We start from the raw sequence: 57,671 nt of genomic DNA, 5'->3' as shown, positions 1-57,671 counted from the left end.
ACTGCAATTGGTGTTACAAAGTGGAACAACATTCTCCAGTCATAGTTTTCTATTAACCAACCAGATAATGTTGGTCCAATTGCAGGTGCCCCCATTAAAACTAATCCAAAAATCCCCATTGCTGCTCCTCTTTTTTCAATAGGGAAGCTTACTAACATGACATTCATTAAAAGTGGCATCATAATCGCTGAACCCGCTGCCTGCGTCATCCTGCCTGTTAGTAAAACCGGAAATACATGTGCCATCCCAGCAAGGATGGTTCCTACAGTAAATAAGCCCATGGCAACTAAGAAAAGTTTTCGTACAGAATATTTTTGAATTAAAAAAGCGGTAGTTGGTATTAATATTCCATTTACTAACATGAATCCAGTTGTCAACCATTGCACAGTTGAAGCATCTACTTCTAAGTCAGCCATTATGGATGGAAGTGCAATATTAAGTAAAGTGTTATTTAAAAAAGCAATAAATGCCCCAATCATCAGGATTACAATAATCCCGTATGGGGGACGTTTTGTTTCATTTTTACTGTGTTCCATGTTTAAATACCCCCTATAAACCCTTTGTACATTTTTTTATACCTGTGTTTCACGCTTTATTAATAATATACCGACAGTTCATTTTTTGCAATCAAAAAATACTACAAAATTATGGGTTTGTAATACTATTCTTTATATTGTAGTATATTTTTATACAGGTAGTATATTAAGGATTATAGGTGATAAAATGAATGATCGGAAACAGCATGTTATTAATAAAGCTCATCAATTATTTATTGAAAAAGGATTTCAAGCAACATCGATTCAAGATATTTTAGATTTTAGCGGGATCTCCAAAGGGACTTTTTACAAATACTTCTCATCTAAAAGCGAATTATTAATCGCCATTTATAAAGCAGTTTATAAAAAAGTTCAAAAGGAAAGAAATGATTTATTAATTGGGAAAAGCCCTTCAGATATTGAGGTCTTTATTAAACAATTAGAAATGCAAATGCTTTCAAATAGAAAAAATAAGTTAATTGCTCTCTACGAGGAAGTAATGTCAACGAATGATGCAGATCTGAAACAATATATCCGCATCGCACGATTACGTTCACTAAGATGGATGTTTAGCAGGTTTATTGATATCTTCGGTGAAAAAAATAAACCATACTTATTTGATTGTGCCATTATGTTTCAGGGACTCATGCAGAACAACCTCCAATACAATCGCTTGGCAACTGATTCAAATGAGAAAATTAGCACTGTCGTTAGATATAGTGTGAATCGTTTAGTTAAAATGGTTGACGAAGTAGCTGAATCTGATGAACAATTGCACCAACCTGAGCTCTTGGAAAAATGGCTTCCGGGGCTGCAGAAAAATAATCATGAATTGATTGATCAATTTTATAAAATCGTGGGTCCAATGAGAAATTGCATCACAAAACACTTTCAAGATAAACAGGACCAAGAAAAGTATCATGAACTGCTGGATTTCATCCAAGAAGAAATCCTTCACACCAGAGAACCAAGGAAATTTCTAATCGAAAGCGCCTTACAATCACTGCAAAACAACCCAGGTTTCATTTGGGAAAAAGAACTGCAACAGCTAAAACAAATCATAACTGCCTTCTTTCAACATCTGAAGGAAGATCATGAAGAAGAAAACTAAAAAAATCTCCGTTATGAATATTAGAATTTTTTAGACTAAGCATTTACCCATGCATTTCTAGGTAGTTTTACGTAAATTAGTAAAAACAATGGATTGTTTTACTATTTTGAGGAGGAGCAGTTCGTTACTGCTTTAAAAACTACTGGAGGTGCAACAATGGGAGATTTAACAGCAGACAACAATCAAACACCCGCAAAAGAACGTAAGGAGTCTATATTTGATTCTTTTAAGTTCTGGGGCGCAGGACCACGGAACAGAAAATCCCTAAGTAAAGATATAGAAATTAGTCCTATTAAGATTGAAGAGGAAGAAGAAATAGTTCATCCCCCGAAAAAAAGCTCAAATACATCTGGGCATAACAATGTTAAACTATACGACACGATAAGTGGTAATCATATCATCTCAAGGGGCTGGGATGGAAATAATATGGGGGTATTTAAAATCAGAAGAAAAAATTAGACAAAAAAAGGAATGGAGCATATTAAAAACTCCTTCCTTTTTTTGTTTTATTCTTGTTTAAAAAAAGTATTTGGCATAACTACGGCAATTACCTCGCCTCGGGCACAAACTACATTATTGGCAAATACCTCTGTCTCCACCTTGAATTTCTTAGGGTGTATCTCATGAACGACTCCAATGGCCTTTAGAGGTACTCCGTGGGGTGTCGGTTTAACAAAGTCAACCTTCAATGAAGCGGTTACAAATCTAGGCGGCTCAGTTCCTTCTTCTGCCTCACACTCATTCTTTTTGCGTAAAGCTAAAGAGGCTGACCCTGTACCATGACAATCAATAAGAGAGGCAACGACGCCTCCATAAACAAATCCCGGAAGTGCGATATGCTCGGGTTCTGGTAAATAAATGGTTACTGTTTTTTCTCCTAGCCAGCCTGTCCGGAAATGGTGCCCTTCCTGATTTAATCTGCCACAGCCATAACACCAGGCAAAATCATCCGGATATTCATCTTGAATTGCATTATGTACTTTTTCAACCATGCTATATTCCCCCTTTTCAGAAAATTATAACATATCAATTACGATCTATAAATGTCATTATTTTGGTTCAACATGAACATGTACATCATAAACCTTGTGTTTTGCTATTAATTCATCTTCTACTTTTGTAGCAATATCATGGGCATTTTTAACATCTAATGTGGAATTAACAAGGATGACAACGTCAACAACAACGTTATTCCCGTAATTTCTTGCTTTAATTTCTTTCACACCCTTTACACCCTGACAATGATGGATGGTCTGTTTATATACTTCTATTTCCTTTTCATCAAAACCATCTGTTAAATAAAGAGAGGCTTCTTTAAAAATGTCCCAGGCAGTTTTACAAATGAGGAATCCTACTATTACAGCGGCTAAAGGATCCAGCCACGGCAAACCAAATTGTGCACCGATAATACCAATGAACGTGCCGACGCTTACCCATGCATCAGAAAGATTATCCTTAGCTGCGGCCATGACGGATTGGCTATTTATTTCTGTTGCAAGTTTCTTATTATATCGGTATACAAAGTACATTACGAAAGCACAAAATAGTCCCGTCCATGCAGAGATTACGTCTGGAGATTCCTTTTGTGCGTAAAAAATACTAAAAATAGCGTCGTAGGCAACTTTGAGTCCCACTGCCATCATGATAAAGGATGCGACCATAGAAGCTACGGTTTCTGCTTTCCAGTGTCCATAAGGGTGGTCATCATCTGCAGGCCTTTGCGATAGTTTAAGACCTATAAGAACAGCAAGCGATGCAACAATATCGGTTACGTTATTCAAACCATCTGCTTTCAATGCCTCTGAATTTGCTATAAATCCTACGGTTAGTTTTAATACAGACAAACATATATAGACAATAATACTTATAATAGCTCCGCGTTCTCCCCTTTTTAAATCCAAAAATCCTTGTTCTTCAATCATTTTCCTCACCCACTTTATATCTTCATCTATATTATCGAACAAAAACATCTAGTGGGTCTAGAGAAACCTTTTTCCCCTGTTCGAAATATATATCAGGTATGAAAAAAAGTTGGGATTAGGAAACATTAAAGTAGGCTAAACCTTGAAATTAAGCTAGCAGTTAAGTATTCTAAGAACATATTCGACGAAATGAAGGATGTGTTTAACCTGCGATTAAATAAATTTATATCTGAATCCGGAAAAACCTCAAGGCGCGGTGCAGATAAATGGATAGACGAAGGAAGAGTCACAATTAATGGAAAAGTGGCTAAGGTTGGCAGTCAGGTAGAGCCTGGTGATGTGGTTCGTGTAAACGGGGAAACCATTAGGGTAGCCAAAAATAATGTTTATATCGCCCTTAATAAACCTGTTGGGATTACAAGCACAACTGAACGACATATCAAAGGTAATATCGTTGATTTAGTGAACCATCCGCTTCGAATTTTTAACATTGGAAGATTAGATAAAGATTCAGACGGATTAATCCTCTTAACGAATGATGGAGATATTGTTAATGAAATACTTCGTGCGGAGAATAAGCATGAAAAGGAATATATCGTTACGGTGGATAAGCCGATTACTTCGGAGTTTTTAAAGAAGATGTCAGAAGGAGTTAGCATCCTTGATACGAAAACTCTTCCATGTAAGGTAGAGCAATTATCTAGGTATGTTTTTAAGATTATTTTGACGCAAGGGTTAAATCGTCAAATTCGACGAATGTGCTCAGCACTCGGTTATTCCGTTGTTCGTCTCCAGAGAATTCGGATTATGAATATAAACTTGGACAGCCTCCCTATTGGTCAATGGAGAGATTTAACGAAGAAAGAAAAGAATCAATTATTTAGTGATCTTAATTATGAACCAAGAGAATGGTGAAAAATGGAGTCAAACCTTAAACGGTATGACTCCATTTTTTTAGTTGCTATAATTTTCAAATAATATATGATATTACTTAGAGACACGAAGGAAAACCAGGAGGAGATATTTATGGAAAAGACTGTTGAAAAACGACTTACTCGCTCAGAGGTTCCAGAGGATTTAACGTGGAATCTTGATGATTTATTTGCTTCTGAGCAGGCATGGGAAGCAGAACTTGAAGTGATTGAAAGAGATATTGTAAAGATTGAGGCATTTAAAGGGACATTACATACTAGTTCAAAAGAGTTATTAGCTTGCTTGATTGCTCAGGAAAATCTATTTATGAAAATGGTCAAAGCTGCAACGTATGCAAGCTTGAAGCAATCCGCTGATGGGACTGATCCGGTCAATCAGGCGAATTCATCAAAATTAGCTGCATTACGGACAAAAATGGTTGCCGCATTATCATTTATCAATTCAGAGATTCTTTCACTAGAAGAAGGAAGTATTGAAAAATACCTTCAAGAGAATCTGGAACTTCAACCTTTCCAAAAGGATTTACTCGATCTGCTTGAAACGAAAAAACATCGACTTTCACCCGAAACGGAAGAAGTGTTAGCGGCTTTAGGTGAGGTTCATGGTGCCCCTTATACCATTTATAACATGGCAAAATTAGCAGACATGGACTTTGCCGCGATCGCTGATAGTGAGGGAAATGAATTATCGGTATCCTTTGCCTTATTTGAAAACCGCTACGAGTTTTCTGCAGATACTGAAACACGTAGAAAAGCCTATGACTCTTTCGTTTCTACACTAAAACAATATAGAAACACAATCGCAGCTGCCTATTCAGCTGAAGTAACAAAGCAAGTAACGCTTTCTCGATTAAGAAACTATCAGTCAGTTGAACAAATGCTCTTAGAACCGCATCGGGTAACACTTGATATGTATAACAACCAGATTGAGATTATTTTTAAAGAACTGGCACCTCATATGCGCCGATTTGCACAGTTAAAGAAAAAGGCATTAGATCTTGATGTCATGAAGTTTTGTGATTTGAAAGCACCCTTAGATCCTGATTTTAACCCAGAAACAACCTATGAAGAAGCTAGTCAACTAATCTTGGAATCTTTAAAGGTAATGGGACCAGAATACAGTGAAATAATTGAAAAGGGCTTCAAAGAGAGATGGGTAGACCTTGCGGACAATATTGGGAAATCCACTGGTGCCTTCTGCTCCAGTCCTTATGGTTCTCACCCATACATTTTGGTTACATGGCAGGACAATATGCGCGGCTGTTTCACCCTGGCACATGAATTCGGGCATGCAGGCCATTTCTACTTGGCTAACAAAGAACAAAGAATCATGAATGTTCGTCCATCCATGTATTTCATTGAAGCTCCATCAACCATGAATGAGCTTTTATTAGGACAGCACCTTTTAGCCAATAATGAAGACAAACAAATGCGTCGCTGGGTTGTCCTTCAGCTGCTAGGAACGTATTATCATAATTTTGTTACCCATTTACTAGAGGCAGAATATCAACGCAGGGTTTATGCATTTGCTGAAAGCGGAAAAGCACTTACTGCTAATTCTCTTTCTGAACTGACTAAGAATGTACTTTCTGAGTTCTGGGGGGATACTGTGGAAATCGATGAGGGTGCAAGCCTAACTTGGATGCGTCAGCCTCACTATTACATGGGCTTGTATCCATACACCTATTCTGCAGGATTGACCGCTTCTACTGCAGTGGCACAATTAATTCAGGAAGAAGGCCAGCCCGCTGTTGACCGCTGGCTGGAGGTACTTCGTTCAGGTGGAACAATGAAACCTCTTGAGCTGCTAAAACGTGCTGGAGTAGATATGTCGACACCTGACCCAGTCCGTAAAGCAGTAGCATATGTTGGTTCACTTATTGATGAATTAGAAAAGTCATATGAATAAAAGAAGTGACAGGCAACCCCCCATTTTCTGGGGGGTTCCTGTCACTTTTATACTTATCCTTTACTTTATTTCCCAGTGCCTACTTCTTCATAGTTCCCCTTCCAAAGCGCATAACCGAGCCAAATTAATGCAACTCCCGCAAGTGGTTGGGCAACATTTGACCCGTAAGGAATAAATTCTAAAATGGGTACCAATGCTAATAAAAGCGCGCCTCCTCTAGGCAGGATTGCTTTCCAAGCAGTCACGAGTCCGAATAATAACATACCCCCAAAAAAAGTAACCATCGATAAGGTCAAACCTAAATTTATCATTTCAGGAGGGTCACCTGATACTATTTTTGGTGCTACCTCTTCCAAGGCAGGTACTACGAATGCTCCTACCCAGCCAAACCCTGCCCATAACACCGCTCCAATAAAAGAAATAAGAAAAATTATAAAACCAACAATTCCAATAGCATTCATTTGTCGTAAATAAATCCCTGCAAGTGCTAATAGTAAAAATGCCATTCCAATTAAGTTAAGGTAGGAACCAATTGCCTCTAAAGAAGAAATATTATACCAAATAGCCATAGAAAGGAATAGAACCCCTGTAATAATAGAACTTACTCCAGTAAATCGTAAAAAGGATGTTAAATTCACCTAAATACACCTCTTCCAATTAATTTTCCTCATACTTGGAAATCCGTGTTCACACCCAACCAGATTACTGAATAGTACATGATGACTGACCCTCACATCCTTTATCCGCTTTGGCAGCCCTCCTTCTTAATTTAATTTGCTAAAAAATGGAGTACAATAAAGCATACGTTAGGAAAATGAAAAAAATGATAATAAATTAAATAGTAAAAAACTACCTCTGCTTTAAGTTACCTGCAGCTCACAAGATTGTCCACTCCAGGCGTACAAATGTACACGAGTGGTGCCTGTCACCAAATAATGTCACCAACTAATATTGAAACTTTATTCCTATATATTCGTATATAAAGAGAATCAGTAAAAAGATAATTGATTATAAAGGGGAATTGGTTATGGGGAATATGTTTTTGTTTGTGCTGATTGTTGCTATTGTGTCTGCTCTAGTTCTTATACCGATTTATAGAGATGATAAGTCCGCCGATAGGAAAAGTAATAAAAAGGGTTCTAATGGTGATAGAAAGCTTTTTCCCGGGATAATTATCGCTGTTATTGTTATTGTTATTCTGATCCCTTCTGTTTTTGCTTACTATTATTTTACAAATTATGATAGGAACCTCTCATCTTTATGGGTGCTTGCTATTATAGTAACAGCCTTAGGTGCGGTATTTTCCATTGGAATAGAGAGAAAAGTAAAAGCACTGCTGTTTGCAGCAAGCCTGATCGTTGGAATTTACTTTCTCACTGCCTTTCTGTTTAATGCGGATGAAAAATATGAGATTACTCAAATGGAGCAAGAAGTGGAAATTAAGTCCTTTGACGAGAAAGAAACACCTGCTAGTGTACCACCTGAATTCGCCCGTAATAAAATGAAAAAAGCTTTTGGTCAAGTGCCAAATACGAGCTATTATGAACTGGGAAATCTTCAAATTCAAAAAGTAAATGGAGATTATGTCTATATCGCTCCTGTTGAGTTCTCTGGTTTTTTCAAATGGTGGAAAGGGAAAGAAACACCTGGTTATTTCACTTTAAGTGCTACAGATTCTTCTGCTAATCCTAAATTCGTAAAATCAGATATGATCTATACCCCTTCTTCATATTTTAATAAGTCCATTGAACGCCATATTCGTATGCAGTACCCAAAAGATATTTTCTATGGTGATGTTCAATTAGAAATTGATGATGAAGGAAAACCTTATTATATCCGTTCCTACGGAGAATTTATTTCTGCGCGTAATGGTTTTGATGTTAAAGGTGTTGTGGTAGTGGATTCCAGAAACGGCGATACAAAGTCTTATTCGATAGCAGAAGTTCCAGAATTTATTGATGGTGCTGTTTCACCAGAAATTGTCAGCTTGCAAAACAGTTACTTCGGAAACTATATTCATGGATTTTGGAACAGTTTATTCGGTAAATCCGACGTAAAACTTCCTTCTGATGAAGGTACAGAGGCTAATGTTAGCCCGATATTTGACCAAAATGGTGTAATGCATTATTTCACTGACTTCACAAGTCCAAAAGAAGGCGTCGATTCCATGCTTGGCTACTCGCTGACAAACTCTCGTACGGGTGAAGCAACCTATTATACAGGGAATCCTGAAGAATCCTATATGGATTCGCAAGGTGCCTTACAAATTATTGAAAAGAAATTCATTGAAAAGAAATGGCATGGTGAAATGCCTGTAATCTATAACTTCTATGGAGAGGCAAGCTGGTTGACACCTGTACTTGATTCTAATGGATTTTTGCAGAATTACTTTATCGTTTCAGCCGCTAATCCAGAAATTTCCGTGTACGGGGTTACCCCAAATGAAGCTTTAAAACAGTATAAAACAGCCCTTCAAAGAGGCGGCGGTTCAGTTGATGGAAGCTCGAAAGCCGATGAAAAACAGATCTCAGGTACTGTACTTCGTGTATATAAGGAAAAGACAGGTGATTTCACCGTTGTTTCATTCCTTTTAGACAACAAGAAAAGCTATATCCTTTCCTCTGAAAAAGAGCCATTGGTCATTTACTTAAAAGAAGGAGACAAAGTAAATGTCACCTACTTAGATACAGATGAAGATTTCCTTCCAACAAAGGAAATTGAAATCGAAGGATTAGAATAATCTATAAAAAACACGATGAAAGCTAAGAACTTCGTCGTGTTTTTTATAGATTTTAGAATATAAAACGTTTAGTTTGTTCACCAAACTAACTAATGATAATTGCTTTAGAAATTGGTATAATTGAAATAGTTTGGTAATAATACCCTTTAAGGAGATAAAACATGACAAATGAATTCGATCTTTTAGTCAACAAAGCAATTGAAAACTCACCTGATTGGTTAATGGACGACGTAAAAAATATTTTAAGCAAAAAATCTGGACAAATTAGATTAAGCTATGTAATTTCTGAACTTTATTCGAGATACACTTTTAGTTTAAAGCATATTACATCAGCCATGAATCAAAGTTCAGAATGGTCTACTATCTCCCATGACAGGTTAAACTTTATCGATAACAATATGGACTTAATACAGTACATTATTAAAAGATTCAATTAAACAATAATAATAGAAACCAGTCACCCTCCATTTGGAAGGTGACTGGTTTTGGAAATAATTTATTATAGTGACTCCGCACCTCAATGTATAGTTCTCTTTCATCGAGGTACCATTCACAAAAAACAGGTTAAGATTTACTCGGTCTTACTTCTCTTGTTGTCAGCACTTGTAAGGCATCCCTTACATCTCTCGCAAACTCAATAGGACGATCTATTTTTTCAAAATGAATGTACATGAGCCTTGGATTTTCAAAAAGCCAGTGATTATGAAAGGCAGTCACTATAATATTATGTTCACGAAGAATACTGATAAATGGGTTCAGTTCTTCCTGGAGAATGACTGTTTCACCACTGCATAGTGCCCTGCCGTCTGAAGAGAGCGATTCAAACACAAACATTTGCGGCAAAGCAAGAAAGGACCTGGTTCTCCTGCCAAGTATTCGCGCCAAAATATTAGTACGTGAATTCATCACCATACAAACACCATCTTCGAATGTGCTCATACCTCCAAGAATATCGCTAAATTCTTCGCACATTTCCTCTGCCCTTCTATTTGTTACCTGTCGAGCCCGACCCGAACGACCTATGTTACGTGTAGTTAGGACATCTAGGGCATCACGGACTTTTCTTGCAAAGTCCAATGGTTTTTCAATAGATTCGAAGTGAATATACATTAAGCGTGGTTCATCAAAAAGCCAGTGATTGTGTAAGGCAGTCACAATGATATCATCTTCTCGCAGTCTAGAAATAAATGAATTAACCTCATCTTGGAGGATGACCGTTTCCCCCAGACATAATGCTCTGCCTTCTCCATTTATACCTTCAAATGAAAATGCCTGTGGCACAAACATAAAGGATTCAGCCCGACGGCCCAATACAACCGGATGAATATTTGTTCGTGATTTAGTTGCAGTACATACCCCATTTATGACGGAAGGAGTTGCATCTAAAATTCTAGCGAATTCCTGACATAGTACACTTGGCTCCATGCTATTCATATTGTTCAAAACTTATCATCTCCTGATTGAAATTCTCTCAGGATAAGCTATTCCAAAAGCCATATTTGGACAGGGCTGGGACCTAGTTTAAGAAAAGATTGCACAAAAAAGCACCATCAATAAAATGACAGTGCTAGTTACTTTATATAGTATTCGTTTCGAAGGTCTAACCATTAATTTTTACTACTATTCTTTTTGCGGGATGATTAACACTGGGATCTTGGTTTCATGCAATACACCTGTGGATACACTTCCTAATACTGTACCTCGAATCAAGCCCATTCCCCTTGACCCCATTACAATATACTTTACATTTAGATCCTTTGCTAACTGACTTATTTGATAAACGGGGTCTCCAACTTTCATTAAAGCGACGTAATCAATATCTTGACCCTCTAGATGATGTACTGCACTTTCCATCTCCTTATCAAACAATTCTGTCTGGTATTCTCTAATCATTTCCTCACCGATAAATAATCTTGTATGAATGGTATGAAAGGATGGTTGTACATTTACTAAATAGAGTTTACTTGGAGTTGCCTTTGCCAATTTGACGGCTTCGTCTAATGCTTCAAGGGAATTTTTTGAACCATCAATTGCGACTAAGATTCGCTCTTTCATCATTCTTTCCCCCTATAATCATAGTACTTCTCAACTTAATTGTACCAATAGATCCATCACATAATTTTATAATAATTGAACTATTTGTGAACTTGTTACTACTTACACTTTTCTACAGAAAATCGGCCCTAATTGTGGTTAAATTAAATTAGAGATATTTACCAATATCTAGTGGAAGGTGAAGATGTTATGTGGTTTACAAAAAGTAGTGATGCAGTCGTTGCTGAGTTGGTCACGGATCCTTCAACTGGTCTTTCAACAGAGGAAGCTAACAAGCGCTTGGAAAAAATAGGTCCAAATGCCTTTAATGAGAGTAAAAAGCCCTCAATGATAATGCTATTTTTTGAGCAAATCAAAAGCCCGTTAATCTACATTTTAATCGTAGCAGCTATCATCTCAATAGTGGTGGGTGAATACAGCGATTCCGTTATCATTGTCCTGGTTATTTTGCTTAATGGTGTTATAGGAGTTATCCAAGAAGCAAACGCTGAAAAAGCCTTAGATGAACTGAAGAAAATGACTACTCCCAAAGCCATTGTTAAACGAGATGGTAACTTAAAGGAAATTCCCTCGGAGCAGCTAGTTCCGGGAGATATAGTGTTGATTGATGCAGGAAGGTTTATACCAGCGGATTTACGCTTAATTGAAACCGCCAATTTAAAAATTGAAGAATCCTCCTTAACAGGAGAATCTGTTCCAGTTGATAAAGATGCCAGCTGGCGCTCAGAAGTAGAAATTCCTATTGCTGATCAACACAACATGGCGTTTATGTCAACACTGTCAACGTATGGCCGTGGACTTGGAGTCGTTGTTCATACAGGAATGAAAACAGAAATAGGAAAAATTGCCGGTTTGCTCGGAAACCAGAAACGCGAACTTACTCCCCTGCAAATAAAACTTGCTGAACTGAGTAAAATCCTTGGAATCGGCGCTATCCTCATTTCTGCGGTTCTTTTTCTAATTGGGTTTTTCCAAGGAAGAGATCTCCTTGATATGTTTTTAATTGCGGTTAGTCTTGCAGTTGCGGCCATCCCAGAAGGACTCCCAGCCATTGTTACGATTGTGCTTGCATTAGGTGTACAACGAATGATTAAACGGAGAGCAGTTGTTAGGAAACTCCCTGCTGTTGAAACACTTGGTGCTGTTAGTGTCATTTGTTCCGATAAAACAGGAACACTTACCCAGAATAAAATGACCGTAACCAAAGTCTATGTAAACGGATTGTATGTTCCATTATCCCATTTTTCGGTAAAAGACCCCCACGAAAAGCTTTTTCTAGAGGCGATGGCATTATGTAATGATGCTGTTGTAACCGATGAGGAACAAACAGGTGACCCAACTGAAATTGCACTTGTCGCTGCAGCAAAACAGCTTGGTTTTGAAAAACAACATCTAGATATGGCCTATCAACGTGTTTTCGAGATTCCTTTTGATTCAGAGCGGAAAATGATGACAACCGTTCATAAGCATAACGAACGGTATCTCGTTATGGTAAAAGGGGCTTTAGAAAGCATCCTTCCACTCACTTCCCATATTGTATTCGCTGGAAATAAAAATCCTTTCACCATCAAGGAAAATGAACAAATTAATGCCAAGGTGAACGCAATGTCAGGGGAAGCATTGCGCGTATTAGCAATTGCCTATAAAGAAATTATCTCACTAGATGACCTTATCCCAGAGAAGCTTGAAAGTAATCTTATTCTCCTTGGTCTCACAGGAATGATTGATCCACCTCGAGAAGAAGTGAAAAAATCGATTGAACAATGTAAGAATGCTGGAATTCGTACGGTGATGATAACAGGTGACCACAAACAAACTGCCTTTGCGATTGCAAAAGAACTAGGAATTGCACTTGATGAGAAAGAATCTATGTCTGGTCCTGAACTCAATGCTCTTAGTGAGCATGAATTCAAGAATATAGTGAAAAATATTTCAGTTTTTGCTCGTGTTTCCCCAGAGCATAAAGTAAAAATTGTCAAAGCACTAAAAGCAAACGGTGAGATTGCTTCTATGACTGGTGATGGTGTTAATGATGCACCCTCCTTACAGCAGGCAGATGTTGGAGTTGCTATGGGGTTGAGCGGGACGGACGTTGCAAAAGGTGCGGCCGACATCGTACTGACGGATGATAATTTTTCAACTATTGTAGCTGCCGTTGAAGAAGGAAGAAATATCTATCAAAATATAAAGAAATCAATTCTATTTTTACTATCATGCAATTTAGGCGAAATCGTCACCCTGTTTATTGCAATCTTGCTAGGCTGGCCTGCTCCTTTAACGGCTGTTCATATTTTATGGGTAAACTTAATCACCGACACCCTGCCTGCAATCTCTCTTGGCCTAGACCCTGACGATCCGGATGTAATGAAAGAGAAACCACGATCCATTAAGGAAAGTATTTTCGCTCATGGAAGTGGCACATTTACAGTAACAAATGGATTGTTGATTGGGATTATAACGCTGTTTGCGTTTATCGCAGGGCTGATGATTTATACAAAGGCTGATTCCATTTTCACCATCGACTTCGCCCATGTCCCAAAGGATGCTCTCATGCACGCGCAAACTATGGCTTTTATTACCTTAAGCATTTCACAATTATTTCACTCTCTTAATTTGCGAAACAACCATAAATCGATATTCCAAGTGGGCTTATTTACTAATAAATATTTAGTTGGTTCCATTTTATTAGGAATCTTTATACAAGTTGCATTAGTAAACATTCCAGTTTTTAATGAAATCTTTGAAATTAATGTATTAACTTTAAAGGATTGGTTGTTTATCCTAACACTTTCACTCCTGCCTGTTATTTTTAATGAACTCTACAAAGCAGGAAAACGGATTTTCTTCCCTTCATCAGAGGATTTCCAATCTAATAAAACCACAAACTATTAAGCAAAAAGAAAAGACGTGTGAGGTGAGGTTCACACGTCTTTTCCTATTATATCTTATCGTTTTTGAAGTAAGCTTTGATAGGCTGCAGATGTTCTAACTTCAACGGTGAGGGTACCATTTCCATTGTAAATCGCCTTAACCAGGAACGGGACACCCGCTGTATTCTTAAATTGAAAATCTTTTCCACCATATGAAACCGTTGCATCCCGCCCTGAAGGTACATACCCCACTGTCAAGGAATGATGATGCCACTCTACATATTCGATAGCTAATTGATCAACTGCATTAAACATGGTTGAAGATGTTTGACAAATTCCGCCGCCAATTCCCATGACCAATTCCTTATTCACAATTTCTTGTGCCGGCTGATAGCCATGTGCAGCATCACTTGGTCCCACTGTATGATTAAAGGAGAAAATATCCCCTGTTCCAACAATGACATTATCTATAGCCTGCGCAGACAGTTCGATGTTTTTGTTCCTCCCTGTTACGCTAGGATTAAATTTAGTTGTATACGTTGCAACCACCACTTCAGATAAATGGGCTGCGTCTTCAGGCTTATAGCCGCTTTCAGTAACATAGATTGGCAGAAAAACATCTCCGCCATTGACTGAAACCTCGATTACTTTCGTCACTAGTTCTGCTTCTTCAAGCACCACTCTTGGTTTCCCTTTAATTACTTGACCGTTTGAATCAATTTTATCCAGTATCATCTTCGAGTCATAACCAGGAGTCGTATCTGTTCCCCTTGCTAACTCCTTAGCCCATTGCTCAAGCTCCTGTTTATATTTTTCATTATCACTTCCAAAACCCATATCTACTGGAATGAGGCTTTTTAAAATAGTTTTGGTATTTGGGTCAATGACATTTACCACCTTCGGCTTTTTCGCTTCTTCCTCAGCTATTCTCTTTGCTTCCGCTTCTGCAGCGGCTTTTCTTGCTGCTTCCTCTGCGGCCTTTTGCTCTTCAAGCTTCTTCTCAAGTTCTGTTACTTTGTGCTCAAGGTCTGCTTCTTTGCCATTTGTTTTCTCCGCACAGCCTGCTAATCCTATTAAACTGCCAATTAATATGAATGAAATCACCCAGGTCCGTATAGCCATAAACAACTTCTCCTCTTTTCCCAAAATCTCGTCATCCCCAACGAAACACTTTCGAATATTCAGAAAAAGAATTTCGCTCTCATTCTCTTAATCTATTCCACTTTCTGACACAAAATTCCTGCTAACTCCCTGTGACAAATTCCTTAAATTGGATACACTTATTAGACGGATATCATCCACATTGGTTTCAATAATTTTGAAATAAGTTTCACATAAAGAGAACACCCAGGAATTAGGTACTTTTTCCCGAGTGCTCATTATAGCAAAAACATGATTCTATATGATCATTTACCATCCCAGTTGCTTGCATAAAGGCATAACAAATGGTTGACCCAACAAATTTAAAGCCTCTCTTTTTCAAATCCTTACTTAACCTATCACTAATGTCTGTCGTAGCGGGAACTTCTGATAAATCTTTAAAGTGATTTTTTATCGGTTTACCATCTACAAAAGACCAAATATACTCGCTGAAAGAACCAAACTCTTCACTTACCTTCAAGAATGCCTTTGCGTTTGTAATGACACTATTTATTTTGAGTTTATTTCTAACAATGCCTTCATTCTGTAAAAGTTCATTGATTTTCTTATCATCATAATGAATAATTTTACTTGGTTCAAAATGGTCAAATGCTTTGCGATAATTTTCCCGTTTCTTCAAAATCGTGTACCAGCTTAATCCTGCTTGTGCACCCTCTAAGTTCAAGTATTCAAATAGTAATCGATCATCATACACAGGCCCGCCCCATTCATGATCATGATAATCAATATAAAGAGGATCCTGATTCACCCAACCGCATCTTTTCATTTCATCATTACCTCCAAATTTGCTCTTATTAAACAAACTTATCTTTTTCCACCATATTAATCAACACTTAACCAAAAAACATCCATCGTATGATGACTGCTTTCCTTACCTTATGATTTTAATACACGATAGAGTGGATGGTTTCGATAATACAGGACATTCGTACAAGCAATTTATCTTCTAGTAAATATGATACATAAATTATATTTTTTTGGAGGATATATATGGAAAATAATAAACTGTTTTTTGCAATATTAGAAGGTTCAGAAGAGGTCCCACCTGTTCGAACAGGTGCTTTTGGGTTTGCAAAATTTAAAGTTAGCCGAGATGAAAAAAGGATTGGATATCGCCTAACTGTAAATAATCTTGATAATTTTACCCAGGCTCATATTCATTTAGGGAGAAGAGGTGTAAACGGACCTGTTGTCGTATTTTTATTTGGTCCAGCTGACCCTAGTATAAGTGTAACAAAAGGAGTCGTTGAAGGAATCATTACAGCAGATGATCTTGTTGGTCCCCTAATGGGACAATCACTTTCAGATTTAATAGAACATATGAGAGATGGAAAAACATATGTCAATGCCCATACAGTCCAAAATCCTGATGGTGAAATCCGCGGACAAATCAAACAGTTTAACAACCATTGCTAACATCACATATTGACAAGTTCTACTCTCTGAATACAAAGAACTCGTGACCCTTAAATACAGGGCCACGAGTTTTTAACTTTATATTCAATTTTGTACTTTAGGAATTTGATCTCGTTTATAAAAATATTGCAAAGCAAGCAAGGCAGCAAATAGAACTAACCCAACGATATCTGTTGTTTTTTCCGGATAGATTAAGCATAATCCTGCACCAAGGGAAACAATTCGTTCAATCCAGTTCATTTTTCGCATCCAGAAACCAATGACCCCTGCGCTAATTGCAATCATACCCGTAAAAGCTGTAAATACTACCCATATCAAATTTATCCATGTTGTATCAATCATCAGTAATTCAGGTGACAAAACAAACATATAGGGAATAATAAAAGCTGATATGGCAAGCTTTGTTGATTCCACACCCGTTCGAAAAGGCTCTCCACCGGATATTGCCGCTGCTGCAAAGGCAGCTAGGGCCACTGGAGGAGTAATATCAGCCACAATACCAAAATAAAACACAAACAAGTGAGCAGATAAATCCGGGACTCCTAACAAAATGATCGCTGGAGCTGCAATGGTAGAGGTAATGACATAATTAGCTGTCGTTGGAGAACCCATCCCTAATATCAAGGAAGCAATCATGGTTAAAAACAAGGTCGGCAGCAGTGCCCCTCCTGCAAAATCCAGAAGGCCATTCGCCATTTTCAATCCTAGTCCTGTTTTCGTTACCACACCGACGATGATCCCTGCAGCAGCACAGGCTGCAGCAACACCTAATGCGGATCTGGCCCCATCCACCAAGGCATCAATGATTCCTTTAAACCCAATTCTTGTATTCTTCTTTATCGCACTTACCACAACCGTTATGACAATCGACCAAAGTGCAGCACGAATGACACTCATTCCTGAACTTAACAAAAGAACAATGGCAATAATGGGAAGTAATAAATAGAGTTTCCCCAGAACTTCTTTCCTGTTTGGCATTTCTTCTTTTGTTAACCCGCGAAGACCAATTCGCTTTGCTTCGAAATGTGTCATAATCCAAATACCTGTAAAATAAAGCAGCGCTGGGATGGCCGCTGCCTTTGCTATCTCCCAGTAACTAATACCTCCGATGAATTCAACCATTAAGAAAGCCGCTGCTCCCATAATTGGCGGCATTAACTGTCCTCCAGTAGAGGAAGACGCCTCAACTGCACCTGCAAACTCTTTTTTATAACCTAGTTTTTTCATCATCGGAATTGTAAAGGCACCGGATGTCACCACGTTCGCAACCGAACTGCCGCTTATCGTCCCCTGTAATGCACTTGAAAAAACAGCTACCTTAGCAGGACCACCAACACTCCTTCCGGCAATCGCAATCGAAAGGTCGTTAAAATACTCCCCAACCCCTGTCTTGATTAAAAAGGAGCCAAATAATAAGAACAAAAAGATAAAGGTAGAGGATACGCCAATCGGTGTACCAAGAATACCTTCCGTTGTAAAAAACATCGTCTGTACCAGTCGATCCAATTCTAGCCCTCGATGCGCAATTACACTCGGCATATAAGGCCCAAACACCGCGTATACCATAAAAATAATTGCAATAATCGTAATCGGCAGTCCAACCGTCCTCCGAGTTGCCTCTAATACAAGTAAAATAGCCGAAAGACCAACAAAAAAATCAATCTGTGTGATATTCCCCGTCCTTAAAACCAAATCATTGATCATGGCTGGCCAATAGGCACCAACAATGACAGATAAAATGGCCAAGATGATATCATACCAAGCTACCTTATATTCTTTTCCCCTATTTTTCTTTCGCGCTGGAAATAATAAGAATATAAGTGCAAGTGCAAAGCCCAAATGAATGGAGCGTTGAAGCTGAGCTGTTAACATACCGAATACACCTGTATAGACATGGAATAATGAAAAGGCAAGTAATCCAGCAAATGCAATCCAGCCAGCAGCCCCTTTTAGCTTTCTAGTTCCTGCCTCCGGATCATATTTTTCCAAAAGCTCCTGCTGTTTTTCTTCAGACAAGGCGGAATCATATTGACTCAAGGATATTCACTCCTTTCCATAACTTCAAAAAGTTTAATTTGCGGATTTCAACTTTTACAGATGTGCCAGGTTTTATCGAACGCGATAATGGAAATTCCATGTTTTTATAAATTACCGTATGATTGGCACGAACCTGTCCGATTCGTAAATAAAAAAAAGGAAAGTCTCGTTTCATATTTTTGATGTAATAAGCTCCATCCTTTTCCTCAAAGGTTTCTCCTTCTTCAGCATTTGATGGCATACCAATCGCAAAATCCTCATACTTCAGCTCATATAATTGAATCAGGTAGTTCGGAGTAATTTTAAAGCTTTCGATAACATCGGATAAATGAATAGAATGCGTGTATTTTATTTGAAAAAGGGTTTCTTCTTTTAAAGGAATGTAAGCCAGTTCCGCTTGGCTGTGGTTTGGTTGGAAGACAATGGCTCGCTGGAAAGGTATGCATGCTAAGATAAGGATAATAAAGAAGACTAATACATATGGGATTAATTGAAGTTTCCGCATTTCCCCCCTCCAATTCAGTAGAAAAGGTGGCCGGCTGTTGGATAGCCGGCCAGGTAATTTTAGAAAAAAGAATGATTTACTTTGCTTTGACGCCTTTTTCATCAAAATATTTCTGTGCACCTGTATGAACCTCAATCCCTACACCATTTAAAGCATTTTCTACCTTAATTAATTTCCCTTTTGCATGGGTCACTTTATCAAGATTTTCAAAGATGGCTTTCGTAACGTCATAAACAACGTCCTCTGAAAGATCACTGCTTGCTACTAACATCGCTTGAACCGCTACGGTTGTTACCGCAGACTCCAATCCATATGTTCCTGAAGGAATCTCTTCCTTTACATAGAATGGATACTTTTCTATAAGACTATCGATTTTGTCTTGTTCAATCGGAACAATGACCACTTCCTCTGTTGCCCCAAGACTTTCAACCGCTCCCGTAGGTGTTCCTGCTGTTACGAAAGCTGCATCAATCGTACCATCTTGAATCCCCTGTGTAGATTCATCAAATGATAGATCTTGTTTTTCAATATCGTCAAATGTCATACCGTGTACTTCAAGGATCTGCTCGGCATTCGCTACTGTACCAGAGCCTGGTGCACCAACAGAAACCTTTTTACCTTTTAGATCTTCAACTGAAGCAATCCCGGAATCCTTGGTCGTAACAATTTGAATGGTTTCTGGGTATAACGTAGCAATCGCCTGTACGTTGTCTACTTTATTGTTTTCAAACATTAATTTTCCGTCCACAGCATACGAGGCAATATCTGTTTGGGAAAAGGCAATTTCTGCATCGCCATTCTTCAGGGTGGTCATGTTCTCAGCAGAAGCACCGCTTGTTTCAGCATTTGTGTCAATACCAGTTGCATCTTTAATAATTTCAGCAAAAGAACCTCCTAACGGGTAGTAAGTTCCCCCTGTACCACCTGTTAATATACTAATAAATTCTGGTTTAACTTCTTCTTCATTTGCCGGTTTTTCTGCACCATCATCTTTGTTTCCGCACGCTGCAAGAATCATAGAGAGTGTTAAGAGAATGACCATCGACAGATAAAATCTTTTCTTTTTCATAAGATTTTCCCCCTTTTTATAAATTCCAGTCCATCTCTCAATACTTATTGTTCATGAGGTACAAACTTGTCAATTTTATCAATAATAGTCCTTTAGACCCATATTGATCATAAAAAGAAAAACCCTCTCAATGGAAAGGGTTTACACTTACCTATTAACGTTCCTTCTTAGCATTTTTCGTCAATCTTCCTAATAAAAATGCCCCTGCAGCTACCCCTATCATCGTGTTTGTTTTTTTGTTAAACACTTGCTTTGCAACTAGATTTAAGTTTTGAGGTCTTTCTGCAAGTCGTCTCATGAAATATCCGTACCAGTCATTTCCAAATGGAACATATGTGCAGAAGTTATAGCCTTCACTTGCTAATTGTAGTTGAAGTTCTTTTCTAAATCCATAGAGCATTTGAATCTCAAATTGCTCATTTGGGATGTTGTTCCTCTTAACAAATTCCTTCACATGGTTAATAATGTGATGATCATGTGTTGCAATAGAAGTGAATTTGCCGTTTAATAAATGCCACTCGATTAATTTAATGAAGTTTGCATCGATATCTTTCTTATCTTGGTAAGCGTATTCAGCAGGCTCCTTATATGCCCCTTTCACAATCCGAATACGGTAGTTTTTATATTTTTCAAGATATTCATCAGCACGAAGCAAATAAGCTTGAATAACCGTCCCAACGTTGTCATATTCCTTAGACAACTCATCCAATACATCAAATGTAGGCTGAAGATGGCCGGTATCTTCCATGTCAATGTTAACAAATATACCATAATTGTTTGCTCTATCAACGATTTCTCTCAGATTACTTAAGCAAAAGTTGAATTCGATATCCAAACCTATTTGCGTTGGTTTTAAAGAAATATGCGCATCCACTTTATGTTCATGAATTGCTTCAATAACGTTAAGAATTTGTTCCTTCGCTTCTGTTGCTTCTTCTTCTTTAAAGACGAATTCACCTAAGTTATCAACGGTACAAGAGATACCGTGTGCGTTTAACTCTTTAATACTTTTAATTACCTCATCGATATTAGTACCTGCAACGACACTTTGTGCACCCATTTTTAAGCCATACTTTTTTGCTGCACTATTTAGAACTTGGTTTTGAGATAAGCCTATAAAAATATCCTTCAACATAGCGTTTGCTCCTTGCTGTTGTGATTTCACTATTATTTTAGCATAATTGTTTAAATTTCACCCTTAAATTTTCAAAAAAATTTGTCGAAAATGAATACGCTTTATCCTGACACAAAAAAAGGCCGCTGAGAGATTATTCTCGAGCGGCCTTACTTGTACGCTTTATCTTCTATTTCGATTACGCAGGAATGTTGGGATATCTAACGCATCTTCCGATTGTTGTCTTGGCTTATCATGACTTTGTGCTGGCTCTTCTTGAACACTTTGCTCCCGTCGTGAAAATCCTTGTGACTGTGGTCTAGAATTAGTCTCCCTCGCAGGAACAGCTGCACTTTTTCTAGAAGAAAGTTCTGTTTCGGAAAAACCAGTTGCGATTACCGTTATCATAATCTCATCTTTAAAGTCTTCATTGATGATTGAACCGAAAATCATATTTAATTCTTTGTCTGCAGCAGAGGAAACGATATCTGCAGCTTCTTGAACTTCATAAAGACTTAAATTACTGCCACCCGTAATATTCATTAGTACACCCTGTGCTCCATCAATCGAAGTTTCTAGTAATGGACTAGAAATGGCTTTCTTCGCTGCTTCCACTGCGCGGTCTTTCCCTTTAGCTAAACCAATACCCATTAAAGCTGTCCCTTGATTGGACATAATGGTTTTAACATCAGCAAAATCGAGGTTGATTAATCCCGGAACAGCAATTAGATCGGAAATCCCTTGCACACCCTGTCTGAGCACGTTATCCGCTTCGCGGAATGCTTGAATCATAGGAGTCTTTTTATCAACGATTTGCAGCAAGCGATCGTTAGGTACAATAATCAATGTGTCTACAGCTTCCCGCATTAAATCAATCCCTGCTGCTGCATTGGTTGCACGCTTTCGACCCTCAAATCCAAATGGACGTGTCACAACACCAATGGTTAACGCACCGAGTTCTCGGGAGATTTGGGCAATAGCTGGCGCAGCACCAGTCCCTGTTCCTCCGCCCATCCCAGCGGTAACAAAGACCATATCTGCTCCTTTTAATACCTCTTGAATTTGTTTTCTACTTTCCTCGACTGCATTCCTGCCAACCTCAGGATTAGCACCTGCTCCTAATCCTCTAGTTAAAGTTGCGCCAATTTGCATTTTAATTTCTGCTTTTGATAATTTAAGTGCTTGAGCGTCTGTATTAACGGCAATAAATTCTACACCTTGAACGCCGTCCTCTATCATCCGGTTAACAGCATTATTACCGCCTCCGCCAACACCGATTACTTTTATTCTAGCTACTTGATCTATGTCCATTTCAAAATCCCACATGTAGATTTCCTCCTGCTCCCGCATAATTCTTTTGCCTCATATTCAAAATTCAAAAAATTCAAATGAGTATTTTTAAGTTTGAAGCTTATAGCAGATTTATTACGCTGATATAAATTATAATCCAGCTAAAGCATATTTTTGTGAATTTTGTCGAAACTTTAATCTTAAATTCTATTTTAACAAAAAACTGGGGATTTTTATATAGTCCTGTAGTCATTCCTCTTTTTTTTATCATTAAAATTTTGTTACAAACGTACAAAAGGCTCAGTTCAACGACTGAGCCTAAAAATTATGAGAATATACTTTTGATACTTTCTATTAATTCTTTAAAGAAGTCTGCTACTTGCTGCAGAAAATTCTTGTCGCCTACTGCTTCTTCAATCCGCTGCTGGATATCTTGAGTAAGGTTTTCCAGCTGTGATTTAACATTATCGAAATTTATATTTAAATCTCTCATTTTTTCAAATAAGTCTAGTAAGAGCTGGCGGTCTTCGGCACTTAAGTTAATTTCTAATGTCTTTAATTTTTCATCAATAATTGCAGCAAGTTCTTCTTTTGTTGCTGGATTCTGCTCTGCTATTTCCTTTTTTATTTCAGTTAATAGCTCACTAACCTTATCCTGATCTAACCCTTCCTTTTTAGCCAAGTCAGTTGCTAGATTCAACTCTTCATTCGCAACCTCTGTCCGTTCTTTATTTAATCCTGCACCTTCTCCTGCATCATAGGCTTTATAGATTCCTACCAACGCAGAATGTCCACTTACCTTTACCGGAGAAGCCACATCCACAACGGCATCCTGAATTCCAGCCGTCAGTAAGGCGTTGGCATACATTTCATTGGTAACTTCTGTAATATTTTCTGGGGTAACCTGATTTATAACAAGTCCTTCACCTGAATCCTTTCTCGTGATTTTAGCGGAGGAATACATATTAGAGTGTGGATCCCCTTTAATATAAGTTACAAGATCTTCTCCTGTTACAGTAATCTCTTTGACCTTGCTCGTATCCTTTACCTTTAACAGCTCTCTAACTTCATCCTTTTGAGCCTCAGACAATGCTTCTCCGTAGACGACTATCGGCAGCCCAAACTTTTCGTTGATACTTTCTTCATTATTGCCATTCGTATCGGCGAACACCTTGCTTGTACTACTTACTGACAATAGTAAAGCAAGAATAACAGCAAATGCCGTCATCTTATAAAAACGTTTCATATCATCTTCTCCTTAACAAATTTCTAAGTTGCTTCAACCTAAGAGACGGATAAGCAGGCAAATAGGTTTCAGTAAAATCATCTTCCAATTTTATTACCAGTATCTATTTTAGTTCAAAGTTATGAATTTAGTACACGACTTAAATCTCTTTTAGAAGCTTCTTTACCCCATCAATGATATCAAAAGGCATTACGCCATAATGCGATAGGACTTTTGCTTTCTCCTCACCTGCACGTGCATGTAAATAGCTGGCAGAAATTAGAGCATGTAAAGGCGAAGCTCCTTGAGCAAGTAACGAGGCAATAAGTCCTGTGAGAATATCACCACTCCCGCCCTTTCCTAAAGCATCATGTCCGTACGGATTGATATATATGTCTCCAGTAGGTGTGGCGATGACCGAACGGTGGCCTTTCAATAGTAAATAAATAGAATGCTCCTTCGCAAAATGGCTGGCAACTTCAAGTCGATTTTCTTCCACTTCTTTCACCGTTTTATTTAACAGCTTTGACATTTCACCTGGATGAGGCGTCATTATTACTTTACCTTTATAGTTATCCAGCACGTCCAATTGGTTTCTGAGCAAGTATAATGCATCAGCATCAATCACAACGGGCTGATTGGTTAGATGAGAAAATAATGATATCATCCATGCCTCCCCTTCTTGAAATCTACTCATTCCCGGTCCAACTGCAACACTGTCAAATTGATGAAGCATGGGTGAGATAGTGTGAATTGCCTCATCAGAAAAATGTCCACTCTCAGAAGGCAAAGGCAGTAATAAAGATTCAGGATTTTGTGCAGCAACCATTGGATAAATCGTACCTGGAACAGCTAACGTGACTAATCCTGCCCCTGAATGTAGTGCAGACTTTGCTGAAAAGATTGGTGCACCGACAAATTGCAGAGAACCTCCTAAAATCAGTGCATGACCGAAGGTTCCCTTGTGACCATATTTGGGTCTGACTGGAACGGAGGCATTAGCCAGTTCTTCAGTAATGAGCCTAGGCATTTCAAGCCCCAGTTCTGCAACAATCAAAGATGGTACAGAAATATCGACTGCCTTCCATTCCCCAACATATTGTGGTCCTTCATTTAAAAAGAAGCCTTTCTTAGGGAACACAAAAGTAATAGTCTTGTCTGCTTTAATTGCGACACCCTCTACTTTCCCATTTTCACTGTTAACACCTGATGGGATATCCACCGAAATAATGGTTTTCTTACCTGCATGTGTGTTAATCAGCGTAATAACATCATGAAGAGGTTGTCTAACAGAACCATCTACACCTGTCCCTAAAATGGCATCAATTATGATGTCTGCTTGATTCAATTCATCCCGAAGTGTTTGTAAATTGTCTTCTTGGAGTTGGAATAGAGGTAATCCCCTTTTTATGTAAACATCGAAATGAATTTTAGCGTCCCCTTTTATTCTTTTAGGATCAACTAATAACCATAATTTCGGACTTAAACCATTATCAAAGAGTCTGCGGGCAATAACAAAACCATCTCCGCCGTTGTTACCACCTCCAGCCAAAACAATCACTCTGGTATTTTTATCAGCAGTATATTGGAAAATTTCCTCCACTACCCTGGCACCTGCATTTTCCATTAACACAGCACCAGGTAAGCCGAGTTTTTCAATGGTGTATTGATCCATTTTTTGCATATCTTTTTGTCCAGCCACAAACATAATCACCACTCCAGTTTTATGTAAGAGTTTAATAGTTTTACTATAATGTAGTATGATGAAAATGGAAAATTTTTAAATTAAAGGAGGTCATTATAATGAATGAGAATTTTAAAGCCTTTGTCGTTGATAAGACAGAAACTGATTTCAGTATTGGGGTTAAAAGTCTTTCCCTTAATGATTTACCAGCCGGCGAGGTACTAATCAAGGTTGCCTATTCTAGCATTAATTACAAAGATGGATTAGCCAGTATTCCTGAAGGTAAAATCGTAAGGTCATATCCTTTTGTACCAGGAATTGATTTGGCAGGAGTTGTGGTCTCATCTGAAGATCCTCGTTACTCAGCGGGGGATCAAGTCATTGCAACAAGCTACGAAATTGGTGTCTCCCATTATGGTGGTTTCAGTGAATATGCACGAATTCCAGCTGATTGGATTGTACCGTTACCAGAAAACCTTACATTAAAAGAAGCGATGATCTATGGAACCGCCGGATTAACCGCAGCCCTATCAGTTCAAAGACTTGAAGAAAATGGGCTTACTCCTGAAAAAGGGAAAGTGTTAGTTACCGGTGCTACTGGAGGCGTGGGAAGTATCGCGGTTGCCATTTTAGCGAAACGAGGCTACGAGGTTGTCGCAAGTACAGGAAAATCGAGTGAACAGGGTTATTTACATAAACTCGGCGCAAAAGAGGTTATTTCTAGGGATGAGGTTTACAACGGAAACGTAAAAGCTCTAGATAAACAACTTTGGGCAGCTGCTGTTGACCCAGTTGGCGGAGAATCTCTGGCGGCAATTTTAAGTAAAATTCATTACAATGGGTCAGTTGCTGTCAGTGGATTAACCGGCGGCGGAAATGTTCCTACTACTGTGTTTCCATTCATCCTTCGGGGTATTAATCTCCTTGGGATTGATTCTGTCTATTGTCCAATGGAAGTACGCAAACCACTTTGGGAGCGGATGGCAACTGATTTCAAACCGGAAGTTTTGGATTCCATTTTCAAAGAAATAAGACTAGAAGAGCTTCCACAAACTCTACCAATCATATTACAAGGGCAGGCAAGAGGTCGATTTATTGTAAAAATTTAAAGGAAAAAGCCGCAAAACTTTACTCAAGTTTTTGCGGCTTCTTACTGTAACTTAGAACAGGGGTTTAGGTTTAATGCCTGTTTCCTTGTTTCCTAGATTTTTACATTTGGACGGGCATCATTTGCACCCTCCGATTCCCGCTTGACACGTTTTTCACCTTGGACGGGCATCATTTGCCTCTTCTGGTTCCCGCCGCTTACCTCGTTTTTCACCTTGGATGGGCATCTGATGCCCTAGTCTCGCTGATAGCTGCTGGCTTGTTTGAATCATTAGGGGACCGAGTTGATTCAACTGCTTAGAGGTCATCCTCGTGGTTGGTCCCGATATACTCACAGCGGCGACTACGTTTCCGAGATGGTCAAAAATCGGAGCAGCGATACAGGTTATCCCGTATTCATTTTCTTCCAAATCCAAAGCATAACCCCTTTGTCTTATTTGCTGTAACTCTTGTAGGAATGCTTCGATTGAAGTAATGGTATGGTCTGTATGATAGGGCATTCCTTTTCGGTCCAGGATTGAAAGGACATCATTTTCAGGTAAATGGGCTAGAATGGCCTTCCCAACGGATGTACAATGCATCGGAGCTCTTTTTCCAACCTTTGAATGAGTTCTTAAAGTTTCCGTTCCTTCTAATTTCTCAATGTAGACGACTTCCCCTTGGTCGTAGACAACCAGATGAATGACTTCATTCGTCTTATTTTCTAGTTCCTTTAGAAAGGGTTTCGCTTCAGACCTTATATCGATTGATTCTAACAGCTTCGAGCTAATATCCAGAAACTTATAGCCAAGCTTGTATTTACCTGTTTCACGATCCTGTTCGATATATCCGTATTGAACAAGTGTAGAAAGGGTTCTAAAAACAGAGCTTTTATTGATATCGATTTGATTCGCAATCTCTGTTACACCAAGTCCGCCTTTTTTCATTCCCACTAGTGCGATAATATCCAGTGCCCTGCTTACAGACTTCACCACATTATCTCTCTGCAAAATTGCTCACCTCTTTATGCAGAACTTTGTCAGGGCATTTTATCAATAAAACGCCCTGACCTCAACATGAATTAGGATCTGATTGAAAATTTAGCTTTCGCTTCTAGTCGGCGGCTGTGCAAGATGGGCTCAGTATATCCACTTGGCTGGTCATAGCCCTTAAATACAAGATCACAAGCAGCCTGGAACGCAACAGAATGATCGAAATCAGGTGCCATTGGTCTATAATTAGTGTCCCCAGCATTTTGTTCATCCACTACCTTAGCCATGCGTTCCATTGTTTCTACCACTTGTTCCTTCTTGCAAATTCCATGGTGCAGCCAGTTCGCAACATGCTGGCTGGAAATACGGAGAGTGGCCCGGTCTTCCATAAGTGCAATATTATTAATATCTGGTACCTTTGAGCAGCCTATTCCCTGCTCAACCCACCTTACCACATAACCTAGTATCCCTTGAGCATTATTATCAAGCTCTGCTTGAATTTCTTCTTGACTCCAATTTGTATTTTCAGCAACAGGAATTTGCAAAATATCATCTCGTAAATCAGAAATGCTTCCTATAAGATTATTTTGTACTTCCTTCACGTTTACTTTGTGGTAATGAAGTGCGTGCAGGGTTGCAGCCGTTGGAGATGGAACCCACGCTGTATTTCCTCCAGCCAATAAATGTCCGATTTTTTGCTCTAGCATATTCTTCATTAAATCAGGCATCGCCCACATACCTTTACCGATTTGTGCTCTTCCTTGGAATCCCGTAGACAGACCATTGTTAACATTTGATTTTTCATAGCTTTGCAACCAAAGTGTGGATTTCATTTCATTTTTTCGAATCATCGCACCTGCCTCCATGGAAGTGTGCATTTCATCGCCCGTCCGGTCAAGGAATCCAGTGTTTATGAATACTACACGTTCCTTAACTTCCCGGATACACGCTTTGAGATTTAACGATGTCCGGCGTTCCTCATCCATTACACCTATTTTTAATGTATTTCTGGCTAATCCTAGTAAATCTTCTGTCTGATTAAATAGCTCATTGGCAAAAGCTGCTTCTACTGGACCGTGCATTTTTGGCTTTACAATATAAATGGAACCTGTTTCGGAATTTTTGGAGCTAGTGTTTCCAATGATAGAATGCTTGGCACATAAAGAGGTAACAACAGCATCGATAATTCCCTCTTGCACTTCATTACCGTCCCCATCAAGAATTGCATTATTGGTCATCAAATGCCCGACATTTCGAACGAGCATTAACGCAGTTCCAGGCAAAGTGAATTCACTGCCACTAGGTGACAAATAACTGCGATCAGGATTCAGTTTCCGTGTTAAGGTTTTATTTCCTTTTGTAAAAATGGCGGAAAGTGTACCATTATTTAAGCCCAGCCAATTCCGGTATACGAGTACCTTATCCTGTGCATCCACCGCTGCCACAGAGTCCTCGCAATCCATGATCGAAGTGAGTGCCGATTCTAGGAGAATATCCTTTACACCTGCAGCATCTGTTTTTCCAATTGGATGGCTGTGGTCAATTTGGATTTCAAAATAGTTATCATTATTTTTCAATAGGACCGCAGATGGCTGGGTTGGTTCACCTTGATAGCCAGCAAATTTCTCTTCATTTTTCAAACGGGCTAGATCCCCATTACGTAAGGTTACCATTAAACTTCCTTGGTCTATGGAATAGCTTACAGCCTCTTTATGTGACCCAACCTGCAAAGGAACACTCTGGTCAAGGAATTCTCTAGCAAACGCGATGACTTTCTCCCCGCGTACAGGATTATATCCACCTTGTGCCTTGGCACCATTTTCATCACTTATGACATCCGTACCATATAATGCATCGTATAAACTTCCCCAGCGGGCATTGGCTGCATTAATCGCATAGCGGGCATTATCAACAGGCACGACTAATTGAGGACCAGCTTTACGAGCAATTTCATCATCTGCCCCTTCAGTAGAAATGCTAAAATCCTCAGGTTCTGGCAGCAGATAGCCGATTTCCTCTAAGTAAGCTTTGTAGCTATTAAAATCGAATTCTTTATTTTCCCTATGCCAAGTATTAATTTTCCTTTGAAGTTCATCTCTTCTTGCGAGTAATTCCTTATTTTTCGGAGTCAGATTGGTGATAATCCTCTCAAAATCCGCCCAAAATGCCTTCTGTTCTACTTGACTGCCTGGCAAGGCTTCAGAATTAATAAACTCATAGAGTTCACTCGCTACCTGTAAATCTCCCACTTTCACATAGTTAACCATTTACAATTCCTCCTACTTATTGTTTATTATTACGAAACAGCGTTTCTATGAAAGAACATTCGCTTTCATTTCTTTTTTTACTTCAACACAACGGCCTGGGGTGGGAAACAGTTTCCCGGCATTTAAGAGATTATCTGGATTAAACACTTCACGTATATTGGTTTGTGCAAGGATTTCCTCCTCTTTAAAAACAAAGCGCATTTCTTCACGCTTTTCAATTCCAACCCCATGCTCACCAGTTATCGTACCGCCAACATCTGCACAAGCTTTCAAACATGCACTTCCCGCTTCTAATGCTTTTTCGGTTTCTCCTGGCCTACGTGCATCAAATAGAACAAGTGGATGGAGATTTCCATCGCCTGCATGAAAAATATTGGCAATCCGTAAACCAGATTCTTTACTTATTTGAGCAATTTTTCGCAGGACTTCTGGGAGCTTGCTCCTAGGAATGACCCCATCCTGCACTAAATAATCAGGAGAAATAGCACCCATTGCCCCAAAGCCTGTTTTACGATTGGCCCACCAACGTCCTCTTTCTTCCTCATCCTTTGCGGCTCGAACCTCACGGACATTGCTTTTTTTACAGACCTCTAAGATTTGGTTGATTTGTTCTTCTATCCCTGCGGCAATTCCGTCGACTTCTATTAGTAAAACCGCTTCTATATCCGTTGGATGACCTACAGGGAATGCTGCAGCCTCCACCGCTTCAATCGCTGTTTTGTCCATCATTTCCAGTGCGGCCGGGACAATACCTGCTGAAATAATATCTGAAACAGCCTGGCTTCCATCTTCAACTCTATCGAAATATGCTAATACCGTCTGTTTTCCTTCTGGATTTTTGAGAATTCGCACCGTAATTTTCGTGACAATTCCCAGCGTCCCTTCTGAACCAGTCAATAGACCGAGTAAGTCGTATCCAGGCTCATCCAACACTCCATTCCTGCCAATTTCGATAATCTCTCCATTTGGCAGCACTACTTCGAGACCAAGAATATGGTTAGTTGTTACTCCATATTTAAGACAGTGTGCCCCGCCTGCATTTTCTGCGACATTCCCTCCGATTGTGCAGCAATATTGACTAGAAGGATCAGGGGCATAATAATAGCCTTTATCAGAAATAGAGTTTGTTAGTTTCAGATTGACGAAGCCAGGTTCAACTACCGCTCTCCTATTTTCAAGGTCTACACTGATTAGTTTTTTCATTCGAACCATGCTGATGATCACTTCACCATTTATTGGAATTGCCCCGCCGCTTAACCCTGTTCCCGCACCGCGGGCAAGGAAAGGTAGCTTATTTTCAGAGCAATATTTAACTAATTTGGCTACTTCTTCTGTATTTTTTGGAAAGACAACAGCTTTTGGAATATGCTTATGAATCGTAAACCCATCGCAATCATAGGCGAGCAAATCTACTTTTTTATACAAAATGGAACGAGTAGCTCCCACGATTGCTGCGAGATTAATAATATGCTTGTCAGTGGTTTCAATTTTCATGACTGACATCATTCAAATCCCCTTCTTCTTTTTGATAAGCCCAATCGAGCAGCTGTACGGTGTGGACAATCTTCTGATTTCTTCCGTATTTCTGGACACCCAAAGCCATTTGCATCATGCAGCCGGGGTTCCCCATCGAAATCATTTCAACGTCTTCAGGGACATTTTCCATTTTACTTTTAAGCACTGCATCAGCCATTTCAGGATTGGTAATATTATAGATTCCGGCACTTCCACAACACCTGTCTGCATTAGGCATTTGAACCATATCTACGCCTGGAATGTCGAGGAGAATCTCTCGAGGTTCTTTCCTTACTCCTTGGCCATGTGCTAAATGACATGCATCATGATAGGTGATACGCATATTCATCATTGCTTTTGGCTTTTCATATCCAGTGTCATGCAAGTATTTGGATATATCTACTACCTTCTCTTCGAATTCTTCAGCACGTTCTTTCCACTCTGGTTCATCACGAAATAATTCTGCATATTCCTTCATCATGCATCCGCAGCCAGCTGCATTGACAATCACCTTTTCCGCGTTCTCAAATGCTTCAATATTCTGCTTCGCCAGCTTCCTGCCCATCTCTCTGTCACCTGCATGAACATGCAAAGCACCACAGCACGTTTGGTTTTTCGGGATACTCACATCATTTCCATTCCTAGTAAGCACATTGATTGTGGACTCATTGATATCACTAAAAAAAACGTCCATCACACAGCCAGTCAGCATTGCCACTTTATGCTTTGATTCACCTTTAGCTTTTATGACGGAATTGAATTTATTACGGACAGACCCTTTTACTTCCGGCATAATTGATTCCATTTCCGTTAAATGCTGCGGCATGATATGAATGAGCTTTGTTTTTCTGGCCACTTTTTGCATGCCGCTTTTTTGATAAAATCGTAACAGACCGCCGAGCGACCGTAAGCGATTATGATGAGGGAACACGCCATGAAGAAAGAACTTGTTCACCGCTCCCTTCCACCCCTTAAGTGGCATAGCTTGCCTGATTTGGCCTCGTGCCTCCTCTATGAGACCGCCAACATCTATATCAACAGGACATGCCGTGGTACAGGCACGGCAATCTAAACAAGAAAAAACGGGCTCCGCAAAATGTTCATCCACATTCAACTTTCCCTCGGCCACTGCTTTTATCAGATAAACACGACCGCGCGGGGAATGCTGCTCTTCACCACTTTGTTCATATGTAGGACATGATTCTAGGCACATACCACAATGAACACAATCCGCCCACTTACTTTCCTGTGGTGGGTCACGCCATAAATAGTTTCCTAGAGAAGAAGTGCAGTGCAGGTCTTGTTTTTCTTTTACACTCATGTTATATCCCCCCAACGAAACGACTTGGGTTTAAGGTTTGGTTAGGATCAATTTTTTGTTTGATGCCTTTAAAAAGAAAATGGGATGAAGTCTGATCTCCCCAAACATTTACGGTCTTGCGTAGCGCGAATAGCAGGTGCTTTGCTATCGCATATCCTCCTAGATGTACAGATTGTTCTCTTATCAGTTTAATAGCAGAAACGACATCATCATTTGCACCACGAATCGTCATTTGGCATAAGCCCGTTCCTAACCCTCCATGTGCTTCGATGGAAACATGACAAGAATCACCGATTAGTTCTGCATCTTTTACTATCTTTATGACATCTAAATTAGCCACACCGATTTTGAGTACTGCCACTGTAGAATGTGTTAATCCATTAGGTTGGTGGTGATAAAATCTATCCCAGAAGAATTTTGCTTCATTTTGTGAAAGGGATGTTAGTGTAGTTTTTTCAGGTGCAATACTCCTGATAACATTTTCTTGGTAGTGTACTGAGCTCTTCACATCTTCAAACGAAATAAGCAATGTCCATTGATTAATGTTTGTCAATTTCCCAGCTAAGGAGGGGGTTAGGATCTCGAGGCTGATGGGTTCAATCATAGAATCAAGCACCTTGACTGCAAATGCCTGAATCTCTTCTAGATTATTTTCAAGAAAGGATACGAAAAGAATAGATTCATATTTTGGTATGGGCCGCAGTTTCATTGTCACCTCGGACACGACACCAAGCGTTCCCATTGCACCGATAAATAACTTATTCATATCATAGCCGGCAACGTTTTTTACCACTTTTCCACCAGACCGGATAAGTGTTCCATCGGGGTAGACCATTCTAAAACCAATAACATTGTCCCTTGCTGAACCGTACCCCATTCTTTTTGGTCCACTATCATTGGCAGAAATGATTCCTCCAATAGTGGAATCATTTGGATAGAAAGGATCAAGTGGAATTTTTTGATTGTACTGTCCTAAATAGTTTTGAATTTCTTGGAAGGGTGTCCCAGATTTCACTGTCAAAGTCATATCACCTGGATTATGTTCAACGATTCCAGTATATTGAGCTAACGACAAGAGAATGTCTGCTTTTTCTAACAGCCCGCCGTATCCTCTTTTTGTGCCATTTCCCATGGTGGTAATGCTGTATTTATTAGTATTGGCAAATTCTAAAATAGCCGAAATTTCCTGTTCTGTTTTTGGTATTAACGTTACTCTTCCAGTATTTCCAAGTGAATGATGTTGTTCTTCATCACTTATCTGTAATTCTTGAAAATACGCCTTTATTTTAGCTAGACTTTCGTCGGTAATCAATCCATTCACCTCCAGTTGTTGCGTAATAACAAACACTGTTTCTATTTTATTGCGAAATAATCTTAGTATTCGTTCCCTTTAATTTTATTTTTGCTCCACCTAATTGTCAACCTATTTAGAAAATTTAAACAAATAATCAAAAGCCCCCATTTTTATTCTTGGAGGCGCTTAAATATTATGCTTTTTCCAATTCAAAATTTGCTTTGATGAATCCATTAATAACAATGCCGGATGTTATTTGTAAAACGATATTTGAACGCAAAAATCCACCACTTAAGAAATTGGTGGATTTAAACTATTGTTAATTTTAGTTAATGTTTCTCCGATGGAGTCATGGATGACATAGGAATCCTTAACCCTGTCATAGGGTGAATCTCCTTTATTGACAATGATCAAAGGAGTACCTTCTCTCCTGTATTGTGGGAACGTGGAGAATGGAGTCACCTTCAAACTTGTTCCTAACACCAAGAGACAATCCGCTTGATTGATGATGTTAATGATTTCATTGAAACCATCAATAGAAAACCATTTACCTGAATCTCCAAAAAGGACTACATCGGGCTTGATATATCTTTCCTTTTTAGTAGGAGTACTACAATGATTGCAAATATAAAAGTCGTCCATGGTGCTTAGTCTGTTGATCATTTCTTCAGTTGAATAGATGTGTTGGCAATTTTGACAGGACGCTGTTTTCATGGTTCCGTGAAATTCAATTACCTGTTTAGAACCTGCTTTTTGATGGAGACCATCAATATTTTGGGTGATAATGCTGCTAACTTTTCCTTCGTTCTCCCATTGTGTTAGGACCTCATGCCCTTTATTAGGGAGTGCTTCTGGGTGGTAAAGATTCTCAACAGCAAACTGATAAAATCCCTTTGGGTTTTGATAAAAATTATCGAGTGAAAGAATATATTCGGGTGCCATCTGATAAATTCCTGTTTGTGAACGAAAATCCTTTATTCCCGATTCGGTACTAATTCCTGCACCCGTAAGGACGACGATGTTCTGGGCATGTTTTATAATTTTCGTACAGGTTTGAAGTTTGCTGCTCTCCATAATAACACTCCTATAAAACTTAGTGCTTTTTCAGGCATATCACCTTGTGTAATGTTCACTATCACAATGCTAGCGCTTTGCTATATGACAGTTTTACTGGCTATCCGACAGTATTTCTCGCTATCCGCCAGTATTTTCTGCCATCCGCCAGTATTTCTGACCATCCGCCAGTATTTCTCGCCATCCGACAGTATTTCTCGCTATCCGACAGTATTTCTCGCCATCCGCCAGTATTTCTCGCCATCCGCCAGTATTTTCTGCCCTCCGACAGAAAACTTTTTTACCTATTTTAAGTCTTCAAACTCTCTAGCGATTCTTTCGAAGGCTTCTTTTATCATCGGTCTAGGTGAAGGAATACAAATTCTTTGATGTTGCAAACCTTCATCACCGAACATTTTTCCATCCTCCAATAAGACATTTGCTTTGTTATAGATCCGGTCATGAACTTCGTCAGGTGAAATCCCATATGCACTAAAGTCCATCCACATGATGTAGGTTCCCTCTGGAATTCTCAACTTCACTTTTGGCATCTTTTCCGCTAAGAAATTTACTGCCCACTCCATTGTGCCGTCAATATATTCTTTCAGCTGTTCTAGCCAATCTTCTCCGTCATGGTAAACTGAGAGAAGCGCCGAAACGGTAAATGGTGAAGGTAAATGCATGCCCATTACCCCATTATAGGTTTTTCTCAATTCTGGGTTGGTGATAATGACATTCGTACAATGAAGTCCAGCCAAATTAAAGGTTTTGTTTATCGCTGTGAACGTAATGATATGATCTTTATAGTCTGGAACTACTTTTGCGATTGGAGTAAAGGTTTGACCCTGTCGAATGATATCTCCATGAATTTCATCCGCTATAATCAGTACATTATTTTCCACACAGATAGCAGCAAGTTTTCTAAGTTCATCTTCGTTAAACACTCTTCCTGTTGGATTGTGTGGGTTACATAGAATAAACATTTTCGTTTTTTCATCTTTTGCTTTTGCTTCGAAATCTTCAAAATCAATGGAATAATAGCCTTCTTCATCCGCTATGAGTGCATTATTCAAAAGTGTTCTTCCATTGGCATTTATTGAAGAAGTAAAAGGAGGATATACAGGTCGTTGGATAATCACGCCGTCTTCTGGCAGTGTAAATGCCCGAACTGCAACATTTAACGCATGAACGGTACCTGGACTATAAACGATTTCTCCCTTATGAAACTCCCAATTATGTCTCTTTTTAAACCAGTGTTGTATGGCTTCAAAATACTCATCAGGAAATACAGAATAACCAAAAATTCGATGATCCACGGTTTTATGTAATGCGTCTATCAAGGGTTGGGGCACGGGTAAATCCATGTCAGCTGTAAACAATGGGATTGTGTCTTCATCATACCTTTCAGTAAGACCTATTTCTTTAATAATCTGACCGCCATCCCATTTTATGGAGTAGGTCCCTCTCCGATTTACAATTTCATCAAAGTTATATTTCACTTAGTATCTCCCTTTCATTTTTTTGCCTAATTTTATTTTGTACATATCCAAATGGTAAACCATAAATGTTTTTATTTCCAATTTATTGCTGACTTCCTCGAAAATGTTCTTTTTCGATATAAACGACTTTAAAAGGGAATACTATTTGTATCTAATTAACACTGGGAGGATTCAGATTTGAGAACCAATCAGAATACATTATCCATTTTTGCCTTAGGCGGAATAAATGAAATTGGTAAGAACATGTATGTACTGGAATACGGTGACGATATTTTGGTGATTGATTGCGGGGGTAAATTTCCAGACGAGAGTTTAATGGGAATTGACTTGATTATCCCTGATATGACTTATTTAGAGGAAAATCAGCATAAAATCCGCGCAATGATTGTGACTCATGGACATGAAGATCATATCGGCGGAATACCTTTCTTTTTAAAAAGATTAAAAGTTCCGATTTATGCTACTCGATTTACACTTGGACTTATCGAATTAAAGTTGGAAGAGCATCGCCTGCTTCGGGATAGTGAGCTTGTCACGATCCATTCGGAATCCACTATTGAATTTGGAGAAATCGGTGTTTCCTTTTTCAAAGTCAGTCATAGTATTCCTGATTGTCTTGGGATTGTTTTTCATACACCAGAAGGTAATGTCGTTCATACGGGTGACTTTAAATTCGATTTAACACCCTCAAATGACCAATATAGTGACATTCATAAAATGGCTCAGATTGGCCAACAGGGTGTGATCGCCTTAATATCCGAAAGTACCAATGCGGAACGGAAAGGTTTATCTCCTTCAGAAAAAATGGTCGCTGAGCATTTAGTGGAGGCATTTATGAAGGCAGAGGGAAAAATCATCCTCTCTACCTTCGCCTCAAACGTTAACCGTGTTCAACAAGTCGTTGAGGCAGCAATAAAGACGAATCGAAAGCTAGCCCTGCTTGGACGAAGTATGGTAAACGTGGTTGATGTTGCACTTGAACGCGGGTATTTAAATGTTCCGGATGGAATGCTGATCTCTGCAAATGAAATCGAACAATTTCCACCTGATAAGGTAGTAATTTTATGTACAGGAAGTCAAGGAGAACCCAATGCCGCTCTTGCACGACTATCAACAGGAAATTATCGGGACGCAACGATTTACCCTGGGGACACCGTTATTCTAGCAGCTTCGCCTATTCCTGGTAACGAAAAGGGTGTTTCTCGAATCATTGACAACTTATTTCAATTGGGAGCTAAGGTCATTTATGGCTCAGGAAGTTCAACCGGTATGCATGTTTCGGGTCATGGCTACCAGGAAGACTTAAAGCTCATGCTTACTTTAATGAAGCCAACCTATTTTATCCCAATTCATGGTGAATATCGAATGCTCCATCATCACCGGCAGTTAGCCGAAGCGGTTGGGGTCGAAAAAGGGAATACGTTTATCATTAAAAATGGTGATGTGGTTGATATTGAAAATTCAGTTGCACGTCAGACTCGAAGTATACCAGCTGGAGACACATATGTAGATGGGATTAGTGTTGGCGATGTTGGGGAAATTGTCTTACGTGACCGCAGACAACTCTCTGAGGATGGAATGCTCGTTGTTGTCTTAACCATTAGCAAAACCGATCGGAAAATTATTCAGGGTCCGGATACGATTACACGTGGATTTGTCTATGTAAAGGAATCAGAGGATCTGATAAGAGAAATTAACCGCCTGGTTAAGAAAGTGATTCTTGAATTAGAAGCAGACAATATTCGCCAGTGGAATGTCATGAAGCAAAATATTAAAAAGTCGGTCGGTCAGTATTTATTCAAGCATACGAAGAGAAAGCCGATGATTCTCCCGATTATCCTTGAAATTTAATTAGCGGTATATGCAAATGTCAGGCACCTTGATTAGTGCCTGACATTTAAATTTTCGAGCATCGCAGATATATTTGATTAATCGCAGATAACTTCCGTTTATCGCAGATATTATTTAATTAACGCAGATAATTTCTGATTATCGAAGATATAATGAGAATAACGAAAATTAATCTTGATTTCAGAACGAAATTATTTTACAGTTAAGCGAAATTGGCTATACTCCTAATAGAATTGGAGGAATATTATGTTTCGTTTTCTTAGATTAATTGCTATTTTATCTTTGATATATATTTCTTGGCCTTTTATAGCAAAACAGCTGGATAACTCAGAAATTCAAGCTGGTTTCGTGTCGTCATTAAAAGAAAATCTTGAAGTACCAGAAACCATTAGCATTTTATATGATGATATCCAGCAGATGTTAGAACAGCTTGGCTTTCAACTAGGTGAAATGCAGCAGAAACAAGAAAAATCCAAGGAAGATCCGTTGGATAAAGTTGAGTTAACACCCCCTTCTGAACAAATCTTTTCAGTTCATAATGTCGAGCTTGGAAATGAAAAGACTGACATAGAGCATAATTTGGGCATAGCAAAACGGGTTTCACTTAATGAATATGGAACAAATTGGCATGCCTACCATGAAAATTACCAAGACTTTTTTATGATTATGTACGATGAAAAAAACAAAGCTGCCGGTCTTTTTACGAACCAGGATTTATTAGCTTCCACCAATGGAATCAAAATCGGCAGTTCGACAAAAGAAAGTGTTCGCAGCATTCTTGGCGAACCGATTACGAAGATTCAAAAGGGAATGGTCATTTACCAGCTCCAAGAGGATAATGACAATGATTTATTTTTATTGGATGATTCCTATGTGACCATTTTTTATGATAAACATGAGCAAGATACCGTCACAGCCATTCAAATCATTAGCAAAGCATTAGAAGAAAACAAAAAAGATTTTTATACGGAAGCAACTCCGACCTTAAAAGAAGGCTTTGAATATCAAATGTTTGACATTACCAATGCTGCTCGTGTCAATCATCAGCTCCCTATTTTAACTTGGGATGAACATGTTAGAGAAACGGCTCGAGAACATAGTACAGATATGGCAGAAAATGATTATTTTGATCATAAAAATCTTGAGGGACAAACACCTTTTGATCGAATGAAAGAGGATGCAGTTGCTTTTCATATGGCTGGAGAAAATTTGGCTTATGGTCAATTAAGCAGTATTTTTGCCCATGAAGGACTAATGAATTCGCTGGGGCATCGGGAAAATATTCTGCGCCAAGATTACGAGTACTTAGGCGTTGGTGTCGCTTTTAATGAAAAATCTCAGCCTTATTACACGCAAAATTATTATGCTAAATAATACAAATGAAGTAGGGTAAAATAAACACGAGCAATTCCAGATTGCTCAAAAAACTTCGTCGGGAGTGATGTATCATGGCTAGAAACAAACTAGTGGTTCCTGGTTCAGAGAACGTCCTGAATCAAATGAAGGAAGAAATCGCCAATGAGTTTGGAGTTCAACTTGGTGCTGATACGACCGCACGAGCAAACGGTTCAGTTGGAGGCGAAATGACGAAACGTCTTGTTGCCTACGCTGAACAATCATTACGAAATCAACAAGGTCAGTAGCCTTTTGATTTCAAAAAAGAGGCTGTCCGAATACTCGGGCAGCCTTTTTCTTATCCTCTCAAAATAGGAAGTGTGCAGCAACGGAAGGAACCACCGGATTTAATGATTTCTGTAATATCCACTTCAATCACTTCAAATCCTCGATCTCGCAGTTTTTCATTAACTTGTTTATTAACGGGTAAACTTAAAATTTTCTTGTTTCCAATATTTAATACATTGGTTCCTAATGTAAATTGTTCTTCCTCTGTTACCTCAATTAATTCATAGCGGGATGAAAAAAGATCGATATCTTCCTTTGTCAGAGCTGGCGGATAAATCAGGGCCACTTCAGGAGATAGTACATTAAAAATACAATCCAAATGGAGATATTTTTCCTTGAACGGGATGGCTTTTACATCAAATTGATTTAGCAGACCTTGCAAATGTGATACTGCTTCTTGATGGGTCCGATTACTTAAGCCAACGTAAATGGTTTTTCCATCAATTACTACATCGCCACCTTCAATTCTGTCCTCAGCCAAACTATAATAAGACATTTCCTCATCCTCTAACCATCGTTTTAATACAACTTCTTCACCAATGCGAACATCATGTGCCATCTTCGCGACAAAAATGGTTTGCCCTAACGTAAATCCGATATCTCGTGTAAATACTTGCTCCGGGTATTTTTTATGATAAGGTAATAAAATAACCTCGACACCATGTGCTTCTAAGGTCCTTACGAATTCACGATGTTGTGCTAGTGCAGTTTTAATATGTATACCTTCATCCTCAAATTCCTTTTGTGTTTCATTGATGACTTCACGAATGGTCATATATTGTGGCGCACAAAGAATCACCCGCTTTAACACATCATACTCATTTGCACAGTAAGTCTTATGATTGTTCTCTGGTGTTTCAGTCATTTCGTTACCTCCCAAAAAGATTAACTAAAACAAATTTACCCATTCTGTCATAGATTAATACTAAATTGATTTATTCAAATAATGGTGGTGATGACTCTATGTTCGAAGTAAAGAAATCAAAGTATGGCAGAGGGATATTTGCAACGCATGATATAAAGAAGGGAGAACTAATCCATGAAGCACCAGTGATTGTTTCCCCTAGGGATGAGTATAAGTATTTGAAAAAAACCATCATGATAGAATACGTGTTCTGGTGGGGGGAAGAATATGAAGAATGTGCATTAGCGTTAGGTTATGGTTCCCTATTTAATCACTCCTTCACCCCAAATGCTTTATACAAACTCAATTTAAAAAATCAGACAATCGATATATATGCCTATACCCATATTAAAAAAGGTGAAGAAATTCTAATCAATTACAATGGGGACCCCGAGGACGATGAGCCAGTGTGGTTTGATGTATTTTAATTTCCCCCTCGTACGTATTCATCCTTTTACCTGCCTTCCTTTAAAGACCTACTAGAAAAATCATACCATTTACTACTAAAAAAACAAAAAAAGCATCCAATGTGGATGCTTTTTCAGCCTGTCGGTAACTTAATTTTATCCATAATAGATGATAAATAGTTTCGGACAGATCCTTTATTGATACTTTGAGAGGATTTCTGTAAGAGTGGATCAGCTTCACCTATATCCTCGTCCATGAGTTCTTTAGAATAAATTCGCTTTCCATCCATAATACTCCGAATAGATAAAGCTAACTCCTCGCTAGGATTGTCTTTAAGTAGATAGCCTCGTACATCCGCTTTCATTGCACGTTTAAAATAACCTGGTCTAGCAAAGGTTGTTAGAATAATCACCTTACAGCCATCGACCTGTAAAGACTCTGCAGCCTCGAGTCCACTCTTTTCAGGCATTTCTATATCCATAATACAAATATCCGGCTGTAATTGGTTCACAAGCATGATGGCCTCTACCCCATTGACTGCACTACCAACAACTTCGATATCATCTTCAAGATTCAGCAGATTCCGCATGGCCTCTAAAAGCAGCTCCTGATCTTCTGCAATTACAATTCGAATCATTATCTATCTCTCCCTCATCGAGCAGCTGCTAGTCATGCAGGAGACTCTCCTCTACGTCCGGAGAGTCAGCCATGTTGAGTAACCTTAAAGTTCAGGTTTTGCTTGAACAGAAATACGTTTCTCTACTAAAGCTTTAACGTCCTTGAAGGCTACAAAGTTCTTTGCCTTTTCATCCCAAAGACGGAAACGTAGTGACTTTAAGCTTGTTGCAAGTGAAATGGTTGGTACGTTTTGTAATGGAGTCGTCTCATTATGAGCCTCTTCTAGTTTATAATTCGGAACCCTTGGGCTTAGGTGGTGAACATGGTGGAAACCAATATTACCTGTTAAAAATTGCAGAAGTTTTGGAAGCTTATAAAAAGAACTTCCTTCTACAGCTGCCTTAACATATTCCCAGTCTTTATCTTCTTCAAAGTAAGAATCCTCAAAAGTATGCTGCACATAAAATAACCAAATACCAGCTGAACCTGAAATCATGAAAATAGTGCCTTGTACAAGTAGAAATGACTGCCAGCCAATTGCCCAAGAAAGCAATGCAATCAAAGCAACAAGAATCACATTTGTTAAATACGTGTTCATTCGTTCTTTCTTACGAGCACCTTTTCTGTTGAAACGATTCTTAAGCATGAATACATAAATTGGTCCTAACCCAAACATAACAATTGGATTACGATAAAAACGATACGCTATACGTAATTTAAGAGGTGCTGCCAAATATTCATCAACAGTTAGCGTCCAAATATCCCCTGTACCACGCTTATCCAAGTTACCACTCGTTGCATGATGAACGGAATGTTCGTGTCCCCATTGATCAAATGGGAATAATGTTAAAACTCCCATTGCGGTACCAACTGCTCGATTTGCCATCCTGTTTTTAAAAAATGAATGATGGGTACAATCGTGAAATATGATAAAAATTCGTACTAAGAATCCTGCTGCAAGCACAATTGGTACTAATGCTAACCAATAAGAAACAGCTAAGCTTTGATATGCAAGAAACCATAATAGAATAAACGGTCCAACCGTGTTTATGATTTGCCAGATACTTTCTTTTGTTGTTGATTTTTCAAATGGAGCAACCTGTTTTCGTAAATTCTTCGTATTTTGTTGTACAGACATTTTTTTAATTCCCTTCAGTTTGTGTCGTTAATCCAAGTATAGGGAAATAAAATCATTACGGTAAGTACCAGGTGTCATGTGCAGAGTATGACAAATGTCACATAAGGTTGTCTCTTGCCCCAAAATTTCAAATCTGTGCTATAATAAAATAACAATGTTTTAATCAACTAACGCAGTGGTGTAAGGAATGAGGCTACTGTTTAGAACAAAAGGGTGCTAATAAATGAAAAATCAAATTGATACAATTTATATTTTAGAAAATCCCGAAAAGAGAATTATTAAATTTGCAACTGGCTACCAGCTTAAATATGATGACATCATAAAAGATGTTTTTGGGGTTGCCTGCCTTAATGATTTACAAATGATGATCCAGTTTAACAAGCCATTCCAGGATAGCATCTGTAACAGTAAAAGTATTAACTTAAAGGAGCTCTCCCTAAAACAAGTTATTCGGATTGCTTCGAGAAATGAACTCCTTCAATTAAGAGAACAATTGATGGAGCAGCTGGGAGATTTACCGATACCTCGTCCTTTTGATACAACCATACAACTCCAAGAAGGTATTTTTCACTGGGATGAAACCAATTCTCTATACATTTCAGAAAAACTTGGCGCCTAACTTAAGTAACCCCATAGGGTTGCTTTTTCTATTGTCCTTTTTATTAATAATTATGGCAGGTGGTAAATTTCGTGTCTTCAAAGAACAAAGCAATCATTATTGGCGGGGGTATTTCCGGAAAATTAGCAGCACGTGTGCTGTCGGATATTTATAAAGAAGTGGTCATTTTGGAACGTGATCAAGTGCAAGCAGGACCTTCGCCAAGGAAAGGTGCTCCACAAGGCGAACATTTACATGCCCTTCTACATGCTGGTGAGTATGGACTAGAGGAGTTATTACCTGGTATAACAGAAGATTTCCATCGTACTGGGGCTGTTAAAATCAACTCAACCATTGATCTCGCATGGTTTCACCATGGTGCTTGGAAGGTTCGCTATGACGGCGGGTACAATACCACACTACAGACGCGGCCGCATTTAGAATGGCATATTGAACAATATATAAAAAGAATTCCTAACGTTGTTTTTTCTTACAATCAAGTGGTCGAGGATTTTTTATATAATGAAGAACAAAATCAAATTATCGGTGTTCAACTAAAAGATGAATCAATAATAGCTGATCTTGTGGTCGATGCCAGTGGAGTTAGCAGTCTTTCTTCGAACTGGTTAGGTAAACACGGGTTCGGTATTCCTGAGGAAAAAGTTGAAATCAACTTAAGCTATGTGAGTAAACAATTTGAGCTATCTGAAAATCAAGACAGGGACTGGAAGATTAAAATGGTATATCCTAACCCGCCTCAGGAAAAAATAGGTGGTACTATTTCAAAGGTAGAGGGAAATCGTTATATTGTTACTCTTATGGGCTATCATAACTCAGTTAATAATCAAGAAGTAGTAAAAGATGATAACGGCTTTATAGAAATGGTAAAGAAACTGCCACGACTAGATATCTATCAAGAAATAGAAAATGCGACTCCCTTAACCAAAACATCACTCTACCGTATCCCGAATATCATTTGGAGACGATTTGATAAGGTAGAAAATTCACCAAATGGATTAGTGCAGATTGGTGATACGGTTTGCAGAATAGATCCCGTTTTTGGTCAAGGAATGAGTATTGCCATATTAGAAGCGCTTGCGCTGCAAAAACTGTTGCAGAAGCATGAAGGGGAACTACATAAAGTTCCAGCGGCGTTTCACAAAAGTGCTGCGAAAATCATTTCCCCTATTTGGAATATGGTCATTACAGAAGATTTCCGATATCCTGCCACGAAAGGGAAAAAGCCCTTTGGTCTTTCTTTACAGCAATGGTATGCAAAAAATATCTTTCTTTTATCCTCACAGAATCAAGAAATTTACAACTCGTTTGTCAAAGTAATGAATCTAGTTCGACCAATAACTTCTTTAATGAAGCCAGGTATTATTAAAAGTGTAGTGATATTTGTTTTTTCAAAGTCCCGTAAATCTTAAATACCAATGACAAAAAAAGCCGTCCTCCATATTCAGAGAACGGCTTTTAAAAAAATAGCCAGGACACGAAAGACTCTTTTTAAATAACAAAGAGGTTACTTTTTCAATAAGTACTTTCAATGGATTTAATGGAGTCATATAGTTTTTTGTTTATAGGGGTTGGTACTCGATGTTTTTGCCCCATCTCCAATACTGCTCCCGCAAATAAAGCCACCTCACTATAACGACGCGCTTCCAAATCCTGCGCCATGGAAGGTTTCCCCTCTGGGCTTAAAGTAGCTAACACACTTAACCAATAATTCAGGTCTGCCTCACTAAGATTAATCCCCTCGTATTCAGATAAGGTAATTACCTCTCTCATTGCAGCGATCATGGTTTCCCTCGCTTCGCCTTCTCGTTGAACTTCACCATAATTGCTTTTATAAACAGCGACGGTTTGATTGACTCCTACATTCAGCATAAATTTTCCCCATAGCCGCTTATTCATATTGGTGTCAATTTCATATGGAAAATCAATTTTATCAAAAAAAGCCGCAACAGTCTTAACCTTTTTAGATATCATACCAGGCTTCTGATCACCATAGCAAAGCATTCCTAAATGGTCGTATGTAAGTTTATTTCCTACCTTTACCGCATCCATTCCTTGGGCCACACTATATAGGATCCTATCCAAACCATATACTTGACCAATGATCCCTTCACTAGTAATGCCATTTAAGGCGGATAAAATGATTGTGTCCTTTCCTATATGGTGTTGGACAGCTTGGATAGCATCATGTAAGCCCTCATATTTTACTGTGAAGATTAGTAAATCTGCTGGTTCACAGGGTTCTTCGGGAGTTACATAGTGGAAGTCGCAAAGTTCACCATTACAATAAACATGTTCTTCTTTATATTTATCGATTCGCTTACGGTCGGCAATAATTCTTACATCTTCCTTCGGCATTCTCTTGGCGAAATGGCTCCCAAATAAGATTCCTAATGCTCCTAATCCGATAATAGATACTTTTTTTATTTCCATCTTTTAAGTCCTCTCCGCTTTTTTATTCATTTTATCATGAAAATTGTAGTGGATAATAATGATTCGTTTTTCATTTATTATCGCTATAATAGGAATATATAAAATTCGTAATGAGGGATAAAACGTGGATAACGAAAAGAACGACCCAAAACATACAGAAGACGATATCGACTGGGAGACCTTTTTTAATCCTGATGATAAGCAGGAATGGGAAAAAGAGAAACTTCAAAAGAAGAAACGGAAAAAGTTTATGGTAAAAATCGTTAGTTCCCTGCTCGTGCTAGCACTTTTGATAAGCGGCTTAGAGGTGTGGATTAATATATTTAACCTCCCTGCTATCAACTTTGTTAAAGTGTCAAATCAATTATCAAAGCATCCTGAAGTGAAAGAATATAAGAAATCCGTTGTGACGATTGAATGGGATGGAACAAAAGGAACGGGTTTTACGGTCACAGCTGATGGATTAATTGTTACCAATGAACACGTTGTTGACCGTACAAATAAAGTAAATGTCCATTTCAAATCCGGAGATTCATATAGTGGCAAGGTAGTCGCGAAACACCCCGAAATAGATGTTGCTATTATAGAAATTGACGCAGAAAACCTCCCTTTTCTTCCACTAGCTATCAACAAGGATTGGGAAAGATGGGTTGGCGAGGAAATCACCTTTATCGGAAATCCGTTAGCCTTTACCCAAATTGCCAATCAAGGTACAATCATAGGAAAAGCTCACTTAACCGACTGGGATGTACCGGTTATGATGATTGAAGCTCCTATTTATAAGGGGAATAGCGGAAGTCCGATACTTAATCAAAATGGTGAAGTCGTTGGAGTGATTTTTGCCACCTTGCAAAATCCTGAAATAGAGACAAAGGAAATTGTTGGAGTCGCCATTCCCTCATACCACATAAAGAAAATCATAGATCAGTTATCAGAATAATGACCAGCAGCTAATTGTAGTTCATATATATTTTGGGATACATTTAATAAAGCCAAAGACTACCGATTCCTTCCTGCTCTAGAAAAAATCTTTATTCGAAACCTATTATATTTACCTTCTTTTCGTTCTATGGCGTGGACAAAGCTGCTTACGACCATTAATTCAGCTAAAAATCCAACTGAAAGTGCAATCGCGCCGATTGTTCCATTCCATTGAGCTGCAAAATTCACGCCAATGATTAACGCAACCACTGTAACGATAAAATTGGCAGACTGAGAATAAATCGTTACTTTTGTTTGCTTATATACCATTAGTAAACCATTAAAGAAATCTACAAACGGAAACACAAGGGCCATTAACATTGTAACTTGGAGCACTTGTAAACTTGCATCCAATAGTCTCCCGTTCACCCCAATCACATGCTCTAAAAATAGTCCTCCCAGCGGGGTAAAGGATAATATCCCAACCAATAAAAAAGGGATAAAACCAACCACTAGTAAAAATTTTTTTACAATGGCGTTATGGTCTCCATAAAAATTGATGACAATTTGATGGATATAGGTGAAAAAACTTAAAATTAATTGAGTCACACTCAAGGCGATGGCGTAACTAGCGATTGCCAGTTCAATATCAATTGTTTTCCCTAAAGAAATATTAATTGCCGGACCAATCATAACGACAATCACGGAAGAAAACATAAGTGGACTATAAAATTTAAAAATACTTCTCTTTGACTCTATTTGTTTTTCGTGTTTTTCAGGCATTTTACCTATTAACTTCCTAGCTTCAATGAAACTGATGATACATTCAATGATCATCCCTAATAAAAAGATAATCGCACCTGATTTTCCTGTAATTTGACCACTCTGAATAAAATACAGTGACAACAAATACATCGCAGCAAGCCTTATGACCATTCCAATCGTTAACCATTTCGTTTGTCGGTTATAAATAATAATTCCCTGAGCTAAACAACGAAGTGCTGAAAATATTGTAACAAATATGAGTACTTGATAAATCCCCTTAATATCGTCCACCATATTCGCTTTAGCTCCAAAGATTTTCGCAAATATAAAATCTCCTGCCGGAGTATAGGCAACTGAAATGGCCACTAACATTAAACTAATGATGAGGTAAAAAGCAAAATGAGACATTAATTTATACGAATCTTTATCTCTCACCAATGAAGAACAAGTTTGACGAAGTAAATTACCCAGCCGTTCCGTAATGACAAACAGACTCATGGCAATCGCATAACTAGCTAAAATAAATTCAGAATTATCTGCTCTAACTAATGTACTGTTGATAATAATATGGGATATCGTAACAAGACTGGCTGACAATCCTAAAGGAATAAAGAAAATAAACAAGGATTTCATACTCAGGTTTTCATCTGTTTTTTTCATTTTCTCCATCACCTTTTAGTTAGAATATCTTCCTTAATTTATTTCGATACTCTAAATTTATTCCAATTTATTATAACTCTTCTGGTTACTTGGGTATACTCAATTTTTAGAAAAACAAAAAAATACCGACAATCACTCTTCGGATGCCGGTGTTAAAAAAGTCAATTGTCACTTTCGAGTAATGGAATTTTCACCTCTACTCCTAAACGTGTAAGGAGTTTCGCGAGAGTTTCTAGTCCGGATTTAGGATTGATTTTGGTTTCAAGGTAATAGGTAGTCTCTGTTCGTTTAGATTGATAGGTATGCACTTGGGTAAATGGTCTCTTATCTTTATGAATGGGTTTAAGCGCTACAGCAAAGCGTTTACCATTATCCGTTGCCCCAAGGACTACACCTTCTTCTACTAGTTGATGAAGAGGAAGATGGTGATCTTCAATCCAGTTTAAACCTTCTTTCCATAGTGCAGGTACACTTTCACCACGAATAACCGTGTTCCCTTTTCCAAGCTTAACATTGATATACAAGGATTCCCAATTTTTATTGCTTGTCCGAACAGACTCCTCCACCTCTAGTGTTAAGGTTTTTTCATTTACTTTTTTCTTCAGTTGCTCAAATAGCTTTTCAACGGTACCAATACCAACATTTTCGTATTTTGCAAGAATCACAAGTTCCTTTGGAAGCTGCCCGACACTTTCAATTTGATCATCGTTTAATTGTCTTAATAAGCTCGGAATCCCAGTGAATTCTGTTGGTGTAAGCAGAACCTTTGAAAGTTCCTCCGTAACAACGATATGGTCAGCCTTGTAAAAGAAAAACAGTTCCCCCGATCGTTCGAGTGAAAGCTTCCTTCTGATTTTTTCTTCCTCAATAAAGGTCTTTAACTCCTCAAAGAGTATTTCATCATTCTTTTCACTGTATCGTTTGACATGATTGTGAAGACCAGCCAGATTACTTGGCAGCTCACTCATAATCCGTGCTTGTTGCTCTGCTCCTAGTCTTATTAGGAAGGTTTCGGATTTTTCAAATCTTTGCGGAAGTAAGAAAGCATCCCGAAGAAAATATGGAACCTCTAGTTGTCTGCCAATAAACGATAGCGTCCGAATAGGGGTGAATCCTGGATTTACCTCTTCACTTATTGCGAGAGGCGTTTCCACACTTACCGCCGCTTCTGCAAGAGCAGGCTCAGTGGTGAGTTTTTGAACAGAATGAGAAAGAAGCTCTTCAAGTGACTTGAGTCGAATTTCAAGCTCAGACATATCATATCTATTTTCCATATGAGGAGATGGATCTTGATAATCTGGAACTGTAATATCTACTGGACCATACACCTCTACATACCATTTAACGATTTTGTATAATGCCTCCCATGATAACAGCGCCTCAGAAAAACGGAACATTCTCGAATTATGGGCAGCTTGATTTCCACTTTGCCTAATTAAATGTAATGCATCTTGTACTTCTTTCATTAGATAACCTTTATCGCTCAGCATATCAAGGTGATCTTTTAAATTACCACGAGGATCAATAGACAATTGTTCCACATTAATAACCTGCTGTAAAATATTTTCCACAAAGACACGCGCATGTGTCAGCATGGTTCTTGGGCTTGAAAAAATACTATTTTCTAATTCTCTTGCAACTAAAGCTAGTTCTTTGGAAATAGGCTCAATAAATTGATAAAAATAGGATTGATGTTCCATATGATGGCTCCTTCGTACATATAATAGATTAATTTTATCATATTGAAGCATACTTGGAATATACTAGTAGATTCACCTATTAAGAAAAGCCGTCTCAACTAGAGAGCGGCTTAATTATTGACATATTAATTTGTAAAAACGGTCGCAATGATTTGGTCGTAGGACATGTCGCTATTGACTGTATATGAACCTGGTCGTAAAGCGTTTTGCAGCCCCCTGGCTTCAATATCCTGAGTGAATTTGAAAGCGTCTGGAATTAATTTTGCCTGAAAGAGTGCGTTAGCGACATCGATACTAGTCATCCCATCTGCAACATTAACTACGACTTGGATTACAGCCTTTTCTTTTGTATCAGCTGGTTTTGTTTCAGTACTCTTCGCAGCCTGCAACGTCTTTTCAAGTTCTTCCTTTGTTTGTACGACATAACCTTCAGATTCAAGTTTATCCTTCATCTGTGACGCAGTTAGTTGAACTTTTTCTGAGGATTTAGCTGATACTTTTTGTGTGGTTTGATCATCGGTGAAGTAAACAATACCACAAATCGAAGTAGTAATAAGGATTCCTGCTGCAAAGCTGCTCAATAAGTTAATTCGCATTGGCAACTAGTCCCCCTTCATCCTTTATTTTCAGATAAGGTGATAGCAGCTGTTCAATTTCAGTTTCGGGTACTTCTTTTTTCTCTGCGATGCTTTCAATCGAGTAATTACGTCTATATAAGTCTATGACTTCACGCATGAAAAGCTTTCGCTCTGGGGAAAGTTGAATTCCAGCTTCGTTTATGACCACTTCTATATCAAGCTCGATATCTCGGATTGAGTCTTGGATGCTATTGATTTCTTTCATCATTGATACATGTACTAAATCAATTTGCTTTTTCTCTACTTTGGAGTCACGATATGACTTAACTAATGAAAACCCCAGCAATATTGCAGAAAGCAGAAATAATCCAAATAAAGTCCATTCCATCAAAATATTACCTCCTTGTTTTTTAATAGAACAACACAAGAATCTATTATACATCCAAAATAAATAAATTTCGATTTTATTCTACAAAATACATCAAAAGTCTGAGTCAATTGTCAAAAAGAGGAGAATAAGGAATTCATTTGATTTACTTTTTTGTAGAAGATGGGACAAAAAAAAGCACCCACAAACTGGGCACTTATTGAATAAGGACTATGTACTTCTTAGATAGATGGTGCTTCCATTCCCATGAGGCTCCATTCTTCTCTTGAAGGACCATAAATTCCAGGAACCTGTAAACCTGCTTGACGCATAAGGACTGTCATTTGACCACGATGGTGAACGATATGCTTGATGAGCATATTAAGCATTACGGCTCTTGGCAGCTCCATTCCAAATACATTTTTCATTTCGCTTAACGATTGATCTGTCCATTGCTTTCCAATTGCCTCACCCGTGTTAGCACTAACATTTCGGAATGTCTCTGCAATTTCCCTAGCCGAGGTTGGAATATTGTTTTCGTCTTTTACCGCTTCAACGGTTACACCAAACTCAATAAGCATTCCTGGTGTACTTGATACAATATGCCAAGCGATTGCACCTAATGTGCGGTCGTCTGCTGAAACTTTTTGTTGAAGCGACTCATCCGTTAAGGCATCTAACACCTTTTGAGTTGAAGCCGCTTCTTGATTCCATTCATCGATAAAATGCGAGATTGAAGTATACATGCCATTTCCTCCATTACGATTTTTTTCAGTACAGTAGCATAATATACCACTTCTTCCAATAAAACAAAAATTCCTATTCAATTTAAGACTAAAAAATATTGTTACGTGCATAGTAAAAATATTCTCAATAAAATGATGCTAGGAGTAATAATATGAAGTCTAAATGGAAAATTGTTATTTTATCTGCTTTCCTTTCAATCGGATTTTTATCGGCATGTAACGCTGACAAAAGAGATTCATTAAATCAAGAGAATGATGTTAATTTCCGTCCTGTTCAATATGACCTTAAAACAAACGTAAATGAAAGCAACAATGATTATAAAAACCAAGAAAACAGACGTTTCTTACATGATGAAACCCCTGAGCAAACAGATGATGAAATGGAATAAGCCCTTAAATGTTTTCATAAACAAAACCCTACCTCGTAAAAGATAGGGTTTTGTTTTGACATTAAATGTTCGATAAACTAATCATGTATATTCTCATGAAATTTTCTTTCAAGTTTATATATCCTCCATAATTTACCTCCGTTTTGATTACTATAACAATACCTAAATTCTTTTTATTTGTAAAACGAGCACCAGAGAAAGTTGCATTAATGAAGGTTAATGTTTTTTTTGATGGAATAATTTAATTTAAGGATTTTACCAATCGGCACAGTACACCATATAGTGGGTTTCAAAATTGAAGGTTTTGAGGAGATTTTCAAGAATGGTTTTGGTCCGGTCTACTTCCCAGTAATAATAATCATCATAAGAGGTACTTCCGAAAAATGGACCTGTCCTTGTGGGTAATTCATTATGTGGTGTTTTTCTTTTCAATAAAACGTTTACGCATGAAGTATATAAATCCTGCAGGTTTTCCTTTGACACTTCATAGGAACACATATCATCTTTTCCATTTTGGACAGTTTCTACAAACCAATGATGAATTTGATTTGCTTTTCGCCATGTAACAATCTCAGCTCTTATACAGCACCAGGAGAAGTCTAATTCCTCAAAGCGCTTAATGTAATCCTTTATCTTCTCGTAGATGGCGCCCTTTTCTACTTCTAGCTCACTTAGATGGATATCAGCTGATCGAATTTCATCCAAATTCATACCTTCAATCCTTGGAAAAGAATATAAATGCATATCAAGTCCCATTTTATTCCTCCTAAAAAATATAGATTTTTAAATAGAATCCTCAACAGAGCAGCTATACATTTTTTTAGTAATCACCTCCTAAAAATAGGGCTTAACAAGAAAGGTTTTAAGATAAACAGAACTTAATTCGCAGGAAATTAATGAGGATATTTAGAGGAGTATATGAAGAGTACTGAATAATAACAGAAGTATAGCATGATAAGATTAAGACGGATATAACATAATTAATAATTCACAAAACTGTAACAATTCAGTGTTTAAATAAGATTAAATTCATATTCACAAACACCCCTCCATATAAATTCTACTCCTTTTACTTATTTCATTTCATTTGAAAACTTAAAAATACACAAAAAACCTTGAAACAATGATTTATTTCACATACAAGTCATTCTCAATAAATTAGAATATTCTTTAAAAATAGAAATCAGGTGAAGGAATGTCATTAGTAAAAGAATTTTCAGATGTAGAAGTATTATTAAACTCTTTCAACTCACTTGGGGTGGACTGTTTCTTTGGCAGTGATGCCCAAGAATTTATGGTCTCGAAAGACTCCAATGTCCGATATTATCAGATGATGCATGAGCAGGCTGCCGTTCATGCTGCCGATGGCTACGCGCGAGCAACAGGTAGACCCGGAGTGGCCCTGCTGACATCTGCTTTTGGAGTAACCAATGGAATTACGGGGATCGCAACCGCCTTTAGTGACTCTGTACCGGTTGTCATAATAGTAGGTCAAATTAAGCAAGACTCGCTAAATAAAGAGGCGCTTCAGGAAATAAATATTTCAGGGCTTACAATGGCAATCACAAAGCACTCTTTTAAAATAAACGTATATGGTTTTAACGAAGTTCTGATGAAAGCACTAACGATAGCAGCTGATGGCAGACCAGGTCCTGTTTTAATTGAACTCACCACAGATACTGATGTAAAGGATTTTCCAACCCAGCGTCATAGTCCAACAAAAGTCAACCAGATCAACTTAGATAAATCAATTAAAGCCGCAAAAGATTTAATTGAAAATGCCAGAAAACCTGTTCTCTTTATCGGTGGCGGTGTTATTGCTTCGGGAGCAGCCCATGAATTAAGGGAGTTTGTAGAGCGGTCTCGAATCCCTGTTGTAAGTTCCCTTTTGGGAATAGGATCAATGCAAGCAGGAAACCCATTATATTTGGGAATGTTAGGGATGCATGGTACATTCGCTGCCAATAAAGCCGTGCACCATGCCGACCTTTTAATTTGTATTGGAGTTCGTTTCAGTGACCGTGTGACGGGGAGAATTAGCGGTTTTTCACCAAAGTCTAAGAAGATTCATGTCGATATAGACCCGGCTGAAATCAATAAGATTATAACTGTAGATCTACCAATTGTCAGTGACGCCAAAGAGTTCATATTAAATATAAAACATCCTTTAGATTATCAACAAATTAACAGAAATGTTGAAATCTGGACAAACGAAGTGGTTGAATGGAACCGCACAGTCCCTCGATTTGATAAATCCAACAGTCTGCTTAAACCCCAGACAGTAATCCGACTCTTAAGTGACGATTCCAATCAGGATACCGTAGTAGTGACGGATGTGGGTCAGCATCAAATATGGACGGCTCATCATTATGCATTTACTCAGCCAAGAACACTTATTACATCTGGCGGTTTAGGAACGATGGGCTACGGACTGCCGGCAGCCATTGGAGCAGCTGCAGCAAATCCTGGAAAAACCGTAATTTGTGTCTCTGGTGATGGCAGCTTTCAAATGAACCTGCAGGAATTGATTACGATAGTGAAATACCAACTTCCAATTAAAATTGCGATTCTAAATAATGGCTACCTAGGCATGGTTCGTCAATGGCAGGAACTGTTTTATCAGGGACGATATTCAGCAGTCAAAATGATTTCTCCTGAATTTGCCCAACTCGCCCAAGCTTATGGTGTAGAAGGTTTTAAAGCCATGACTGAGGAAGAAGCTCGGGAGATTATCGCGAAGGGCTTTCAGCGTACCGGACCTGTTCTCATGGAGTTTAATATAATTGAAGAAGAAAACGTCTATCCGATGGTACCTCCAAATCAAAACAACCATCAAACCATCCTATCTCGCTAATAAAAAACGCCAACCCTTATGTATTAAAGGTTTGGCGTTTTTCTATGGTAATCATGAATGTACAATCCAACTGTCCGCCTGAGATGGACAGTGTCCACGGCGGGTGAACACCTTTTAGGTGTCACCTTGGTGACAGGCACCAAATTAGGCCTAAATTATACTCAATCTTCCACTTTTTGTGTGTAATATTGATAGCCAAGGTATTGATAGTTTTGCCTCTTATACATTTCCTTTGGAGTGTCCTGACCATCCGCGACGAGGATGACGGTCTTATCATGAAAGGTATCCATCACAAATTTCTGGATTCTGCTGCCGATTCCTTTCTTTTGAAAGGCTTCATCCACACCTAAGTTATCTATTTCAACTGTATTTTCTGAAATAATTACATCCACTCCCCCAGCTGGCGTACCTTTATATAAAGCTATCAGCTGCATGATAGTTGGGTCTTTAAAAATACATTTATTCAACTCTACCTTTTGATTAGCGAAATTACTGCCAAATACGATATCCTGCTGATACTGTAAGGATAGAAAATCCCTCAGGTTTTTTTCTGTTACGATTTCAACCTCAATGTCGGGGTTAACCTTCACTTCCGGAAACCGATTTGGTTGAATAGCATATAGTTCGAGAAAACCAATATCATAATTTTTTTGATTTAAGTAATTCACTAACTCAACTGGGACCTTTTTATCGACAGGAAATTTGAACTTCACATGTTTCTGACCGTTTCTGTGATGATACTCTCTTAAATAACTTTCTGCGTTTTTAAATTCGACCAGTGTAGGAAATGTTTTAAACTCTATATAATTACTATCATATCTTGATAACATTTCTGGAAAATGAAAATGTTTGTATAGATTATTCTCTGCTACTACATGACTATGAATAAAGATATTTTCAAATGTAATTTGCATGAACCAGGTCCCCTTCAGCAGAAGTATTAATTCTATTCTATAAATTTTTTATCAAATGAATTAGACGCATCAAATCGTCTTTTGATACGGACATCTTTAAGACACCGCTGTCTTGAAAGTCAATGATTGCTTGAAGTGCAAGGATGGTTGGTGGTGCAAGTTTAATTTCTTTAGTTTGAAAGGCAGCTAGTGCATCTTCTGGCTTAATCCAGACTGCTTCATCAATTTCCTTTTGATCTGGTACTGGATATTGACCTTCCGGAAGCTTTGCTAAAAAGAAACGGGTATCAAAACGAATTGGACTTTCCTCAGGTGTGATAATTTGACCAAAATAGGTTAAACATTGAGGATCAAAATAAAGATTTTCTTGTTCTAACACTGTAATAAAAGGTTTTTCACCTTCTAGAAGATTTTTTCGGTATTTTACTAGCTTTTCATTTGGCAATAGAACTGGCAAACCGTCTTTCCTGTCACCCAACAAAATCCCAGCTTCTTCAAATAATTCTCTTGCTGCAGCTATATAATGTGAAAGACTAATAGAAAGCTGGGTATCATCACGATTGACATAATCATTTTCAACATATGCATCATGTTTTTCTACGGCTCCTCCGGGAAAAACGTGAAATCCCCTCATGAACCTCATCGTGATTGGCCGTTTTGTTAAATACACCCTTGATGATTCGTCCATCAATACAACTGTTGAAGCCGGTTTTGGTGTTGCTGCCATCAAAGAATCCACCCCCACTATTTTAAAAAACACTCATTTCATTCTTGCTTTTTCCAATATTCAGTTATAAACTCTTGCAGCATTTCATTTAAACTCGACTTTTTTTGCTTTTTTAACCATTCTACCTGATTGATGGGCAGATTTACTTTTAGACTAATGTTCTCATTGGGCATTTCAACCTTTCTAATTTCTTCCAATGTAACTCCCTCTTCTACATTAGGAAACCATGAACTACTCTCATTCACTCGGTCAAGATCTCCAAATTCATCAATGTCATTAAGGTCACAGAATAAATTAAGCTGCGGCAATCCTCCAGACAGGCTTTTTAAATGCATGATGGAATCAATTAATCTGCCATTTTCTAGTTCTATCTCAATAATTAAATTTTGCTCTTTTTTATATTTTCTCTCCGTAACTTCACTTACAAGCAAATCCAATTCAAGCGTGTATCCCAAGTGTGATTCAAAGATATAAATCGCACTATTAAAGATATATATATTCTCCCCATCAATTTTTACCGATTTTACAACAGCCATTAACCATTCCTCCAAAAAGCAGTAACATTAATAATCTAATTTTATACCAAAAGAGGAGACTTGTTAACTTAATAAAAAACCGCACTAACGAATATCCACCGTTCGAATTTAAGTACAATTACATAGTAAATGTACTCACGTAAAAGCAAGGACGGTGTACCTTTTACGGATTCGCAAGAGAGAATTTCACTCTCACACCAAAGGTGTAAAGCTACATCACGCAGACATCGAAACGTCTGAGGACCAGTATACTACTGCCT

General features: G+C 38.3%; 53 protein-coding genes (1 of these 53 running past the window's edge). 17 read left to right on the top strand and 36 right to left on the bottom strand.

All coding sequences use genetic code 11. The features are described from left to right. Positions 1-536 carry the beginning of a DHA2 family efflux MFS transporter permease subunit gene (locus MLOOGBEN_RS26970; RefSeq protein WP_179161335.1) on the bottom strand. 994 nt of this gene lie to the left of the window's left edge, so the window shows 536 of its 1,530 coding nt (coding positions 1-536); the start codon lies at positions 534-536; its stop codon lies beyond the left edge, outside the window. Between the two features lie 187 nt (positions 537-723). Here MLOOGBEN_RS26970 and MLOOGBEN_RS26965 point away from each other — a divergent pair, with 187 nt between their 5' ends. Together MLOOGBEN_RS26965 and MLOOGBEN_RS26960 are read left to right on the top strand one after the other, a co-directional pair. After that, positions 724-1,647, top strand: coding sequence for a TetR/AcrR family transcriptional regulator (locus MLOOGBEN_RS26965; protein ID WP_179161334.1), 924 nt, complete (start codon positions 724-726; stop codon positions 1,645-1,647). A gap of 156 nt (positions 1,648-1,803) precedes the next feature. Beyond that, positions 1,804-2,106: a hypothetical protein gene (locus MLOOGBEN_RS26960; protein ID WP_179161333.1), complete on the top strand. Its 303-nt coding sequence runs from the start codon at positions 1,804-1,806 to the stop codon at positions 2,104-2,106. Between the two features lie 47 nt (positions 2,107-2,153). Here MLOOGBEN_RS26960 and MLOOGBEN_RS26955 read toward each other — a convergent pair whose 3' ends face one another. Together MLOOGBEN_RS26955 and MLOOGBEN_RS26950 are read right to left on the bottom strand one after the other, a co-directional pair. Then, on the bottom strand, positions 2,154-2,639 hold the full coding sequence (locus MLOOGBEN_RS26955; RefSeq protein WP_179161332.1) for a PaaI family thioesterase: 486 nt from the start codon (positions 2,637-2,639) through the stop codon (positions 2,154-2,156). Positions 2,640-2,696: 57 nt separating this feature from the next. Next, complete coding sequence (locus tag MLOOGBEN_RS26950) at positions 2,697-3,566, bottom strand: cation diffusion facilitator family transporter (RefSeq protein ID WP_368737829.1); 870 nt, start codon at positions 3,564-3,566, stop codon at positions 2,697-2,699. A 201-nt stretch (positions 3,567-3,767) separates the two neighbouring features. On the opposite strand from MLOOGBEN_RS26950, the gene rluF reads away from it, so the two are divergent. Then, complete coding sequence (rluF, locus tag MLOOGBEN_RS26945) at positions 3,768-4,484, top strand: 23S rRNA pseudouridine(2604) synthase RluF (RefSeq protein ID WP_179161342.1); 717 nt, start codon at positions 3,768-3,770, stop codon at positions 4,482-4,484. Between the two features lie 111 nt (positions 4,485-4,595). After that, positions 4,596-6,410, top strand: a complete 1,815-nt coding sequence (gene pepF / locus MLOOGBEN_RS26940) for an oligoendopeptidase F (protein ID WP_179161330.1) — start codon at positions 4,596-4,598, stop codon at positions 6,408-6,410. A 65-nt stretch (positions 6,411-6,475) separates the two neighbouring features. Here pepF and MLOOGBEN_RS26935 read toward each other — a convergent pair whose 3' ends face one another. Continuing rightward, positions 6,476-7,048, bottom strand: coding sequence for a hypothetical protein (locus MLOOGBEN_RS26935; RefSeq protein ID WP_179161329.1), 573 nt, complete (start codon positions 7,046-7,048; stop codon positions 6,476-6,478). Between the two features lie 389 nt (positions 7,049-7,437). On the opposite strand from MLOOGBEN_RS26935, the gene MLOOGBEN_RS26930 reads away from it, so the two are divergent. Then, on the top strand, positions 7,438-9,150 hold the full coding sequence (locus MLOOGBEN_RS26930) for a hypothetical protein (RefSeq protein WP_179161328.1): 1,713 nt from the start codon (positions 7,438-7,440) through the stop codon (positions 9,148-9,150). 564 nt (positions 9,151-9,714) lie between these two features. On the opposite strand, the gene MLOOGBEN_RS26925 is transcribed toward MLOOGBEN_RS26930, so the two are convergent. Continuing rightward, the gene (locus MLOOGBEN_RS26925; RefSeq protein WP_179161341.1) at positions 9,715-10,584 is read right to left on the bottom strand and encodes a DUF1259 domain-containing protein; all 870 of its coding nucleotides are present in this window, start codon (positions 10,582-10,584) and stop codon (positions 9,715-9,717) included. A 186-nt stretch (positions 10,585-10,770) separates the two neighbouring features. Then, positions 10,771-11,205: a universal stress protein gene (locus tag MLOOGBEN_RS26920; protein WP_218781348.1), complete on the bottom strand. Its 435-nt coding sequence runs from the start codon at positions 11,203-11,205 to the stop codon at positions 10,771-10,773. 189 nt (positions 11,206-11,394) lie between these two features. Between MLOOGBEN_RS26920 and MLOOGBEN_RS26915 the strand changes: the two genes are divergently transcribed. Next, positions 11,395-14,097 carry a cation-translocating P-type ATPase gene (locus MLOOGBEN_RS26915; RefSeq protein ID WP_179161326.1) on the top strand — a complete coding sequence of 901 codons (2,703 nt, stop codon included), beginning with the start codon at positions 11,395-11,397 and terminating at the stop codon, positions 14,095-14,097. A 53-nt stretch (positions 14,098-14,150) separates the two neighbouring features. Here the strand turns inward: MLOOGBEN_RS26915 and MLOOGBEN_RS26910 are convergent, their stop codons facing one another. Continuing rightward, a complete protein-coding gene (locus tag MLOOGBEN_RS26910; protein ID WP_179161325.1) occupies positions 14,151-15,197 on the bottom strand; it encodes a VanW family protein in 1,047 nt (348 codons plus the stop codon). Between the two features lie 232 nt (positions 15,198-15,429). After that, positions 15,430-16,002: a DNA-3-methyladenine glycosylase I gene (locus MLOOGBEN_RS26905; protein WP_179161324.1), complete on the bottom strand. Its 573-nt coding sequence runs from the start codon at positions 16,000-16,002 to the stop codon at positions 15,430-15,432. Between the two features lie 239 nt (positions 16,003-16,241). Between MLOOGBEN_RS26905 and MLOOGBEN_RS26900 the strand changes: the two genes are divergently transcribed. After that, positions 16,242-16,652, top strand: a complete 411-nt coding sequence (locus MLOOGBEN_RS26900) for a CHRD domain-containing protein (protein WP_179161340.1) — start codon at positions 16,242-16,244, stop codon at positions 16,650-16,652. Positions 16,653-16,736: 84 nt separating this feature from the next. Here MLOOGBEN_RS26900 and MLOOGBEN_RS26895 read toward each other — a convergent pair whose 3' ends face one another. From MLOOGBEN_RS26895 to MLOOGBEN_RS26865, 7 genes are all read right to left on the bottom strand, one after another. Continuing rightward, entirely contained in the window at positions 16,737-18,689 is a 1,953-nt protein-coding gene (locus MLOOGBEN_RS26895; RefSeq protein ID WP_179161323.1) for a TRAP transporter permease, read from the bottom strand. Further along, complete coding sequence (locus tag MLOOGBEN_RS26890; protein ID WP_179161322.1) at positions 18,676-19,194, bottom strand: DUF1850 domain-containing protein; 519 nt, start codon at positions 19,192-19,194, stop codon at positions 18,676-18,678. The genes MLOOGBEN_RS26895 and MLOOGBEN_RS26890 overlap by 14 nt, the downstream gene beginning before the upstream one ends. Before the next feature lie 76 nt (positions 19,195-19,270). Next, complete coding sequence (locus MLOOGBEN_RS26885; protein WP_179161321.1) at positions 19,271-20,263, bottom strand: TAXI family TRAP transporter solute-binding subunit; 993 nt, start codon at positions 20,261-20,263, stop codon at positions 19,271-19,273. Positions 20,264-20,417: 154 nt separating this feature from the next. Then, a complete protein-coding gene (locus MLOOGBEN_RS26880; RefSeq protein WP_179161320.1) occupies positions 20,418-21,398 on the bottom strand; it encodes a proline dehydrogenase family protein in 981 nt (326 codons plus the stop codon). A 162-nt stretch (positions 21,399-21,560) separates the two neighbouring features. Beyond that, on the bottom strand, positions 21,561-22,703 hold the full coding sequence (gene ftsZ / locus MLOOGBEN_RS26875; protein ID WP_179161319.1) for a cell division protein FtsZ: 1,143 nt from the start codon (positions 22,701-22,703) through the stop codon (positions 21,561-21,563). 289 nt (positions 22,704-22,992) lie between these two features. Continuing rightward, a complete protein-coding gene (locus MLOOGBEN_RS26870; RefSeq protein WP_179161318.1) occupies positions 22,993-23,913 on the bottom strand; it encodes a DUF1002 domain-containing protein in 921 nt (306 codons plus the stop codon). A gap of 139 nt (positions 23,914-24,052) precedes the next feature. Further along, a complete protein-coding gene (locus MLOOGBEN_RS26865) occupies positions 24,053-25,600 on the bottom strand; it encodes an NAD(P)H-hydrate dehydratase (protein ID WP_179161317.1) in 1,548 nt (515 codons plus the stop codon). A gap of 95 nt (positions 25,601-25,695) precedes the next feature. Here MLOOGBEN_RS26865 and MLOOGBEN_RS26860 point away from each other — a divergent pair, with 95 nt between their 5' ends. After that, positions 25,696-26,685, top strand: coding sequence for an NADPH:quinone oxidoreductase family protein (locus tag MLOOGBEN_RS26860; protein ID WP_179161316.1), 990 nt, complete (start codon positions 25,696-25,698; stop codon positions 26,683-26,685). 153 nt (positions 26,686-26,838) lie between these two features. Here the strand turns inward: MLOOGBEN_RS26860 and MLOOGBEN_RS26855 are convergent, their stop codons facing one another. The 8 genes from MLOOGBEN_RS26855 to MLOOGBEN_RS26820 all read right to left on the bottom strand — a co-directional run bounded on the left by MLOOGBEN_RS26855 (position 26,839) and on the right by MLOOGBEN_RS26820 (position 36,603). Continuing rightward, positions 26,839-27,672 carry an IclR family transcriptional regulator gene (locus tag MLOOGBEN_RS26855; protein ID WP_179161315.1) on the bottom strand — a complete coding sequence of 278 codons (834 nt, stop codon included), beginning with the start codon at positions 27,670-27,672 and terminating at the stop codon, positions 26,839-26,841. 71 nt (positions 27,673-27,743) lie between these two features. After that, entirely contained in the window at positions 27,744-29,921 is a 2,178-nt protein-coding gene (locus MLOOGBEN_RS26850) for a malate synthase G (protein ID WP_179161314.1), read from the bottom strand. 45 nt (positions 29,922-29,966) lie between these two features. Further along, positions 29,967-31,415 carry an FAD-linked oxidase C-terminal domain-containing protein gene (locus MLOOGBEN_RS26845; RefSeq protein ID WP_483296405.1) on the bottom strand — a complete coding sequence of 483 codons (1,449 nt, stop codon included), beginning with the start codon at positions 31,413-31,415 and terminating at the stop codon, positions 29,967-29,969. After that, positions 31,405-32,757 carry a (Fe-S)-binding protein gene (locus MLOOGBEN_RS26840; RefSeq protein ID WP_179161312.1) on the bottom strand — a complete coding sequence of 451 codons (1,353 nt, stop codon included), beginning with the start codon at positions 32,755-32,757 and terminating at the stop codon, positions 31,405-31,407. Before MLOOGBEN_RS26840 ends, MLOOGBEN_RS26845 begins: the two co-directional genes overlap by 11 nt. A gap of 1 nt (position 32,758) precedes the next feature. Continuing rightward, complete coding sequence (locus MLOOGBEN_RS26835) at positions 32,759-34,069, bottom strand: FAD-binding oxidoreductase (protein ID WP_179161311.1); 1,311 nt, start codon at positions 34,067-34,069, stop codon at positions 32,759-32,761. Between the two features lie 273 nt (positions 34,070-34,342). Next, complete coding sequence (locus tag MLOOGBEN_RS26830) at positions 34,343-35,125, bottom strand: NAD-dependent protein deacylase (protein ID WP_179161310.1); 783 nt, start codon at positions 35,123-35,125, stop codon at positions 34,343-34,345. Positions 35,126-35,225: 100 nt separating this feature from the next. Then, on the bottom strand, positions 35,226-35,369 hold the full coding sequence (locus tag MLOOGBEN_RS26825; RefSeq protein ID WP_179161309.1) for a hypothetical protein: 144 nt from the start codon (positions 35,367-35,369) through the stop codon (positions 35,226-35,228). Between the two features lie 40 nt (positions 35,370-35,409). Next, complete coding sequence (locus MLOOGBEN_RS26820) at positions 35,410-36,603, bottom strand: MalY/PatB family protein (RefSeq protein WP_179161308.1); 1,194 nt, start codon at positions 36,601-36,603, stop codon at positions 35,410-35,412. Between the two features lie 243 nt (positions 36,604-36,846). Between MLOOGBEN_RS26820 and MLOOGBEN_RS26815 the strand changes: the two genes are divergently transcribed. The 3 genes from MLOOGBEN_RS26815 (at position 36,847) to MLOOGBEN_RS26805 (ending at position 40,097) form a co-directional block, all read left to right on the top strand. Then, complete coding sequence (locus MLOOGBEN_RS26815; RefSeq protein ID WP_483296404.1) at positions 36,847-38,454, top strand: ribonuclease J; 1,608 nt, start codon at positions 36,847-36,849, stop codon at positions 38,452-38,454. A 246-nt stretch (positions 38,455-38,700) separates the two neighbouring features. Beyond that, the gene (locus MLOOGBEN_RS26810; protein ID WP_179161306.1) at positions 38,701-39,828 is read left to right on the top strand and encodes a CAP domain-containing protein; all 1,128 of its coding nucleotides are present in this window, start codon (positions 38,701-38,703) and stop codon (positions 39,826-39,828) included. A gap of 74 nt (positions 39,829-39,902) precedes the next feature. Then, complete coding sequence (locus MLOOGBEN_RS26805) at positions 39,903-40,097, top strand: alpha/beta-type small acid-soluble spore protein (RefSeq protein WP_095246793.1); 195 nt, start codon at positions 39,903-39,905, stop codon at positions 40,095-40,097. Between the two features lie 50 nt (positions 40,098-40,147). On the opposite strand, the gene MLOOGBEN_RS26800 is transcribed toward MLOOGBEN_RS26805, so the two are convergent. Then, positions 40,148-41,002 (bottom strand): dimethylarginine dimethylaminohydrolase family protein, encoded by an 855-nt coding sequence (locus tag MLOOGBEN_RS26800; RefSeq protein ID WP_179161305.1) that lies wholly within the window; start codon positions 41,000-41,002, stop codon positions 40,148-40,150. A 98-nt stretch (positions 41,003-41,100) separates the two neighbouring features. Between MLOOGBEN_RS26800 and MLOOGBEN_RS26795 the strand changes: the two genes are divergently transcribed. Beyond that, on the top strand, positions 41,101-41,469 hold the full coding sequence (locus tag MLOOGBEN_RS26795; RefSeq protein ID WP_179161304.1) for an SET domain-containing protein: 369 nt from the start codon (positions 41,101-41,103) through the stop codon (positions 41,467-41,469). A 113-nt stretch (positions 41,470-41,582) separates the two neighbouring features. Here MLOOGBEN_RS26795 and MLOOGBEN_RS26790 read toward each other — a convergent pair whose 3' ends face one another. Both MLOOGBEN_RS26790 and desA read right to left on the bottom strand, forming a co-directional pair. Further along, a complete protein-coding gene (locus MLOOGBEN_RS26790) occupies positions 41,583-42,086 on the bottom strand; it encodes a response regulator (protein ID WP_179161303.1) in 504 nt (167 codons plus the stop codon). Positions 42,087-42,170: 84 nt separating this feature from the next. Next, a complete protein-coding gene (gene desA / locus MLOOGBEN_RS26785) occupies positions 42,171-43,205 on the bottom strand; it encodes a Delta(5) desaturase DesA (RefSeq protein ID WP_179161302.1) in 1,035 nt (344 codons plus the stop codon). A gap of 223 nt (positions 43,206-43,428) precedes the next feature. Between desA and MLOOGBEN_RS26780 the strand changes: the two genes are divergently transcribed. Then, positions 43,429-43,824: a hypothetical protein gene (locus tag MLOOGBEN_RS26780; protein WP_179161301.1), complete on the top strand. Its 396-nt coding sequence runs from the start codon at positions 43,429-43,431 to the stop codon at positions 43,822-43,824. 71 nt (positions 43,825-43,895) lie between these two features. Next, on the top strand, positions 43,896-45,233 hold the full coding sequence (locus MLOOGBEN_RS26775) for an NAD(P)/FAD-dependent oxidoreductase (protein WP_179161300.1): 1,338 nt from the start codon (positions 43,896-43,898) through the stop codon (positions 45,231-45,233). A 103-nt stretch (positions 45,234-45,336) separates the two neighbouring features. Here the strand turns inward: MLOOGBEN_RS26775 and MLOOGBEN_RS26770 are convergent, their stop codons facing one another. Beyond that, positions 45,337-46,254 carry a ketopantoate reductase family protein gene (locus tag MLOOGBEN_RS26770; RefSeq protein ID WP_179161299.1) on the bottom strand — a complete coding sequence of 306 codons (918 nt, stop codon included), beginning with the start codon at positions 46,252-46,254 and terminating at the stop codon, positions 45,337-45,339. A gap of 124 nt (positions 46,255-46,378) precedes the next feature. Here MLOOGBEN_RS26770 and MLOOGBEN_RS26765 point away from each other — a divergent pair, with 124 nt between their 5' ends. Further along, positions 46,379-47,194, top strand: a complete 816-nt coding sequence (locus MLOOGBEN_RS26765; protein WP_179161298.1) for a S1C family serine protease — start codon at positions 46,379-46,381, stop codon at positions 47,192-47,194. A gap of 59 nt (positions 47,195-47,253) precedes the next feature. Here the strand turns inward: MLOOGBEN_RS26765 and MLOOGBEN_RS26760 are convergent, their stop codons facing one another. The 5 genes from MLOOGBEN_RS26760 to MLOOGBEN_RS26740 form a co-directional block, all read right to left on the bottom strand. Next, a complete protein-coding gene (locus MLOOGBEN_RS26760) occupies positions 47,254-48,600 on the bottom strand; it encodes a multi antimicrobial extrusion protein MatE (protein WP_256989289.1) in 1,347 nt (448 codons plus the stop codon). 161 nt (positions 48,601-48,761) lie between these two features. After that, entirely contained in the window at positions 48,762-50,300 is a 1,539-nt protein-coding gene (locus tag MLOOGBEN_RS26755) for a DUF4145 domain-containing protein (RefSeq protein ID WP_256989288.1), read from the bottom strand. A gap of 125 nt (positions 50,301-50,425) precedes the next feature. Further along, entirely contained in the window at positions 50,426-50,896 is a 471-nt protein-coding gene (locus MLOOGBEN_RS26750) for an aminodeoxychorismate lyase (RefSeq protein ID WP_179161297.1), read from the bottom strand. Next, positions 50,886-51,266 carry a hypothetical protein gene (locus tag MLOOGBEN_RS26745; RefSeq protein WP_179161338.1) on the bottom strand — a complete coding sequence of 127 codons (381 nt, stop codon included), beginning with the start codon at positions 51,264-51,266 and terminating at the stop codon, positions 50,886-50,888. Before MLOOGBEN_RS26745 ends, MLOOGBEN_RS26750 begins: the two co-directional genes overlap by 11 nt. 221 nt (positions 51,267-51,487) lie before the next feature. Next, the gene (locus tag MLOOGBEN_RS26740) at positions 51,488-51,991 is read right to left on the bottom strand and encodes a DinB family protein (protein ID WP_179161296.1); all 504 of its coding nucleotides are present in this window, start codon (positions 51,989-51,991) and stop codon (positions 51,488-51,490) included. A 152-nt stretch (positions 51,992-52,143) separates the two neighbouring features. On the opposite strand from MLOOGBEN_RS26740, the gene MLOOGBEN_RS26735 reads away from it, so the two are divergent. Further along, complete coding sequence (locus MLOOGBEN_RS26735; RefSeq protein ID WP_179161295.1) at positions 52,144-52,380, top strand: hypothetical protein; 237 nt, start codon at positions 52,144-52,146, stop codon at positions 52,378-52,380. A 255-nt stretch (positions 52,381-52,635) separates the two neighbouring features. Here MLOOGBEN_RS26735 and MLOOGBEN_RS26730 read toward each other — a convergent pair whose 3' ends face one another. Beyond that, positions 52,636-53,136, bottom strand: a complete 501-nt coding sequence (locus MLOOGBEN_RS26730) for a hypothetical protein (protein ID WP_179161294.1) — start codon at positions 53,134-53,136, stop codon at positions 52,636-52,638. A 439-nt stretch (positions 53,137-53,575) separates the two neighbouring features. Here MLOOGBEN_RS26730 and ilvB point away from each other — a divergent pair, with 439 nt between their 5' ends. Further along, positions 53,576-55,234, top strand: a complete 1,659-nt coding sequence (ilvB, locus tag MLOOGBEN_RS26725) for a biosynthetic-type acetolactate synthase large subunit (protein ID WP_179161293.1) — start codon at positions 53,576-53,578, stop codon at positions 55,232-55,234. Between the two features lie 161 nt (positions 55,235-55,395). Here ilvB and MLOOGBEN_RS26720 read toward each other — a convergent pair whose 3' ends face one another. Genes MLOOGBEN_RS26720 through MLOOGBEN_RS26710 form a run of 3 tightly spaced genes read right to left on the bottom strand, consistent with a single transcriptional unit; the run spans position 55,396 to position 57,411 of the window. Then, positions 55,396-56,148, bottom strand: a complete 753-nt coding sequence (locus MLOOGBEN_RS26720) for a GNAT family N-acetyltransferase (RefSeq protein ID WP_179161292.1) — start codon at positions 56,146-56,148, stop codon at positions 55,396-55,398. Between the two features lie 37 nt (positions 56,149-56,185). After that, on the bottom strand, positions 56,186-56,875 hold the full coding sequence (locus tag MLOOGBEN_RS26715; RefSeq protein WP_179161291.1) for an NUDIX hydrolase: 690 nt from the start codon (positions 56,873-56,875) through the stop codon (positions 56,186-56,188). A 38-nt stretch (positions 56,876-56,913) separates the two neighbouring features. Further along, a complete protein-coding gene (locus MLOOGBEN_RS26710) occupies positions 56,914-57,411 on the bottom strand; it encodes a hypothetical protein (protein ID WP_179161290.1) in 498 nt (165 codons plus the stop codon). Positions 57,412-57,671 lie beyond the last annotated feature (260 nt).

Source organism: Bacillus sp. EB106-08-02-XG196, assembly GCF_013396335.1.
Lineage (GTDB): Bacteria > Bacillota > Bacilli > Bacillales > Cytobacillaceae > Neobacillus.
Note: the sequence above shows the minus strand (reverse complement) of the source record. Positions and strands in the feature narration are given on the sequence as shown.

Excerpts from the sequence above, each read along its gene's own strand:
- MLOOGBEN_RS26890 (WP_179161322.1), bottom strand. The coding sequence starts at position 19,194 with ATGCGGAAACTTCAATTAATCCCATATGTATTAGTCTTCTTTATTATC.
- MLOOGBEN_RS26755 (WP_256989288.1), bottom strand. The coding sequence starts at position 50,300 with ATGGAACATCAATCCTATTTTTATCAATTTATTGAGCCTATTTCCAAA.
- MLOOGBEN_RS26740 (WP_179161296.1), bottom strand. The coding sequence starts at position 51,991 with ATGTATACTTCAATCTCGCATTTTATCGATGAATGGAATCAAGAAGCG.
- pepF (WP_179161330.1), top strand. The coding sequence starts at position 4,596 with ATGGAAAAGACTGTTGAAAAACGACTTACTCGCTCAGAGGTTCCAGAG.
- MLOOGBEN_RS26850 (WP_179161314.1), bottom strand. The coding sequence starts at position 29,921 with ATGGTTAACTATGTGAAAGTGGGAGATTTACAGGTAGCGAGTGAACTC.
- MLOOGBEN_RS26870 (WP_179161318.1), bottom strand. The coding sequence starts at position 23,913 with ATGAAACGTTTTTATAAGATGACGGCATTTGCTGTTATTCTTGCTTTA.
- MLOOGBEN_RS26825 (WP_179161309.1), bottom strand. The coding sequence starts at position 35,369 with ATGGCGAGAAATACTGGCGGATGGCGAGAAATACTGTCGGATAGCGAG.
- MLOOGBEN_RS26840 (WP_179161312.1), bottom strand. The coding sequence starts at position 32,757 with ATGAGTGTAAAAGAAAAACAAGACCTGCACTGCACTTCTTCTCTAGGA.
- MLOOGBEN_RS26965 (WP_179161334.1), top strand. The coding sequence starts at position 724 with ATGAATGATCGGAAACAGCATGTTATTAATAAAGCTCATCAATTATTT.
- MLOOGBEN_RS26805 (WP_095246793.1), top strand. The coding sequence starts at position 39,903 with ATGGCTAGAAACAAACTAGTGGTTCCTGGTTCAGAGAACGTCCTGAAT.
- MLOOGBEN_RS26810 (WP_179161306.1), top strand. The coding sequence starts at position 38,701 with ATGTTTCGTTTTCTTAGATTAATTGCTATTTTATCTTTGATATATATT.
- ilvB (WP_179161293.1), top strand. The coding sequence starts at position 53,576 with ATGTCATTAGTAAAAGAATTTTCAGATGTAGAAGTATTATTAAACTCT.
- MLOOGBEN_RS26750 (WP_179161297.1), bottom strand. The coding sequence starts at position 50,896 with ATGCGAATTAACTTATTGAGCAGCTTTGCAGCAGGAATCCTTATTACT.
- MLOOGBEN_RS26715 (WP_179161291.1), bottom strand. The coding sequence starts at position 56,875 with ATGGCAGCAACACCAAAACCGGCTTCAACAGTTGTATTGATGGACGAA.
- MLOOGBEN_RS26815 (WP_483296404.1), top strand. The coding sequence starts at position 36,847 with ATGTATGTACTGGAATACGGTGACGATATTTTGGTGATTGATTGCGGG.
- MLOOGBEN_RS26880 (WP_179161320.1), bottom strand. The coding sequence starts at position 21,398 with ATGTTGAAGGATATTTTTATAGGCTTATCTCAAAACCAAGTTCTAAAT.
- MLOOGBEN_RS26960 (WP_179161333.1), top strand. The coding sequence starts at position 1,804 with ATGGGAGATTTAACAGCAGACAACAATCAAACACCCGCAAAAGAACGT.
- MLOOGBEN_RS26910 (WP_179161325.1), bottom strand. The coding sequence starts at position 15,197 with ATGGCTATACGGACCTGGGTGATTTCATTCATATTAATTGGCAGTTTA.
- MLOOGBEN_RS26780 (WP_179161301.1), top strand. The coding sequence starts at position 43,429 with ATGAAAAATCAAATTGATACAATTTATATTTTAGAAAATCCCGAAAAG.
- desA (WP_179161302.1), bottom strand. The coding sequence starts at position 43,205 with ATGTCTGTACAACAAAATACGAAGAATTTACGAAAACAGGTTGCTCCA.
- MLOOGBEN_RS26800 (WP_179161305.1), bottom strand. The coding sequence starts at position 41,002 with ATGACTGAAACACCAGAGAACAATCATAAGACTTACTGTGCAAATGAG.
- MLOOGBEN_RS26795 (WP_179161304.1), top strand. The coding sequence starts at position 41,101 with ATGTTCGAAGTAAAGAAATCAAAGTATGGCAGAGGGATATTTGCAACG.
- MLOOGBEN_RS26885 (WP_179161321.1), bottom strand. The coding sequence starts at position 20,263 with ATGAAAAAGAAAAGATTTTATCTGTCGATGGTCATTCTCTTAACACTC.
- MLOOGBEN_RS26730 (WP_179161294.1), bottom strand. The coding sequence starts at position 53,136 with ATGGGACTTGATATGCATTTATATTCTTTTCCAAGGATTGAAGGTATG.
- MLOOGBEN_RS26845 (WP_483296405.1), bottom strand. The coding sequence starts at position 31,415 with ATGAAAATTGAAACCACTGACAAGCATATTATTAATCTCGCAGCAATC.
- MLOOGBEN_RS26710 (WP_179161290.1), bottom strand. The coding sequence starts at position 57,411 with ATGGCTGTTGTAAAATCGGTAAAAATTGATGGGGAGAATATATATATC.
- MLOOGBEN_RS26905 (WP_179161324.1), bottom strand. The coding sequence starts at position 16,002 with ATGAAAAGATGCGGTTGGGTGAATCAGGATCCTCTTTATATTGATTAT.
- MLOOGBEN_RS26770 (WP_179161299.1), bottom strand. The coding sequence starts at position 46,254 with ATGGAAATAAAAAAAGTATCTATTATCGGATTAGGAGCATTAGGAATC.
- MLOOGBEN_RS26790 (WP_179161303.1), bottom strand. The coding sequence starts at position 42,086 with ATGATTCGAATTGTAATTGCAGAAGATCAGGAGCTGCTTTTAGAGGCC.
- MLOOGBEN_RS26735 (WP_179161295.1), top strand. The coding sequence starts at position 52,144 with ATGAAGTCTAAATGGAAAATTGTTATTTTATCTGCTTTCCTTTCAATC.
- MLOOGBEN_RS26830 (WP_179161310.1), bottom strand. The coding sequence starts at position 35,125 with ATGGAGAGCAGCAAACTTCAAACCTGTACGAAAATTATAAAACATGCC.
- MLOOGBEN_RS26925 (WP_179161341.1), bottom strand. The coding sequence starts at position 10,584 with ATGAATAGCATGGAGCCAAGTGTACTATGTCAGGAATTCGCTAGAATT.
- MLOOGBEN_RS26720 (WP_179161292.1), bottom strand. The coding sequence starts at position 56,148 with ATGCAAATTACATTTGAAAATATCTTTATTCATAGTCATGTAGTAGCA.
- MLOOGBEN_RS26760 (WP_256989289.1), bottom strand. The coding sequence starts at position 48,600 with ATGAAAAAAACAGATGAAAACCTGAGTATGAAATCCTTGTTTATTTTC.
- ftsZ (WP_179161319.1), bottom strand. The coding sequence starts at position 22,703 with ATGTGGGATTTTGAAATGGACATAGATCAAGTAGCTAGAATAAAAGTA.
- MLOOGBEN_RS26915 (WP_179161326.1), top strand. The coding sequence starts at position 11,395 with ATGTGGTTTACAAAAAGTAGTGATGCAGTCGTTGCTGAGTTGGTCACG.
- MLOOGBEN_RS26745 (WP_179161338.1), bottom strand. The coding sequence starts at position 51,266 with ATGGAATGGACTTTATTTGGATTATTTCTGCTTTCTGCAATATTGCTG.
- MLOOGBEN_RS26865 (WP_179161317.1), bottom strand. The coding sequence starts at position 25,600 with ATGTTTGTGGCTGGACAAAAAGATATGCAAAAAATGGATCAATACACC.
- MLOOGBEN_RS26920 (WP_218781348.1), bottom strand. The coding sequence starts at position 11,205 with ATGAAAGAGCGAATCTTAGTCGCAATTGATGGTTCAAAAAATTCCCTT.
- MLOOGBEN_RS26930 (WP_179161328.1), top strand. The coding sequence starts at position 7,438 with ATGGGGAATATGTTTTTGTTTGTGCTGATTGTTGCTATTGTGTCTGCT.
- MLOOGBEN_RS26955 (WP_179161332.1), bottom strand. The coding sequence starts at position 2,639 with ATGGTTGAAAAAGTACATAATGCAATTCAAGATGAATATCCGGATGAT.
- MLOOGBEN_RS26860 (WP_179161316.1), top strand. The coding sequence starts at position 25,696 with ATGAATGAGAATTTTAAAGCCTTTGTCGTTGATAAGACAGAAACTGAT.